49 protein-coding genes, 2 tRNA genes and 5 pseudogenes (2 of these 56 only partly in view) are annotated in these 57671 nt (G+C 61.0%); 37 read left to right on the plus strand and 19 right to left on the minus strand.

The annotated features are described in order from the left end of the window. The 11 genes from KUV26_RS07685 to KUV26_RS07735 form a co-directional block, all read left to right on the plus strand. Nucleotides 1-557: the 3' portion of an enoyl-CoA hydratase gene (locus KUV26_RS07685; protein WP_222507914.1), read on the plus strand. It extends 271 nt beyond the left edge of the window; only the last 557 of its 828 coding nucleotides appear in the window; its start codon lies off the left edge, out of view; the stop codon is at nucleotides 555-557. Nucleotides 558-587: 30 nt separating this feature from the next. Then, nucleotides 588-1748 carry a mandelate racemase/muconate lactonizing enzyme family protein gene (locus KUV26_RS07690; RefSeq protein ID WP_222507915.1) on the plus strand — a complete coding sequence of 387 codons (1161 nt, stop codon included), beginning with the start codon at nucleotides 588-590 and terminating at the stop codon, nucleotides 1746-1748. 25 nt (nucleotides 1749-1773) lie between these two features. After that, nucleotides 1774-2760 (plus strand): TAXI family TRAP transporter solute-binding subunit, encoded by a 987-nt coding sequence (locus KUV26_RS07695; protein ID WP_222507916.1) that lies wholly within the window; start codon nucleotides 1774-1776, stop codon nucleotides 2758-2760. A 77-nt stretch (nucleotides 2761-2837) separates the two neighbouring features. Continuing rightward, on the plus strand, nucleotides 2838-4760 hold the full coding sequence (locus tag KUV26_RS07700) for a TRAP transporter permease (protein ID WP_222507917.1): 1923 nt from the start codon (nucleotides 2838-2840) through the stop codon (nucleotides 4758-4760). Beyond that, nucleotides 4750-5721 (plus strand): dihydrodipicolinate synthase family protein, encoded by a 972-nt coding sequence (locus tag KUV26_RS07705; protein WP_222507918.1) that lies wholly within the window; start codon nucleotides 4750-4752, stop codon nucleotides 5719-5721. The genes KUV26_RS07700 and KUV26_RS07705 overlap by 11 nt, the downstream gene beginning before the upstream one ends. A gap of 417 nt (nucleotides 5722-6138) precedes the next feature. Then, the gene (locus KUV26_RS07710) at nucleotides 6139-6462 is read left to right on the plus strand and encodes a hypothetical protein (RefSeq protein ID WP_222507919.1); all 324 of its coding nucleotides are present in this window, start codon (nucleotides 6139-6141) and stop codon (nucleotides 6460-6462) included. A gap of 369 nt (nucleotides 6463-6831) precedes the next feature. Further along, a complete protein-coding gene (locus KUV26_RS07715; RefSeq protein ID WP_222507920.1) occupies nucleotides 6832-7704 on the plus strand; it encodes a toprim domain-containing protein in 873 nt (290 codons plus the stop codon). 62 nt (nucleotides 7705-7766) lie between these two features. Further along, nucleotides 7767-8114 (plus strand): helix-turn-helix domain-containing protein, encoded by a 348-nt coding sequence (locus KUV26_RS07720; protein ID WP_222507921.1) that lies wholly within the window; start codon nucleotides 7767-7769, stop codon nucleotides 8112-8114. A 733-nt stretch (nucleotides 8115-8847) separates the two neighbouring features. After that, nucleotides 8848-9291, plus strand: coding sequence for a DUF2924 domain-containing protein (locus tag KUV26_RS07725; RefSeq protein ID WP_222507922.1), 444 nt, complete (start codon nucleotides 8848-8850; stop codon nucleotides 9289-9291). Next, complete coding sequence (locus KUV26_RS07730; protein WP_222507923.1) at nucleotides 9288-10598, plus strand: recombinase family protein; 1311 nt, start codon at nucleotides 9288-9290, stop codon at nucleotides 10596-10598. The genes KUV26_RS07725 and KUV26_RS07730 overlap by 4 nt, the downstream gene beginning before the upstream one ends. Next, nucleotides 10595-10996: a hypothetical protein gene (locus tag KUV26_RS07735; RefSeq protein ID WP_222507924.1), complete on the plus strand. Its 402-nt coding sequence runs from the start codon at nucleotides 10595-10597 to the stop codon at nucleotides 10994-10996. Before KUV26_RS07730 ends, KUV26_RS07735 begins: the two co-directional genes overlap by 4 nt. 132 nt (nucleotides 10997-11128) lie before the next feature. On the opposite strand, the gene KUV26_RS07740 is transcribed toward KUV26_RS07735, so the two are convergent. Continuing rightward, the gene (locus tag KUV26_RS07740) at nucleotides 11129-12676 is read right to left on the minus strand and encodes a hypothetical protein (RefSeq protein ID WP_222507925.1); all 1548 of its coding nucleotides are present in this window, start codon (nucleotides 12674-12676) and stop codon (nucleotides 11129-11131) included. Nucleotides 12677-12827: 151 nt separating this feature from the next. On the opposite strand from KUV26_RS07740, the gene KUV26_RS07745 reads away from it, so the two are divergent. From KUV26_RS07745 to KUV26_RS07755, 3 genes are all read left to right on the plus strand, one after another. Continuing rightward, complete coding sequence (locus KUV26_RS07745; protein ID WP_222507926.1) at nucleotides 12828-15089, plus strand: AAA family ATPase; 2262 nt, start codon at nucleotides 12828-12830, stop codon at nucleotides 15087-15089. After that, nucleotides 15086-16060, plus strand: a complete 975-nt coding sequence (locus KUV26_RS07750) for a hypothetical protein (protein ID WP_222507927.1) — start codon at nucleotides 15086-15088, stop codon at nucleotides 16058-16060. Before KUV26_RS07745 ends, KUV26_RS07750 begins: the two co-directional genes overlap by 4 nt. A gap of 110 nt (nucleotides 16061-16170) precedes the next feature. Further along, on the plus strand, nucleotides 16171-16593 hold the full coding sequence (locus KUV26_RS07755) for an EamA family transporter (protein WP_222507928.1): 423 nt from the start codon (nucleotides 16171-16173) through the stop codon (nucleotides 16591-16593). A 35-nt stretch (nucleotides 16594-16628) separates the two neighbouring features. Here the strand turns inward: KUV26_RS07755 and KUV26_RS07760 are convergent, their stop codons facing one another. Beyond that, nucleotides 16629-16871: a hypothetical protein gene (locus tag KUV26_RS07760; RefSeq protein WP_222507929.1), complete on the minus strand. Its 243-nt coding sequence runs from the start codon at nucleotides 16869-16871 to the stop codon at nucleotides 16629-16631. Between the two features lie 487 nt (nucleotides 16872-17358). On the opposite strand from KUV26_RS07760, the gene KUV26_RS07765 reads away from it, so the two are divergent. The 7 genes from KUV26_RS07765 (at nucleotide 17359) to KUV26_RS07795 (ending at nucleotide 25493) form a co-directional block, all read left to right on the plus strand. After that, complete coding sequence (locus tag KUV26_RS07765; RefSeq protein WP_222507930.1) at nucleotides 17359-18573, plus strand: restriction endonuclease; 1215 nt, start codon at nucleotides 17359-17361, stop codon at nucleotides 18571-18573. 252 nt (nucleotides 18574-18825) lie between these two features. Then, nucleotides 18826-20166, plus strand: coding sequence for an SIR2 family protein (locus KUV26_RS07770; protein ID WP_222507931.1), 1341 nt, complete (start codon nucleotides 18826-18828; stop codon nucleotides 20164-20166). Continuing rightward, entirely contained in the window at nucleotides 20163-21995 is a 1833-nt protein-coding gene (locus KUV26_RS23580; RefSeq protein WP_261399770.1) for an ATP-binding protein, read from the plus strand. The genes KUV26_RS07770 and KUV26_RS23580 overlap by 4 nt, the downstream gene beginning before the upstream one ends. Next, entirely contained in the window at nucleotides 21995-23458 is a 1464-nt protein-coding gene (gene drt5 / locus KUV26_RS07780; protein WP_222507932.1) for an antiviral reverse transcriptase Drt5, read from the plus strand. The genes KUV26_RS23580 and drt5 overlap by 1 nt, the downstream gene beginning before the upstream one ends. Nucleotides 23459-23652: 194 nt before the next feature. Next, nucleotides 23653-24096 carry a hypothetical protein gene (locus tag KUV26_RS07785; RefSeq protein ID WP_222507933.1) on the plus strand — a complete coding sequence of 148 codons (444 nt, stop codon included), beginning with the start codon at nucleotides 23653-23655 and terminating at the stop codon, nucleotides 24094-24096. Between the two features lie 367 nt (nucleotides 24097-24463). Beyond that, entirely contained in the window at nucleotides 24464-25000 is a 537-nt protein-coding gene (locus tag KUV26_RS07790) for a DUF6650 family protein (protein WP_222507934.1), read from the plus strand. Between the two features lie 13 nt (nucleotides 25001-25013). Further along, a complete protein-coding gene (locus KUV26_RS07795) occupies nucleotides 25014-25493 on the plus strand; it encodes a hypothetical protein (RefSeq protein ID WP_222507935.1) in 480 nt (159 codons plus the stop codon). Here KUV26_RS07795 and KUV26_RS07800 read toward each other — a convergent pair. The 4 genes from KUV26_RS07800 to KUV26_RS07810 all read right to left on the minus strand — a co-directional run bounded on the left by KUV26_RS07800 (nucleotide 25481) and on the right by KUV26_RS07810 (nucleotide 27516). Further along, nucleotides 25481-25738, minus strand: a complete 258-nt coding sequence (locus KUV26_RS07800; RefSeq protein WP_222507936.1) for a hypothetical protein — start codon at nucleotides 25736-25738, stop codon at nucleotides 25481-25483. The genes KUV26_RS07795 and KUV26_RS07800 overlap by 13 nt on opposite strands. Further along, entirely contained in the window at nucleotides 25728-26414 is a 687-nt protein-coding gene (locus KUV26_RS23585) for a DUF6880 family protein (protein WP_409996943.1), read from the minus strand. The genes KUV26_RS07800 and KUV26_RS23585 overlap by 11 nt, the downstream gene beginning before the upstream one ends. Beyond that, nucleotides 26317-27009 (minus strand): DUF6880 family protein, encoded by a 693-nt coding sequence (locus KUV26_RS23590; protein ID WP_261399772.1) that lies wholly within the window; start codon nucleotides 27007-27009, stop codon nucleotides 26317-26319. The genes KUV26_RS23585 and KUV26_RS23590 overlap by 98 nt, the downstream gene beginning before the upstream one ends. A 417-nt stretch (nucleotides 27010-27426) precedes the next feature. After that, nucleotides 27427-27516, minus strand: a tRNA-Ser gene (locus KUV26_RS07810). A gap of 240 nt (nucleotides 27517-27756) precedes the next feature. Between KUV26_RS07810 and KUV26_RS07815 the strand changes: the two genes are divergently transcribed. From KUV26_RS07815 to KUV26_RS07845, 7 genes are read left to right on the plus strand one after another with little or no spacing between them, the layout of a single operon-like run. Continuing rightward, entirely contained in the window at nucleotides 27757-28668 is a 912-nt protein-coding gene (locus tag KUV26_RS07815; RefSeq protein ID WP_261399773.1) for an SPOR domain-containing protein, read from the plus strand. Beyond that, on the plus strand, nucleotides 28652-29866 hold the full coding sequence (locus tag KUV26_RS07820) for a D-alanyl-D-alanine carboxypeptidase family protein (RefSeq protein WP_222504021.1): 1215 nt from the start codon (nucleotides 28652-28654) through the stop codon (nucleotides 29864-29866). Before KUV26_RS07815 ends, KUV26_RS07820 begins: the two co-directional genes overlap by 17 nt. After that, complete coding sequence (gene tmk / locus KUV26_RS07825) at nucleotides 29863-30510, plus strand: dTMP kinase (protein ID WP_222507938.1); 648 nt, start codon at nucleotides 29863-29865, stop codon at nucleotides 30508-30510. Before KUV26_RS07820 ends, tmk begins: the two co-directional genes overlap by 4 nt. Next, complete coding sequence (locus KUV26_RS07830; RefSeq protein WP_222507939.1) at nucleotides 30507-31625, plus strand: DNA polymerase III subunit delta'; 1119 nt, start codon at nucleotides 30507-30509, stop codon at nucleotides 31623-31625. The genes tmk and KUV26_RS07830 overlap by 4 nt, the downstream gene beginning before the upstream one ends. Before the next feature lie 35 nt (nucleotides 31626-31660). Next, nucleotides 31661-32470: a TatD family hydrolase gene (locus tag KUV26_RS07835; protein ID WP_222507940.1), complete on the plus strand. Its 810-nt coding sequence runs from the start codon at nucleotides 31661-31663 to the stop codon at nucleotides 32468-32470. Further along, a complete protein-coding gene (locus KUV26_RS07840; protein ID WP_222507941.1) occupies nucleotides 32470-33267 on the plus strand; it encodes an MBL fold metallo-hydrolase in 798 nt (265 codons plus the stop codon). Before KUV26_RS07835 ends, KUV26_RS07840 begins: the two co-directional genes overlap by 1 nt. A 49-nt stretch (nucleotides 33268-33316) precedes the next feature. Beyond that, nucleotides 33317-34249: an AEC family transporter gene (locus KUV26_RS07845; RefSeq protein ID WP_222507942.1), complete on the plus strand. Its 933-nt coding sequence runs from the start codon at nucleotides 33317-33319 to the stop codon at nucleotides 34247-34249. Between the two features lie 114 nt (nucleotides 34250-34363). Here the strand turns inward: KUV26_RS07845 and KUV26_RS07850 are convergent. The 3 genes and pseudogenes from KUV26_RS07850 to KUV26_RS07860 all read right to left on the minus strand — a co-directional run bounded on the left by KUV26_RS07850 (nucleotide 34364) and on the right by KUV26_RS07860 (nucleotide 36845). After that, nucleotides 34364-35098, minus strand: a pseudogene (locus tag KUV26_RS07850) (aspartate/glutamate racemase family protein). A 9-nt stretch (nucleotides 35099-35107) separates the two neighbouring features. Further along, nucleotides 35108-35800: a GntR family transcriptional regulator gene (locus KUV26_RS07855; protein ID WP_222507943.1), complete on the minus strand. Its 693-nt coding sequence runs from the start codon at nucleotides 35798-35800 to the stop codon at nucleotides 35108-35110. A 247-nt stretch (nucleotides 35801-36047) separates the two neighbouring features. Beyond that, nucleotides 36048-36845 (minus strand): annotated as a pseudogene (locus KUV26_RS07860) (IS5 family transposase). 63 nt (nucleotides 36846-36908) lie between these two features. Between KUV26_RS07860 and KUV26_RS07865 the strand changes: the two are divergent. From KUV26_RS07865 to KUV26_RS07880, 4 genes and pseudogenes are all read left to right on the plus strand, one after another. Then, nucleotides 36909-37388: pseudogene (locus tag KUV26_RS07865) on the plus strand (C4-dicarboxylate ABC transporter substrate-binding protein); the annotation flags it as partial. A gap of 80 nt (nucleotides 37389-37468) precedes the next feature. Next, a pseudogene (locus tag KUV26_RS07870) lies at nucleotides 37469-37997 on the plus strand (TRAP transporter small permease subunit). A 134-nt stretch (nucleotides 37998-38131) separates the two neighbouring features. Then, nucleotides 38132-38422: pseudogene (locus tag KUV26_RS07875) on the plus strand (TRAP transporter large permease subunit); the annotation flags it as partial. Between the two features lie 3 nt (nucleotides 38423-38425). Then, nucleotides 38426-39364, plus strand: a complete 939-nt coding sequence (locus KUV26_RS07880; protein WP_222507944.1) for a hypothetical protein — start codon at nucleotides 38426-38428, stop codon at nucleotides 39362-39364. On the opposite strand, the gene KUV26_RS07885 is transcribed toward KUV26_RS07880, so the two are convergent. From KUV26_RS07885 to KUV26_RS07915, 7 genes are all read right to left on the minus strand, one after another. Then, complete coding sequence (locus KUV26_RS07885; protein WP_222507945.1) at nucleotides 39348-40250, minus strand: hypothetical protein; 903 nt, start codon at nucleotides 40248-40250, stop codon at nucleotides 39348-39350. The two genes, KUV26_RS07880 and KUV26_RS07885, sit on opposite strands and share 17 nt — an antisense overlap. Before the next feature lie 73 nt (nucleotides 40251-40323). Then, nucleotides 40324-41697: a hypothetical protein gene (locus tag KUV26_RS07890; RefSeq protein WP_222507946.1), complete on the minus strand. Its 1374-nt coding sequence runs from the start codon at nucleotides 41695-41697 to the stop codon at nucleotides 40324-40326. 140 nt (nucleotides 41698-41837) lie between these two features. Then, complete coding sequence (locus tag KUV26_RS07895) at nucleotides 41838-43406, minus strand: class I SAM-dependent methyltransferase (protein WP_222507947.1); 1569 nt, start codon at nucleotides 43404-43406, stop codon at nucleotides 41838-41840. Between the two features lie 112 nt (nucleotides 43407-43518). Next, complete coding sequence (locus KUV26_RS07900) at nucleotides 43519-45795, minus strand: glycosyltransferase family 2 protein (RefSeq protein WP_222507948.1); 2277 nt, start codon at nucleotides 45793-45795, stop codon at nucleotides 43519-43521. A 198-nt stretch (nucleotides 45796-45993) separates the two neighbouring features. Further along, nucleotides 45994-46080: transfer RNA gene (locus KUV26_RS07905), tRNA-Leu, on the minus strand. 172 nt (nucleotides 46081-46252) lie between these two features. Beyond that, nucleotides 46253-47818: a caspase family protein gene (locus KUV26_RS07910; RefSeq protein ID WP_222507949.1), complete on the minus strand. Its 1566-nt coding sequence runs from the start codon at nucleotides 47816-47818 to the stop codon at nucleotides 46253-46255. 223 nt (nucleotides 47819-48041) lie between these two features. Continuing rightward, nucleotides 48042-49655: a peptidoglycan-binding domain-containing protein gene (locus tag KUV26_RS07915; protein WP_222507950.1), complete on the minus strand. Its 1614-nt coding sequence runs from the start codon at nucleotides 49653-49655 to the stop codon at nucleotides 48042-48044. A 107-nt stretch (nucleotides 49656-49762) separates the two neighbouring features. Between KUV26_RS07915 and lipB the strand changes: the two genes are divergently transcribed. After that, the gene (lipB, locus tag KUV26_RS07920; RefSeq protein WP_222504051.1) at nucleotides 49763-50434 is read left to right on the plus strand and encodes a lipoyl(octanoyl) transferase LipB; all 672 of its coding nucleotides are present in this window, start codon (nucleotides 49763-49765) and stop codon (nucleotides 50432-50434) included. Here the strand turns inward: lipB and KUV26_RS23595 are convergent. Together KUV26_RS23595 and KUV26_RS07930 are read right to left on the minus strand one after the other, a co-directional pair. After that, nucleotides 50431-51474, minus strand: a complete 1044-nt coding sequence (locus KUV26_RS23595) for an alpha/beta hydrolase (RefSeq protein ID WP_261399774.1) — start codon at nucleotides 51472-51474, stop codon at nucleotides 50431-50433. The two genes, lipB and KUV26_RS23595, sit on opposite strands and share 4 nt — an antisense overlap. A 1020-nt stretch (nucleotides 51475-52494) precedes the next feature. After that, nucleotides 52495-52920: an HIT family protein gene (locus KUV26_RS07930; protein ID WP_222504052.1), complete on the minus strand. Its 426-nt coding sequence runs from the start codon at nucleotides 52918-52920 to the stop codon at nucleotides 52495-52497. A gap of 235 nt (nucleotides 52921-53155) precedes the next feature. On the opposite strand from KUV26_RS07930, the gene ctaD reads away from it, so the two are divergent. After that, nucleotides 53156-54829: a cytochrome c oxidase subunit I gene (ctaD, locus tag KUV26_RS07935; protein ID WP_222504053.1), complete on the plus strand. Its 1674-nt coding sequence runs from the start codon at nucleotides 53156-53158 to the stop codon at nucleotides 54827-54829. Nucleotides 54830-54978: 149 nt separating this feature from the next. After that, the gene (locus tag KUV26_RS07940; RefSeq protein ID WP_222504054.1) at nucleotides 54979-55461 is read left to right on the plus strand and encodes a DUF2244 domain-containing protein; all 483 of its coding nucleotides are present in this window, start codon (nucleotides 54979-54981) and stop codon (nucleotides 55459-55461) included. Nucleotides 55462-55533: 72 nt separating this feature from the next. On the opposite strand, the gene KUV26_RS07945 is transcribed toward KUV26_RS07940, so the two are convergent. Beyond that, the gene (locus tag KUV26_RS07945; protein WP_222504055.1) at nucleotides 55534-56007 is read right to left on the minus strand and encodes a GatB/YqeY domain-containing protein; all 474 of its coding nucleotides are present in this window, start codon (nucleotides 56005-56007) and stop codon (nucleotides 55534-55536) included. A gap of 182 nt (nucleotides 56008-56189) precedes the next feature. On the opposite strand from KUV26_RS07945, the gene carA reads away from it, so the two are divergent. Continuing rightward, nucleotides 56190-57350 (plus strand): glutamine-hydrolyzing carbamoyl-phosphate synthase small subunit, encoded by a 1161-nt coding sequence (gene carA, locus KUV26_RS07950; protein WP_222504056.1) that lies wholly within the window; start codon nucleotides 56190-56192, stop codon nucleotides 57348-57350. Between the two features lie 218 nt (nucleotides 57351-57568). Further along, nucleotides 57569-57671: the 5' end (the start) of a glycosyltransferase gene (locus KUV26_RS07955; protein ID WP_315900092.1), read on the plus strand. Its footprint extends 1709 nt past the window's final position; 103 of the gene's 1812 nt are visible here — the first part of the coding sequence; its start codon is at nucleotides 57569-57571; the stop codon falls past the right edge of the window.

The following is a 57671-nucleotide window of genomic DNA, read 5'->3' on the forward strand; positions in this document are numbered from 1 at the left end:
CCTACCGCATGTCGACCCGCCCGGACTACCAGTCGCGCTACGGCTATTTTCCCGGCTTCGACACGCCGATCATCGCCGCGATCAACGGCGCGGCAGCCGGGCTCGGGCTGATCTTCGCGCTTTACTCCGACATTCGCATCGCCTCGGAGAACGCCAAGTTCGTCACAGCCTTCGCCGGGCGCGGGCTGGTGGCCGAGCATGGAATCTCTTGGATACTGCCGCGTGTGGTGGGCCAAGCCCATGCCACCGAGATGCTGTTTTCCTCGCGCAAGGTGAGCGCGCAGGAGGCGCTGGCGATGTCGCTGGTGCACCGGGTGCTGCCCTCCGAGGGCTTTGCCGAAGCGGTCGCGGAGTATGCACGGGGGCTGGCCGAAGAGGTTTCGCCCCGCTCGCTGCGGGTGATGAAGCGCCAGGTTTGGGAGGCGCCCTTCGAAACCCTGGCCGAAGCCACGACCCGGGCCAACCGCGAAATGGTCGCCTCGATCCGGAGCGAGGACTTCAAGGAGGGCGTGGCGCATTTCCTCGAAAAGCGCCCCCCCGCCTTCACCGGCAGATAAGCCCCGGACCAGCCATTGAGGGAGGAGAACATGGCGACAATCGAACAGATCTACGCAACGGTGCATTCATGCCAATTTGACGGCGTGGCGGTGACCCAGGGCGTCGGCAACATGGTCAAGCGTGACCTCGTGCTGGTGCGCGTGGTGGCCAGCGACGGCACGGTGGGCTACGGCGAAGCGCATATGGGGCTGAACCCCACGGCCATCGCCGAGGTTATCAACCATTCCATCGCGCCACAGCTGGTCGGGCGCGACTCGCATGACGTGGAAGGCTGTTGGCAGGCGGTCTATCGCCATCAAATTGTGACCCACGGACTGGGCGCCGGCAGCGTCATCGCCATGAGCGGTGTTGACATCGCGCTCTGGGACCTACGCGGCAAGCTTCTGGGCTTGCCGGTCTACAAGCTGATGGGCGGCTCGAAAAAGCGACTGCGGGCCTATGCCGGGGGCATGGGACTGGGCTGGCAGCCCGATACCGACCTCGAGCGCGAAATCGGCAAACTCGTTGATCAAGGCTATACCGCCGTAAAGCTGCGGATCGGTCAAGGCATCGGACCCGATTCTTCAAAGGTGCGCCATATCCGCAAGGTCTTCGGCGACACGCTGGACATCGCGGTCGATGCCGCCACCCGCTATACCCAGAGCGATATCGCGGCGGTCACCCGGTTTTGCGAGGACGGCCAAGTGCTCTGGCTTGAGGAACCTTTCGCGCCGGATGATCTGCACGCCTATGCCGAGCTCCGCCAGGCGACGCAGGTGCCAATCGCGGCTGGCGAGAACCACTTCACCAAACATGCCTTCCGCGACCTGCTGGAGCGCCGTGCGATCACTATCTTGCAACCCGACAGCGCCAAGGCTGGCGGTCTGACCGAGACCAAGAAGATCGCGGACATGGGCGCCGCCTGGCACCTGCAAGTCGCACCACACACCAGTCAAAGCGTGATCGGCACGGCCGCCAACGTTCACCTGCTTTGCGCGATCTCTAACGGGTTGATCTACGAGGCCGATATTTCGGCCAGGAACCCGTGGCGCGACGATCTCGCAACGAACCCCCTGAAGGTAGAGAAAGGGTTCATCGAACCCAACGACCTTCCGGGATTGGGCTTGGAAATCGACGAAGCCATGCTCGAAGCCTACCCGGCAATCCCGGGCGCTTCCTATGTGCCGCCTGCCCGAACGGCCGCGGCTTAATCAATCAACCTTGGGAGGAGAAATCATGAAAGACATCATCAAATCCGGTCTCGCCGTCGCGTCGACGGTCGCGCTACTGTCCAGCGTCATGCCTGCGCAGGCAGTGGAACAAAAAGATGTAACTGTGTCGGTAGGTTCCATCGGCGGCGGCTGGTTCGTGCTGATGACCACCTTATTCGAAACCTATCAGAAAGAAATCGAAGGACTGCGTTACAACACCGTTCCAGGCGGCGGCGTCGCGAACCCGATCGCGGTCTCGGGCGGCAGCACGCAGTTTGGGCTGTCCTATTCGACCAACCTCTTCGCCGCCTCCGAAGGCAAGGACCCCTATGACAACAAGATGGAGAACCTGCGCGCCATCGCGAACCTCGAAATCACCGCTTATATCCACCCCTTCGTCAAGGATGACGTGGGCATTTCGAGCCTGAGTGAGATCGCCGAGAAGCAGATCCCCATCAAGATCGACACGGGCCCGCGCGGCACCGGCGGCGAACTGGCGGCCAGCCGAGTGCTCGAGGCACATGGTGCGTCTTACCACAAGATCGAGGAATTCGGCGGCGCGATCACCCACAGCCCCTACCGTGAAGCCATCGACCGGGTGCGCGACGGTCATATCGACGCATTCATGAACGACGAACTGCTGGGCCAGCCGCTGTTTGCCGAGTTTGCCTCGGACGAGAACATCACGCTGCTGCCCCAAGACGAGGCGGCCATCCAGTACCTTAAGGAGACCTACGGCTATACACCGGCCGTGATCCCGGCAGGCACCTACGAAGGCCAGGATGCGGATCTGCCGACCACGCTGCAAAGCGTCGTCTTCTTCACCAATGCCGACACGCCCGAAGAGACCGTCTATCAAATGACCAAGCTGCTCTTCGAGAAGAAGGAAGACCTCGTGGCCGGGCATGCCTCCTATGGCAACCTCGACCCGCAGGCAGGCTCCAAAGGTGTGCAGATCCCTCTGCATCCGGGCGCGGAACGGTTCTACCGCGAAATCGGCGCGATCGAATAATTGCGCTGGGCTCCGCCAAGCGGCGGGGCCCGACCATCCGTGAGTGAGGACACGGATACCATCTGGGAGGAACATAAATGACCGTCCAAGTGACCGGACAACGCGATGGCGTTGGAAATCAACGACTTGTCCTGAAGGTTTTCGCGCTCTGCGTCGTCGCCTACCATCTTTATGCAGTCCAGTTCGGCGCGCCGAGCGTCATGCTGTTCCGCTCGTCCCACGTGTCGATGTACGTGGCCCTGATATTCCTGGCCTACAACGCCTTTCTAGGGCGCGAGGATGGCCGCATTCCCTGGCTCGACTTCGGGTTGGCGTTTCTGGCAATCCTGCCTGCCGCCTACATCCACCTCGAGCATGACAGGCTGCAGGATCGTTATCCCTACATCACCGCGCTCGAGCCGCTGGACTGGGCCATGGGCATTCTCATGCTGGTTCTCGTCGTCGAAGCCTGCCGCCGGGCGCTCGGCTGGACGCTGCCGATCATGCTGGCGGTTTTTGTCCTGCATGCTTTCTTCGGCCCTTACTTCCCCGGCGTGCTGCAACAGCCCGCAATCACGCCCGAGCGGTTCCTCGACCACAGCTTCCTGACCACCGCCGGGCTCTACGGTTCAATCACCGGGCTGTCGGCAACATACGTGCTGATGTTCGTGATGTTCGGCGCGGTACTCGACAAGGCGCGCGGTGGCGAGTTGTTCATGCATCTTTCCGCCCTGCTGACCGGCAAGATGCGTGGCGGGCCCGGCAAGGCAGCAGTGATCTCCTCCGGCCTCTTCGGCTCACTCTCGGGCTCGGCGGTGGCCAATGTTTATGCCACCGGCAGTTTCACCATCCCGCTGATGATCCGCAACGGCTTCAACCCGCGCTTTGCCGCCGCAGTCGAGGCCGTGGCCTCCTCCAGCGGCCAGCTGGTTCCACCCATCATGGGATCGGCCGCATTTCTGATCGCCGATTTCACTTCGACGCCTTACGTTGGTGTTCTGTCAGCGGCGCTGATCCCGGCAATACTCTATCTCTTTGCGGTCTTCCTGATGGTCCATCTCGAAGCCCTGCGTATGGGACTGGCTACGATGGAGCCGTCTTTGGTGCAGCGTGCCCGCGAGGAGGTACTGGACTACATTCATATGCTTCTGCCGCTGGCCGTCATCATCTATCTGCTGCTGGAGCGGCATTCGCCCTTCAACGCCGCCTATTGGGCGATGCTGACCACCTTTGTTCTGGCGCAGCTACGGGCGCGTACCCGGATGTCCCTACGGGATATCTCAGATGCGCTGGAATTCGGCGGACGTACCATCGCCCCGATCGCCGCCGCCCTGTTCATCGCCGGTCTCATCATCAGCACCATCGAACTGACCGGGCTCGGTCTACGGTTTACCTCGCTGCTGCTGTCGATCAGCGGCGGAGAGCTAACTATCACCCTGATCCTGGTCATGATCAGCTGCATCATCATGGGCATGGGCCTGCCTACCGCGGCAGCCTATACCATCGTGGCAATTTTTGCGGCGCCAGCGCTGATCAAACTGGGGGTGCAACCGTTGGCCGCGCATTTCTTCGTGTTCTACTACGCGATCCTGTCAGCAATCACCCCGCCGATCGCGGTCGCCGCCTATGCCGCGGCCAGCATTGCCGGTGGCACGTCACTACAGGCGACAGGCTTCACGGCGATGCGTCTCGGCGCCGCGGCCTACCTCACTCCCTTCGTGATCGTGGCCAATCCGGCGCTGCTGATGATCGGTGATCCGCTTCAAATCGTGCTGGCCGCGGCGACCGCCATTATCGGCATCGTTTCGCTCGCCGCCTGCGTCCAGGGCTGGCTGATCGGCGCGCTGACCGTGATCCAGAGGGGACTGCTGGCGGTCTCAGCAGTGCTGCTTTTGCTAGGTAGCTGGGAAACCGACCTGGCAGGCATCGCGCTCCTGGCCGGCATCGCCGCTTGGCAGAAGGTGCGCAGCCCACGCCAAATCGAAAAATCCAACCGGGGAGCACACGCCTATGATGGCTAACGTCTCGACGCCGCAAGAGAAGCCGATAGCAGATCCGCTCTGGGTTCCCATACTCACCCACTATCAAGCCAACGCGCCCTCGCGCCTCGACCCAGAGTGTGCCGCGGATCACATCGCCCAGATCGCGCCGCACGTCCGTCAATTGCTGATCGCCGGCACCACTGGCGACGGCTGGTCCATGCCGCAGGCGTTGCTTGCCGACTGGCTCGATCTTCTACGCTCTGAAGACATGCCGCGCGGGCAAAAGCTGATGCTCGGCGTGCTTGAGCCGAACACCGAGGCGGTGGTGGCGCGGGCGCGCTGGATTGAGGGCCAGATCGGCAAGCGCCCATTGTCAGGCGAGGTCGTCGCGTTGACCATCTGCCCGCCGGTCGATCCGGCGGCGACCCAGGAGCGCATCCTCTCGCACTTTGAGCGTGTAATGGAGGCCACCGAGCTGCCACTGGCAGTCTACCAACTGCCGCAGGTCACCGGATGCACCCTGTCAGCCGAAAGCTTTGACAAGCTAGTGGAAAGCGGCCGCATCGCCTTCTTCAAGGACACCAGCGGAACCGACGCAATCATTTCCGAAAGTCTGCGGGCGTCAGAAGTGACCATGCTACGCGGCGCCGAAGGTGACTATGCCCGTTGGATCGCGCCGGAGGGGCCCTACGACGGGTGGCTGCTTAGCACCGCGAACGGCCTTGCCCCCGAACTGCGGCAGATCGAGCGGGCCGTTCGACAAGGGGACAGGCAGCGGGCGCAAGCTTTAAGTGGTACACTGACCGAGGTCGTTGAAAGCCTTTTCGAGATTGCAAGCCGCTGGCCGTCCGAAAACACATTTGCGCTTGCCAATCGCGGCGTGGACGTAATTAGGCGGGGGGGAGCCGCCAAACACTTGAGCGGCACCGGGTCTCCAATTGACCAGGACCTGCTGAAAGAAACTAGAGTTCTTTTGCGCTCTAAGCTTATGCCCCATTGATTTCAGCCGGGCTACATAATTCACCGCGTGTAACAGAGCGGTGAATTATTTCTTACTCTCACTGGCTGAGCGAAGTTCGTCTACTGCCCCCGCCCCGAAATTCGAACACTGCTGCACCGCTTCGACTTCCTCGACTGTACACAGTATTGTCCTGATCGGAAGGTCGGGAACGAGCAAAAGCCTTATCGCCACCGCCACCGGCGTGCAAACCATTGAGCACCATCGCAAATAAGTCCGCTTTTTCTAGACCGTCAAGCTGGTCAACGCCTTTGAACAGAAAAAGCCGCCGGCAAGGCGGGCGAGATTGTCGAAAGCCTACTGAGAACCGATTTGGCGGTCCGTGATGAGTTGGCCTAAGCGTTCATGTCCCCCTCATTCAACACGTGCGCCGATCAGTCGCTCTTTACGGAGACCGACATGATCACCTGTCAATGGAAATTGAGCTGGCCAAAGCTGCTCACCACCAGCGGCACCAAAAGCGCGCAGACCGCAGGAGAACGCCTGTTTGCTGTCTTGCTAATCGTCGCTTTCCCCTGCTCAGGAATCAAAGCCTCTGGCACACCCGGCACGGTTCACGAGGACTGCGCCGGTAGGTCGCCGGTGAAGAAGAAGCGGCAAGAAGATCTGAATAGCCCCCATAGAATCGCCCAGCGCAATGCACCAAACCAGTGTCAAGGCGTGCTTAGGCATTGGAATTTCATATACGACCCGAACAAAAAGAACACTCTGTGTTTCGTCTAACGGCAACCCTTCCCTTCTTGAAGCCACGAACAACAGGCAGAACAACTAAGATTATATTTCAAAACCTTAGGAACTTCAGGCGTTACAGCACTTTTTCCGCGCCTAAGCCCGCCTACGTCCCCTCGAAGGACACATGCCAAGTTTCTCCTGCGTCAAAACACAGGAGCAAACCATGCATGCAAGCCTTCAACTGCGAACCGACCACTTGGTTCCAATCGCCAATACGGTACGCCTAAGAAGCAACGCTCGTCGCAGGATAGAAGACACAGGCCGAAGACAGGAGTGTCGCAGCCCGGGTTACCGGACCTCAGCCAGAAAAGTATTTCGGACCATAGTCGCCCTCAACCGATCATCTTTCGAGGTGCGCTCATGAGAACCGCGCAAGACATCACAAAGGCGCTGGGCGGGAAATGGTACGGTCGTTACGGCACTGCCCCTTGCCCTGTTTGCCAGCAGGATGCCGACAAGTCTCACAACGCGCTTACGATAAGCGACGGCGACTATCGTCTCCTGATGCATTGCAAGAAGTCCAATTGCGCCTTCAAGGATTTGGCGGTTGCCTGCGGGCTCGATTGGCAACGTTCAAAACCCGCATCGGCACAGTCTAATGCGTCACGCCGCCTCCCGAAACCCACTTACGATCGTTATGCAAAGAAGGCTTGGCACGAAGGCTGCTCGATTACCGGCACGCCCGCAGAAACCTACCTCCGCGTGGCTCGCGGCCTGAAAGGACCTTATCCGGACAGCTTGCGATTTCATCCCTCTCTTTGGCTTGGCCCCCTGCGTCGCAATCTGCCCGCCATGATCGCACGTATCGACGGGGGCTCGGGCTTCTCTATCAACCGGACATTCCTCCGCCCTGACGGTCATGGGAAAGCAGATATTGGCAAAGGCTTGCAAAAAGCGCGCCTGGGAACCACCGAAGGGGGACACGTCAGACTCTCGGACGGTGGAGGCACCCTGGTCGTTGCCGAGGGCATTGAGTCAGCCATGTCGTATCTTCAGTTCTGCAGGCCGCCCGCAGCGATGACGTGGGCCTCACTAGGCACAGCGGCAATGAGCAGCCTGAACCTCCCGCCCGAACCTAAGACGCTTATCATAGCAGCCGACGGAGACCGGGAAGGACACGCCGCCGCCCTCACACTGGAAGCGCGTGCAGCAGACCTCGGATGGGAGGTGGAGATCGACGCCGCGCCCTCCGGTCTGGATTGGAACGACGTGCTCCTGCGAACGCAGACCTGAGAGTGCTTTCGCCTCATCCCCCCTCACCTGTCTCTCCCCTTCCACTGAAAAGGAGACCAAATATGTCTTACTCGGCAATGCAATGGGCATTCGAGCAAACCGATCTCAACACGACGACAAAGCTCATTCTGATCGGCCTAGCCTATCACAGAAACGACAAGGACTACCGATGCTACCCCAGCCAGTCCCTTCTGGCCAAGGAGGTGGGCGTTTCGGTTTCCACGATCAACAAAGGGTTGCACGCGCTAGAACAGCGAGAGCTCATATCCCGTATGCGGCACTGTCACCCCGGCCACGGAGGAAGCATTTCGTCGTCTTACACCTTCCCGGCTTTAGACGGACCCCATGCAGCTGAGCGGCACACCCCCTATCAACGGCGCCTAACCGCCCTGCGCCCCATCAACCAATAAACAGGGGAGGAAACAGGGAAATGAACAAGACCGTAAAAAGAAGCGCCGCGAAAGAAGAAGGTGCGCTCCGAAAAAAAGCTGATGCGCCTGGATCTGCGAACACTTCCGAAAAGGACTGCGCGGACTGCCAATCTGCGATTGCGCCTTCCTCTTTCACGGAAAAATGCGCCTCAAGCATGGGGGCCGGAGATGGCACCCAGAGCGCAGTGCCTCACAGCCCGCCTTTTGGGTCCTTCCGTGGCACTTCCCTATGCGGGGGGCGAAAGCGCGCGAACTCGCTAGTTCCAGCGATTTTTTTTGGGTGCGCACCCGGGTTCGCAGGTGCGCACACACTCTGGTGCGCACCTATGCAAAACGATCTCGGGTATCAAACCCGCCGAGCGGTTGGTCCACTCACTTCCATTTTGCGGCACCGCATATCCCGCCGGTCCGTCGCAGATTTCGCGACCTCAATCCAGCAGCTCTCGAAGCGGCTCCGATTGGAACGGACTGTCCGCCTCTTCTCCCCTGTGCGGAGCATCGACCGATGAAGCGTCCTAACCCTATCTCTCCTGGCCACCTCGCACCTCACGAGCGTTTGCATGAGCTCTGCCGCTTGCTGGCGCTGGGCGTCCTGCGGCTCCGCCTGCGCAATAGCGACCAATATGAGACACGCAACGGGAAGAGAGATCGTTCGACTACACAAAGCCTCGCCGACGAGCAGCACTGGCATGGCTAGACTGGAGAACCGAAAATGACCGACACAATCCCTGCGCGTCTCGCCGCGCTGAAGACAACCCCGACGCCGGAATTGAAGGCGCAGTGGCGCACCCTGTTTGACAGCGAACCGCCAGCATTTAATCGCCGCTATCTCGAGAGCCGGTTGGCCTACCGCATCCAGGAGCTGGCCTATGGAGGCCTCAAGTCCCAGACCATCCGTCGGCTGGAGCGGATCGGTAATGACCTCGACGGCGGTGACCGCAAGAAGAGCCGCGTCCGCGCGAACCTCAAACCCATCGTCGGCACGCGGCTTGTGCGCGAATGGCAGGGTGTCGAGCACGTTGTCACGGTCACCACCGACGGGTTTGAATGGCAGGGCAGACCCTACAAGTCCCTCTCCGCCATCGCCCGCGGCATCGCCGGCACTCGATGGAACGGCTGGGTGTTCTTTGGCCTCAAGAGCCGGAGGAGCGCATGATCGAGCCTTCTCCGCGAAAACTTCGTTGCGCGATCTACACCCGGAAGTCCTCCGAAGAAGGGCTAGAACAGGAGTTCAACTCCCTCCACGCACAGCGCGAAGCCTGCGAGGCTTACATCGCCAGTCAACGCTCCGAGGGCTGGGTCCTTCTTCGTGACCACTACGACGATGGAGGTATCTCCGGGGGCACCTTAGATCGCCCTGCCCTGCACCGCCTTCTGCAGGACATCGAGGACGGGCTGATCGATGTCGTGGTCGTCTACAAGATTGACCGCCTTAGCCGTGCACTCACGGACTTCACCAAGCTGGTAGAGGTCTTCGATCGGACCGGAGTGACCTTTGTCAGCGTGACGCAATCCTTCAACACCACGACATCCATGGGACGGCTGACATTAAATATCCTGCTCAGCTTCGCCCAGTTTGAACGTGAGGTCACCGCCGAACGCATTCGAGACAAATTCGCCGCCAGCCGAAAAAAAGGCATCTGGATGGGGGGCATGACGCCCTACGGCTATCGCGTTGAGAACCGCAAGCTTGTTCCAGACGGCGAGCATGTCGAACACGTCCGCTGGATCTTCGAACGGTTCATAGAGATCGGCTCGGGAACAGAGCTGGCCCGCGAAGTTTGTAAGCGTGGCATTCGCACGCCAAAGGGCAACCGGATCGACAAGAAATTCATCTATCGCTTGCTGAACAACCGCACCTATATCGGCGAAGTTGCCTACAAAGGGAACGTTTATCCCGGCGAGCATGACGCGATCATCGATCGTACGACCTGGGACAAGGTCCATGCGATCCTTCAGGAAAGCCCGAGAAAGCGTGCGGCCCGAACCCGTGCCGAGACCCCCGCACCGCTGAAGGGACTGTTGTATGGCCCTGACGGCGCCGCATTCTCGCCGTCCCATACGCGGAAAGGCGCAAGGCTCTACCGATACTACGTGAGCCAAACCGTTCTGAAGCATGGCGCCGGCACGTGTCCCATAGGTCGTGTCCCCGCGGGAGAGATCGAGGCCGCGGTCATCGAGCACCTTCGCAAGGTGTTCCGCCAACCCGAGATCATCGCGGGGACTTGGAAAGCTGCAAAGACGCGGGATGGGGCCGTATCCGAGGCCGAGGCTCGTACGGCACTCCAGCAGCTCGATCCACTTTGGGATGAGCTCTTCCCGACCGAGCAGGCCCGTATCCTGGCGCTGTTGGTCGAGCGGATAGACATTGGCCCGGAGGGCCTGAACATCCGTCTCCGGATCAACGGGCTAACCTGTCTCGCCCGCGAGATGTTGTCTGGCGACAACGGAGTAGCGGCATGAGCCAACTCCGCGCCTCCCCCGAAACCCTGACCGTCCATGTGCCATTCCGATTGAAAAAGCGCGGCGGGCGAAAGGAAATACAACTCCCAGCGGATGCACCGCCGCAACCGGCGACCGACAACGCACTCATAAAGGCGCTGGGCAGAGCGTTTCGGTGGAAACGGATGTTGGACACTGGCGACTTCACAACCATCAATGAACTCGCCCGTCACGAGAACATCGCCCCCTCCTACATGACGCGCGTACTCCGCCTCACTCTGCTGGCCCCTGACATCGTCGAGGCCATCCTGGACGGCCGACAGGGCCCAGAGGCCACTTTGGCGCGGCTAATGCAACCATTCCCCCTGGAGTGGTGCGAGCAGGCGGACCACTTCAGTCAGTTGGGTGCGACGCTTTGAGAACATTCCACCCTACTGTCGCTCCTGTTCGTGCCCTCACTCTTCGGCGTGATCGAGGCGCTGCGACATCGCTACGGATGCGGAACGCAGTCCACGTCCAAGCCAGGAGGCGCGGCTTGTTGGCGTGCTCCGTCACTTGCGGCCGAGGCCCAGCGCATACCGCAGTTCCCTGATGTGATGCGCCGGTTCCAGTTTGCCGGTCTTCTTGTCGGTTTCGCGTCTAATGTCCGTGCCGCCTTTCATTTTCCAATAGGAATTGTGGGTCATTACGCGGCGGCGGTGGTTCGGGTCGCGCGCTCCAGTCTCCGGCACCAGTTGCGGCATCACAGCGATGTCGCGGATGCCGCAAAAATGCCCCTCGCCCTTGCCGATCCCGAATACCGATCCCAGCGGGCCGGAGATTAGGTCACCGGTCACCACGGCCTTGTGCGGCGAATAGATATTGGTCCAGCGAGTGTAGCCGAAGACCGCGGCATGATGCGGCCAGCGCGGCATCTTGACCTCGCTGGAAAGGTCGTCCTTTTCCTCGTCGGTCAGCTTGCCGATGCCGGCGATGGCGCCACGGCGGAAGGTGAAATGACACAGTTTGGTTTCGCCGTCATATTCGAGCGTTGGCGGGCAGGTCGCCAGCAGGCGTTCCTTCTTCCGGGCGTCGAGGTCTTCGCGGCTTTCGGCAAGCAGGAATTCAGCGTGGGTCAGCGGCGAGCCGAGGGTCACGAAATCGGTGACCTGCCAGGTGGCGCCAAGCTGGTTCAGCTCCTCTCGGGCGGCGTCCTGTAGCTGCTGGTAGCGCTCTGGTGTCAGCTTTTCGGGGAGTTCGCCAAGTGACGAGAGACCCAGTCGGTGGCGGACGGCATCTTCGAGCGCGGCGCGGGCCGGCTGCCTTGTATCTGCGTCTAACTCCTTGCGCAGTCCACGGCAGTTATAGGCGAAGCAGACTGACAGGATGTCATAGGCCACGATCGTGCCCAGCGAATGGGCCACAACGATGATCCGGTCGAAATGCGGCTCTTCGGGATGGGTCGTGTCCCGCTGGGCGATCAGCGCATTCAGGAAATCCACGCCCGTGCGGCGGATTTCCTCGCGCCGGGCGATGTTGGGCGGGTCGGCCTTGGTGTAGCGGACCACGTCGCCGAAGCGCGCGACCATGACGTTGGCCACCACCCAAGCGGTGGCCGCGCTGACCCCGGCCATCAGCAGCGACCATGCCGGCGCGACGGTTGCGTCCGGCGCCTTAGGCCAGGCCGCCCAGATTGCCAACCCAGCGATGACCAGCGTGATGATCCATAGTACGATCCATGCCGTGCGCACGTTGCGGGGCACACGGGTGAACGGGTTGCGAAACAGCAGGCCGAATATCCAGTCGCGGACCTGTTCCCAGGTGGTGCCGTGGACCAGATGCGCCCAGTAGAATTCGAAGAAGTCGGTGTAGTAGCCGTTGTTGCCCTTCTCGGTGGTGATCCGGCGGGTTTCGTACAGACCGGTGTGGTCGTCCGGACGGGTCCATGTCGGGTTCGTCGAGCGTTTCTCATCGTCGCCCTGAACCGGACGGTCCCTGTCGATGACATTCGGGTTCTCGCGCCAGACGGAGTCCACGAAGCCGCGCACGGTCTCCATCGGGACCTGTTCGCCCATGCCGTGCATGATTACCACGGCCTGCCGCAACTGTTTCTTGGTCATCGTCACCGCCCCGCTGAAATACAATCCTGAAATCCATTAGCAGAGTGAACTGCTGCGGCGATCCCGTCAAAAGCGAAGCCGATTTTGTGCTTTTACTTGCGAAAACCCCCTTCAATAGGGTCAATTCAAGCAAATCCCGTTTGGATAGCCCATGATTCTCGTGAACCGAAGCCGCGCGCCGAATCCGCTTGATCCGTCGACCAAGCTTGGCGAAGCCGCCATAGCCGAGATTGACCGGATCAGGCAGGAGCTGGAGAGCGGCGAGGCGCGGCAGCGCAGGCTGGTGTTTAAGGTCTACAGGGACAAACGGGTCCGGGAAGCCCTGGAAGAGTTGTTTCATGGCAAATGCGCCTATTGCGAAACCTCGATTTCTGCTAATCAGCCGATCGAGATCGACCAGTTCAGGCCCAAAGGCGGCGTGACCGAGGCGCCCAATCATCCGGGCTACTGGTGGCTGGCTAATAGCTGGGACAACCTGCTGGCGGCCTGCATCGACTGCAACCGGCAGCGCAACCACTTGTCGAAGATGGAGCCCTCGGTCCAGACCAGCGGCAAGGGCAACCGGTTCCCGCTTGTCGACGAGGCGCAGCGTGCCTGCAGCCCGTCAGACGATATCGGACGGGAACAGCCGCTGCTGCTGAACCCGACCATGGACGAACCTTCCGATCACCTTGTCTTCGATGCCGATGGCATGGTGCACAGCGACACCGAGCGAGGCAATGCCACGATTGCCGTGCTGGGGCTGAACCGTGTCGGTCTGGTTCAGGCGCGTCAGCGAGTGATGACCACGTTCAAAGCTTTGGCAGAGCCGTTTATGGCGGGACGGGATACCTCGGACGAGAACCTGGACCGGCTGATGAAGATGGCCGAGGACGATGCGCCTTATGCCGGCATGATCCGCCAAGCGTTGTCGCGGGAAGAGGAAATGCGCGCTCTGCTGGATTCGCTTGAGGCCGTCGCGCCCGCCAGAAAACCGGGCAAGGTCACCAAGTCGCGGCTGAAACGGGCGAAAGCGGAGTCGAAGAGCTACACCAGCCGGATGTCGGACTATTCGCTGGACACCCAAGAGGGCCGGCAGAAGTTCAAGTCGCAGCAACGTTTCATCGAACGGATGACGATCCACAATATCCGGGCGATCCGCGATCTGGAGATCGATTTCGGCCAGCAGTCGCACGGACCGACTCCCTGGCTGATGCTTCTGGGCGAGAACGGCACCGGCAAGAGTACCGTTTTGCAGGCCATCGCGCTGGTGGTGTCGGGCCATGACCAGGTGCACAACCTGCTGAAAAGCGGGCGGCTTGATCCGGCAACGCTGGTGCGCTACCGCTGCCAGTCGGGCCGGGTCACGGTCAAGCTGAGCGGATTTCCCAAGCCCCATGAACTGATCGTCTATCGCGACCGGCTGGAATTCCACAGCCCGCACGGACAGGTCATGACCCTGACGGCTGACGGTTCGGCCTCAGGCGAAGGCTGGGAGGCGCAAACGCTGGTCCTGGGCTACGGCGCGACGCGTCTGCTGCCGCGAAAGGAGAGGTCCGAGACGGGGGAGAAGTTTTCGCGGGTCGAGAACCTGTTCGACGCCTTTGTCCCACTGATCGACGCGCAGACATGGCTGATGGGGCTGGACGGCAAGACCTTTGACGAAACCGCAATTGTGCTGAAGGATCTGCTGGCGCTCGATGAGGCGTCGGAGCTGATCCGCGACCAGGGGCAAGTCTGGGTGCGTGATGGCAACAGCAAGACCGCGCTGAAGGACCTGAGCGACGGTTACCAGACCATCGTGGCGGTCACCGTCGATCTGCTGGAGGTATTGTCGCGGATCTGGCCCAACCTGACAGAGGCGGAAGGCGTCGTTCTGATCGACGAGATCGACGCCCACCTGCACCCGACCTGGCAGATGGAGATCGTCGGCAGCCTGCGCAAGGCCCTGCCCGGCGTGCAATACATCACCACCACGCATCAGCCGCTCTGCCTGCGCGGTCTGACCAGGGGCGAAGTGGTGGTCATGCAGCGCGGTGAAGACGGGCTAGTCGAGCCGCTGACCGACCTGCCCTCGCCGGAGGATTTCCGCGTCGACCAGCTGCTGACCTCGGATTTTTTCGGGCTGCGCTCGACCGTGGACCCCGAGGTCGAGGCGCTGTTCGACACCTATTACGCGCTGCTCGCGCTCGACACGCGCACGCCAGAACAGGAGGCCGAACTGGCCCGGTTGCAGGACGAACTAAAAGACCGCCGCTACCTGGGCAATACCCAGCGCGAGACCCTGTTCTACGAGGCTATCGACGCGATGCTGGCCAAACGGAAAACTGGCGAAAGGCGATCCCCGGAAAACCTGCGCAGCGAGGCGGTCGAACAGGTCAGCAGCATGTGGAAGCAGGTCCTGGCCGAGGAGGAGGGCGGGAAACCGTTATGATCAAGGTGCCGCGCGATCCGACACTGCCCGATCTGCCGGTCTACACCCGGCAGAATTCAAAGGCGCTGGATGGCACCAAGATCACCAAATACGACCAGGAAAAGGAAAAGGCGATTGCCTTCTTCACCGACCCGGCCAACTACGAAAATGACGAGAAGAAGACCAAGAAGTCGTTCAAGTTCGTGGTCTACAAGAACGACGGGCTGGTGGCGCTTCTGGAAAAGACCTTTGGCAAGAAGTGCGCCTACTGCGAAAGCAATTTCGCCGCGGTTACGCCGAGCGACATCGAACATTTCCGCCCGAAATCGGCAATCAAGATCGACGCCGGAGAGCTGAAACCCGGCTATTTCTGGTTGGCCGGAGACTGGACGAACTTGTTGATTTCCTGCCCCGATTGCAACCGGTCGCGCACCCATGAGGTGCCGGGGCAAAGCGCCGGGGTTGTGCTGGGCAAGGCCACGCAATTTCCGCTGGCGGACGAGGCCACGCGGGTACGCGCCCCCGCGGATTCACTCGCCGCAGAGGAGGCTGTGCGGCTGTTGATTGACCCCTGCGTCGAAGATCCCGAGGATCACCTGGAATTCGACCTGGACGGCAATGTCCGGGCGCGGATCAGGAACGGCGTGCCGAGCGACAAGGGCGCGGTGTCAATCGATGTCTACGCGCTGCGCCGCAAGGCGCTGGTAGAGGCGCGGAAGGCGGCGCTGCTCGATCTGGAGTTCTCGATAGAAGAACTGACCGACCTGGTGATCCAGAACAACCGGATGCACGAAGATGGCGTTGCCCCCGATATGATCGAGCGCAACAAGACCCAGATTGCTCGATGCATGAAGCGGCTGGCGGGCCTGTTCGATGACAATGCGGAGTACCTGGCGGCGAAGCATGATTGGCTGCGCGCACGGAACGAGGCCGGGGCATTTGCCCTGCTCGGCGATTTCGGGATCGACCCGATGGACCTGATCGCCGCCTGAGGCCCGCGTTTCAAGGTGGCCAGTCAGGCAAATGCGCCTGTCAATACGCGGTGCAGGCAGCTCCACCGGGCCACCGGAACTCTGAAAGGGACCAAGACCAAAACGATTGCGTGAAGCTGGTAGTTTTGGCGCATCTCGCGGTGGCCTTTGCCCCCCTCATCACCTTCCTGCTGAAGCTAGGGGTCGAGGACATCAATTCCGATTTTGACGCCCTGATCCAGACCGCGGTGGTTCTGGTGGCCCTTTCCGTTCTCGTTGGCGCGACCGGCAAGTTCCAAAGCCTCAGATCCGTCGGGCCGGGGACGTGGGTGTTCCTCATCCTGTCCGAGCTAGCGACGAGCGTGTCGTGGCTGTGCCATTCCCGCGCAATGCATTTGGGCGAGGCGTCGCGGGTCGCGCCGGCGGACAACCTGAGCGTGGTCTTCGGGGCGCCGATCGCGGCGGTGTTGCTGGGCGAGCGGCTGTCGGCCATGGGTTGGTTGGGCGCGGGGCTGATCGCGGCCAGTGCGGTGCTGGTTGCGGCAGCGCCATGAACGGCCCGCATCTGATCGTAGCAGGCCGCTTCAGATCAGCCCCCGTGGCGACAAAGTTCATATGCCGTGACGATATCGGCAGCGGCGGTGACTTTTTTCATCACCGACCAACAAGAACCACTGGGGTGATTTGGTGAGCGCGGTGCGCAACAAATAGCATCAAACCCCAGTAGGCTCTTGCCGTTACCGTCTTCGAAGCGCTTGATGACGTGTCCCGTTTTGAAGTCCGCAGCGCTGCCTTCCTGCCAAATGGCCGTTTGCCGAACTGGAACGGCCATCTGACAATTTTGCTTAGATGTCTCCATTGAGCGCGGACTTGCCCTCGCGGGGGTCGCGCCTGGTCTGCGAGTACATTCGACCGGTGCCAGCCCGAAGCGGTCATTGATCCTAGTGCGAGTTGCAGCCGCGCGGGTTCCCCGAACCGGCCGTTCGTCCTCTGCGCAGCATATTGTTCCCGAAGGAGACACTCAGTACGTGCTAAGCCGCAGTTGATACGCCCAACCTGAATGACGAGTTTAGGATGAGCCAGCCAGTCTATCGTGCTCCGCAAAGCGCTCCGCGAACTTTTTTGGCTCGTCCGTGATCCTACCTCAAAACGGATAGATCGACTGGTTCGGATCGCAGATCACCTTGAAGCTCATGCATACTGCATAGACGAACGGCTAGTATTCGGCGAGAGTGATTTCGAACCGATGGCAGATGACAGTCTAGCCGAATGCTGCAGAGATAAAGCCATGCAACAACTAACCGGGCCGGAACCATACGATGTCTGACAAGGTGCCGGATCCGAGCACCTCAGCGGAAACTCCGTCCGATGCTGAGCTCGACATGGTGGTCACTGGCCTGCAGCGTTCGTTACAAGAGTGGGCAACCCGTCACGAGCTGTGGTTCGACTGCGGCTTCCAGTCATATGCCGAGCGGGTCGGCGGAGAGCCTGGGGATTTCCCCGTCGTCACGGTCCTGCACTTCGACGGGGACCTCGGACGCGCGCTCGATGGCGATTTCCATGGTCTCGACATGGAGTTCTTCGATCTGCTCGAGCGACAGGGCTTCTGGTATGAGCGTAACGACAGTGCCAGCGCCCATATATATCCAAAGGACAGCAGCCCGTTATTCCAGCCGTTTCTCGACCGTGAGAAGTGGCAGTGGGTATGCGGGCTGGTTAAGCCGGACGTCGCAGACGTGTACGAAGAGTTGTATTCGTACTTCGCGAAGCGCCCGGAGGATCTCCACCGCCTCACTTGGCGCGAATTTGAGACGCTACTATTCCGAATTTTCCAGGCTCAAGGGTTCACTTGCGAGCTAGGCCCAGGCTCGAATGACGGGGGCATTGACGTCCGCGTGCTCCAGCGGGACCCACTGGGCGACATACTGACGCTGGTCCAGGCTAAGCGCTACGCTCCTAGGAACAAGATCGACCTGTCGGCAGTAGCGGCGCTGCATGGCGTCGCAGACGTCGAAGCTGCCCAGAAGAGCATGTTCGTCACGACCTCCGACTACCTTCCTTCGGCACGAAAGTTCGCCGGACGGACCCGCATCCCAATGAAGCTAACGACCTCAGCCGATGTCAGAGAATGGTGCCAGGACGCCAGCGCCGGGATCGTCCGCGATAAGTCGAAACTGGTAACACCCCAAGCGGTCTCTTCGCTGCTTCAGAGCCTCACTTTTAAGGATCCCCGCATTGTCCACGCGCACACAGGCTACTCTGTCCTCACCAACCAGTTCGCGATCATCCTTAAGGAGACTAAGCATGCAGCGCTCCTGATGGCGATCCCTGCGCGAACCATCTCGGACGATGGTTATGGGCAGAGGGGCAGCGAGATTCCCGAGATCGGCCCCGCGTGCCTCGATCGTCTGACAACGGATACCGTCTTCCGCGCAAAACGGTCCAACCGCAACGGAGAGGTAAGCTACTGGGATGGCCGGAATTTGTATTCGGCATGGGATGGGGCTCCCGCGCTCTTCGATTTCTGCGATTAGCCAGGGAAAGATTGGTTCAGCCCAAAGCGGCCGCATGCCTGGTGACCCGCTTGGCGGGCCAGCACATGCAGGTCGGGCGGAGAGCGGAAGTTCGCCTCGGCCTGCCATTATTATCTCGGAAACGGCAGACCGGAAATTTTCCATCTTCGACCAAACCATCCCAAGAAAACCCTTCGGAGTGTCCCCGGGATCATTTACGACCCGAAGCGACTGATCTACTCTCACCTCAAAATTGCAAAGCAGGTGTATGAGTTGGCCAATTTCTGGGACGGAGAGCCTGAAGGCAAAAAGGAACTATTGCGTCTGTTGACACGCGAGGGCAAGTGGCTGCGATGGGAGGGTGAAAAGGAAGACCCGGAAGATTCGAGCAAGAAACCCAAGGCCGGATGCAAGGATCAGGTCGAAGAGGCCCTCTTGTCGGCGCTGCATTCAACCAATGTCGTGGTCCTGTTGGGGTCTGGGGCGTCTTTCTCGGCCAAGAACAAGGGAGGGCAGAACGCGCCGGGGATGTGGCATCTCTGGCAGGCGGTCAAGAATGGCTGCGGCGAGGCTGCCTTCAACGATATCGCGAACTCCGTGATCGGACATGTGCCGACAGAGGGTGAAGAAAACATCGAAGCCTTGCTCAGTTTGTGCAAGATGTCCATCGAATTGCTGGAGGTTCGGGTCGAAAAGAATGCCGCCTCTCTTGACCGCGCCAGGCTGAAACAACTGAAAGATTTTGTGGCTACCGCAGAACGTGAAATTCTGGCGCAGGTCGATTTCGTGAGCAACGTCACAGAGCTTCCTGCGCATACCAAGTTTCTCCGCAAGTTCGCCAGACGATCCTCGGAGAAGCCCAGAGTAAAGCTGTTCACCACCAATTACGATCTGTGCATTGAGACGGCAGGCCTACGCTTGGGTGTCGTGCTGGTAGACGGATTTTCCCACAGTGCCGAACAGTGGTTCAACCGCGATCATTTCGACTACGACATCGTGCGGCGGGTCGCTTCCAGCACAAAGGCTGACTACCTCGATGGCGTGTTTCACCTCTACAAGTTGCACGGGTCAGTGGATTGGCGACGACGGGCCGATGAGGTTGTTATCCGTAGCGTCGATGACACCGGCGAAGATCGTAGGCCAGTCCTGATCTATCCTCGCTCTTCCAAGTACCAGGAGGCGTTCGAAAGTCCGTATCTCGATATGTTCGCGGCGTTGCAGGCAGCCTTGCGGGAACCAGACACCACTTTGATCGTCTCCGGTTTCGGTTTTGCCGATGATCATATCAGCGCCCCGATCTGGTCAGCCATCGAAACAAACCTGTCGATTAGACTGATCCTTTGCGACTCCTGTTTTGTGCCGCACTCAAGAAGAGACCATGAGCCCGAACTGCCGCTTGAACAGGAAAAACAAGAAATCGAACTCGATCTTGAACGACAAATGCAACATCAAAAACGTTTGGCTCGGCTTGTACAGCAAGGCGATACCCGCATCACGATGCTAAACGGCCGTTTCGAAGACATGGCGGATGCCTTGCCAATGATATCCGGCAAGACGGATCGCCAGCTCTTGAAGGACCGGCTTGAGACGCTCCGTGAGGAAGGTCGTGCATGAGCGAACCTGCCTCGCTGATCGACCCGTCCAAGCGCCTCGGAACCGTCACTCGAGTGACTGCCAGTGCTGTGGATCTCACCTTACCAAATGCTCTTGCTGCCCTAGGGCGGCGCGGGTTAGCAAAAGGTTCTGTGGGTGATTTCGTGTTTGTCGATTGTGACCGCTCAGCGATCTTGGGGCGCGTGACGGAGGTTGGCATTCCAGACAGGCAGCGAAACATCCTTGAGCACCAGATCGAAACCGACCCCACGGTAGAGCCGCAGGGCCGCGTCCAACTGTTGGCGACTGTTAGTAAAACCACTCGGAAAGTGACGCGCGGTATCAATACTCAGCCAAGGGTCGGTGATGGCGTCTATCTCGCAGAAGGCGGGGCGCTGTCCAATTCCATCAAGGATGCCCTCGAAGGCGACGTGAAGCGGGATGGCGGGCGGTTGCTCGTTGAGTTGGGGCACCTATCAGGGTTGGACGATGCCGCCCTCAGCGTTCCTCCGGAGAAATTGTTCGGCCGTCATTGCGGAGTATTTGGTGCGACTGGCGGGGGTAAGAGCTGGACGGTTTCTCGCCTCGTCAATGAGATCGTGCGTATAGGTGGGAAGTGTATTCTGTTCGATCCAACGGGAGAGTTCGCAGGAAAGGTGGCCACCGCAAGGGAGTTTGAATTCTCTAATGACCAAGCCGCCGAAGGTCGCTTGGTCAGGTTTCCGAGCGAGAAACTGTCCGAACTAGACTTGAACGCCCTTCTCCGGCCAACCGGGCAAAGCCAAGGCCCCACTCTTCGGAGTGCGATTATCAGCTTGAGACTGGCTCGCCTGCTATTGGCAGACCCAGAGAGATTTCCACAGCATGCTGTCGAAGGCAGCGATGCTCTTCAAATTGAAGTTCAACACAACAACCAAACGGTCGGGTTCATCCACCTAGACGAGAACAAAACTGTTGCGAAAGCAAACCAGCAGAGGAAACCGCTCGGTCGCGTTCAGCTGATGCTTGCCGATCAGTTGGCGGCAGATGACTGTGATTTCGATCTCAAAGTGCTATCAAACCAAATTGGCAAAGAATGCCTGTTCCCGGCGAACGCGGACGGAACATTTGGCGGGGTGGACTCGAAGCAAGTAGGTTACAACAATACCTTGGTTATTCGGATCGAGACGCTTTTAAACTCCCCTGATATGTCATGTTTCTTTTCTCAAGACGGCTTGGACATATGTGCAGAAATAGAGGAATTTCTCGATGATCCACATGCAAGGGCTTTGGTGCTTTCGTTCGAAAACGTGAGTTTTAAACATAATGCGCGTGAGTTGCTCCTAAACGCTCTTGGGCGCTATCTGCTTGGGATCGCACGGCAGGGGCGTTTTCGGCAAAATCCGCTTGTTTGCCTCTTGGACGAAGCTCACCAGTTCATTGGCCGATCGGTCGGGGACGACCAGAGTAGCGTAAATCTCGATGCCTTTGGTCTTATCGCCAAGGAAGGCAGGAAATACGGTCTGACCACCGTTGTCGCGACCCAGCGCCCCAGAGATGTGCCGCAGGATGTTCTCAGTCAGCTTGGAACCTTATTTGTTCATAGGCTTACCAATGAGCGGGACCGGGAAACCATTGAAAGGGCATGCGGTGAACTTGATCGCAGCGCCGCTGCCTTTATCCCATCTCTATCACAGGGCGAGGCAATCATTGTCGGCCCCGATTTACCTGCACCGTTGCCGATCATGATGAGCAAACCCGAAAAAGGTCAGCAACCAGAAAGCCACGGCCCAAAGTATCAGGAATTTTGGGGCGAACCTGAAGCAGTCTCATTGATCGAAGATTTTGATCAAAATAGCAGGAAGCATTGATGTTCGATTTCTACTCAGCTGACTATCGTCGAATGCTTTTCCCGATGTCGACAAACCGCTACTTGATCGAGAATGGACAAGCCGAGATTGCGGAGTTTTTGAATCGTTGCCTTGATCCCAATCAGGAAGCTTTTTCATTTCGTTCGCAAACTAGGGTTTATGCCGGGAAGCCCGGTTTTCACCTGAGGCGAACTGTTAAATTGGACCCTGTGGCGGAGTATTTTATATACGATCTCGTCCTGCGAAATAGAACGCGCTTCAGAGCGCCCTACCACGAGCACAAGAAGCATTTCGGCTACCGCTTTCAAGACGGCGAGCCACTTAATCCTTCGGGATCATATCGAGGATATAAGGGGGCCATCGCTGCGTATCGAGATCAATTCAGATACAGCTTGAGCTTCGATGTCGCTGCATATTTCAACTCAATTTACCACCATGACTTGGTTTCTTGGCTGTCCAGAACCGGAGCATCTGAACAGGATTACCAAGCGTTTGGTCAGTTTCTTCGAGAAATAAACACGGGGCGGTCAGTCGATTGTCTGCCACAAGGCATTTACCCAACGAAGATGATCGGTAACGATTTCCTCCGTTTTGTCGAACAGTTTCACGGATTGCGCAGCAATGCGGTTGTTAGGTTTATGGACGATTTTGTACTTTTTTCTGACTCTCGGCGTGATCTTCGTCACGACTTCATTACGATCCAGGGCTTGTTGGGTGAGAAAGGCCTTTCACTGAATCCTAACAAGACCAGCGACGGAGTGCGGGAAAATGTTGAACTTGAAGATGCTATCGAAGACGTAAGGATACAGCTACTTCAAAGGCGGCGTGTTGTTATCAGCGACTATGATGGCATTCCCGATGAAGAGGTCGAAGTCGAACAAGATTTGTCGGATGAAGAAATGGGCTTTCTGCGAGGCTTACTACAACAAGATGATATCGAAGAAGAGGACGCAGAGCTCGTGCTGGCGTTGATGGCAGAGCATGCCGAAGAAGCGATTGACCGTCTTGCAGACATAGCGCGCCGTTTTCCACACCTATTCAAGAATATTCACTCATTTTGCCTTGAAGCGGAAGGCGAAGAAGCAATAGCCGCATTCGTCTTGGAACTACTTCGCGACAATGACGCGATGATCTACGAGTTTCAGCTCTTTTGGCTAACCCACATTCTTGAAGATCGGCTTCTGAACACCAATTCAGCGGCCGAGATCATAGACAGGTTGAACAATCATCCAAACGCCACATCGATCTCAAGAGCCAAACTCCTCGAAATCCCCGACTTGAGGTACGGTTTAGTAGAGCTTCGCGACGCCCATTTGGGTGCTGGGCAATCCGATTGGTTGTCCTGGTCTAGCGCCGTCGGCCACAGAGGATTGAATAGGATCGACCGCCGTCACAGGCTGGGTTACTTTGCCAAAGCGTCAAACTACAACAAGCTTGTGTTTGACATAGTGTCGAAGGATTGAGCGGGTCTTTAGGGTTCGCTTGAATTTTCGATATTGTCAGTACTACCAAATTTTGCACAGGGTCCGGTCTGGGGAAGCTGCGTCACAGCATCTGGCTAAATCAGCAAAGTCCGCTAGGGACCGATGTCTCGGATTTACATAGCCTTAGGTTCGCAGACCATGGACATAACTTTCCAAAATTTAGGAGCATTAAGGTGACGGATGATCTACCTGCCACAAGAACCGAAGTATTTCGTTATACTGATGAACTCGGAAACGAGAAGTTGCTTGCCGTCGCGCCTTTGAGGCGTTGGGCGGAATCGAATTGTGATCTGAAGGGGATCCCTATTGATGTTCGCAAGGTTGAGGACATGTTCGAAAACGAAAAAATCGATCAGGAACACCTACGGCGACACACAATGACGCGAGACCCACGTCCAATTATAGTTTGCGAGAACTTCCGAGGGATGGCGTCGGAGATTGTCGACGGAAACCACACCTATGCAGCTATGGCGACCGCTGTCGCCTTAGCCGAACGGTCGGGTATGCGCTTGCCGATGGAACCAACTGTTCCCGGCTACGTGATCACCCGAGCGCAAATGGAACGTTTCTTGCTACCGCCTGAAGTTTTGCTACCCTCTTCACTTGCCGACAATTAGATTGCGGCCCGGTTGAATGTCTACCTAATTGGGGCGCAACTCCATCAAAGTCTGGTTTGGTGAAGCTGCGTTGCAGCAATCGACATCGAGGCGAAAGTCGGTTCAGGGCCGGCCACGTCAATAGGGCCGACCTTGGTCCCCACTCTGCAAAGTCCGCTCTCCGCAAGGCGGTGGCCGAAGCCTGCCTTGCGTGGCTCGGTCGGCAAACGTCTTATCCCCAATCAATGGCTCGCCGTGCGGAAGCGGCTGGAATTGCATGGAGTCGGGTATGTGGTCAAATCGCGTGGCAAGGCGTCCGTATGACCTATCGCTATGGCAAGGTGAGTCGGTTGGATCTATATGTGGGGAGCATTTGAGAGATAGAGCGATGAATTGGTTTAAGCGAAGCACGAAGTTGACGGCGAGCACGGCGCGGAGGATTACCGGCATAAGCACGCCGTTGGGCGGTATGCAGTGGGCGGACCCGGGGCCGTCAGAGGCGGAGGTGGTGCGAGGGTTTCTCGTGTTCTTGGAGGACCGTCGCGTCCTATATAACGCGATGCAGTTGGAGGTGCCGCATCAGGTCAAACACTCGATCCACGAGATACGCGAAGAATGCACGCGCACTTTGCAGCAGCTCGGTGCCAACGCCTTCGCAACACCGCCCCTGCGAACCATCAGGGCCGCGAGCCGCCAGTATCACAACGACTGCAACGAGCAGTTCCACAACATGGTGCATGACTGGGAGGGTGACAGGTATGACCGACACCGCTTCGGTCCAGGGTTCTTCACTGCTCTAGGTGCATACCGCGCGTCGGTCGGGTATCAGGTGGCGTTGCTTGCCGCGCACTATGACATAGACGTGGAGGGAGACTTGGCGACAGTGATACCGGGCACGGTGACGGAACAACTACCAGACGAGTGAGGTAGGACGACCGATGGCGATAACCGACCCCGACACCGACCAGCGCGTCCGCTTGGACCGCGACCTGGCAGAGCTCTACGCGAAGGAGGTGAACGCGCTGAGCGCGACTGAATGCCTGCACGAGCGCACCGAGCTTCGCCGTGGCTTCAACAAGGGCGGCGGACCAATTGTGCGGCATCAGTGCCTCGACTGCGGGCTGCTCGTGGACAACCCTGTGAAGCGCACGCCCGATACCGACCTACTACCCGAGATAGACGAGGCGCTGAACCCGACCTACGAGGCGAAGCGGAAGGGCGAGTGGGACGCGCTGCGCCGCCGCTACGTCGCCCTCCAAGAGAGCCGGTGGCGAGGTAGCGCCGAGGGCAAGTCATACTTCCAAAGGTCACACGCCGACTACCTTGCCTCGCCCGAGTGGGCGGAGCGGCAGTCGCTGGTGATGGATCGTGCCAACGGCCTATGCGAGGCGGTCGCTCAACACAATCACTCAGGCTGAATTGGATGACCGCTGAATAGAAGCTGCACCGTAGCGTTCATCGTCTCGCTCAAGGTCTGCTTTGGGCCGGTCAGGTTTCGAAGGGCGAAGACGGTTCGCAACTTTGCAGCGGCAGCTTCCTGCGCTTTGCTGACGGCCACCTGCAGATTCTGATGCGTCGTGAGGGGTAATTCCAGCTGAGCCTGACGGATCGAGCCACAGGCGCCGTTCGTCTCAGGACAATCGAACAGCGAACTATACTCCATCGGAGGCCTCCCGCACGCGCGCCCAGAAGGCTGCCTTTCGCTGATGCGCCTTTCGCAGGCCCTGAATGAAAGCGTCGTGCTCGGGGCGGCCCTGATAGTTCCCGATCGCCGCATCCGCATCGGCGCAAGAGGCTAGATGACGGGCGGCGTGGCCGTAGCGGCTCGATCGTGCGCGCTCTAGTGCGAACTCGATCATCGAGCGCCAAATCAGAACTGCGGCCAGCGGTTGCGCGGACGACAGCGCCTCCGCAGCCGGTGTGAGGATCTCGTAAGCGTCCCCATCAATCTCTTCGGTTCGGCTCAGCACCAACTGCGCCGCCAACGTAAGGTCCGGCCGGGCAAAACAGAACGCCAGGCCTGCTTCGATGGGCGAGAACAACAAGACCACCTCGCGGGCGCGGTCTTCGGTCTCGACATCATCGAAGTCCGGTAGGCGCTTCAACAGGCGACGAAGCGCACCACGGCAGAGGCATCGCTCGAAGCGAGCCCATAGCGAACGCCGCAGGCCCTCTTCGCGTCCCAGAGCTTCAAGGCAAGCGAAGTGGGCATCGTCCAACTCCGGCGGGTCGCACCACGCGCTATCGCGCGTTTCGCGGCTCAGTGCGATTTCCACGACCTGGAGGGCCTCCTCCGCACGCCCTGCGGCGAGCAGGCGCCCCGCGGCGTCCTGCGCGATAGTGTGATAGGTTAGCTGCTCGGCCAAGAGGTTCGGACAGAGCCGGCACGACACGATCGAATTCGCCATAGCCATTGCCCCGTAGCGCGTCGCAAATCATCTCCGCGAGTTCGAACGGGTGTTTGCTGATCTTGGGGGAAAGCCGTGCGATGGCCTCCTTCGCGTCATCCATGACGTCACCGATCAACCCGTTGCTGCCATCGGTCCGCTCATGGATGCCGGGCGCGAGATGCAGCAGCTCCCACAGGAGCTCGAAAGCTAGATCCGGGCTGTCGAATCCGATCCGCGTTTCGATCAGAGTGACCAGATCGCTGAGCTCTTTCACGAACTTCCTCTGGGTCTTCAGAGAGATGAAGCTGCCGGTTCGCCGGATCGACGCAAACCGCTTCCGAACATCCGCCGTCGCTTCCTGAGGGCTCTGATCCGCGGACAGCACCATGCGAACGCGTCGCTGTCGCGCGGCGTCGCCCTTCACGGCCTCGAGCAGAAGCTCCGCCAACACGTCCGTTCCAAGCTTGAAGAGGTTTTTTTGTCTAGGGCTCTCCGGGCCATGGGCTCTCCATTCTTCCAGCGTCAGTGCTAGCGCCAATGACATCGGACAGAAACCACTGCATCGGCAGCTCCTGCCCTGCCCCGCATTATCGACGTCGGCAGACGGCACCCTTCGCCGGTCCGCAAGGATGCTGCGTGCCTGGCACTTCGATGCGCGACACCTCTCGCGACCGAGTTTCAATCCACAAGTAACGCTCGTTCGACCCGAGTACCATTTGCGCGATCGCGACCGGCACCGAACACAAGAGCTACACAGGCAACAAAATCCATTTTTTCAGCTAGTTAAAAATCCATTCACCAAACAAGAACAGTCATCAGCTTGAGAGAAGACAGCGGTAGAGAGAGCACAGGCGCAGTACTTGGCGCTGGACACAGTCAACAGCTGGCCGCCTACAACAATCGAAAATATCGCTGATTTTGACCGCCAGACACGACCGGAGAACCATTCCTATCGGGCAAGTGGCGGGGAGACAGGGATTCGAACCCTGGGAACGCTCTCACGTTCAACGGTTTTCAAGACCGCCGCATTCGACCACTCTGCCACCTCCCCGGTCCAACAGCGGTTTAGGATGCAACGCAGGGCGAGGCAAGGGGAAATCCCTACCGCAAGAGAAAAGCGCAGCTGCCCGTCTGGCGCGCGGAATTATGCCGCCGCCGCGGGTTTCCCTAGTGCTGCGCCCCCGCAGGGTTTTCATGGCCGGGTGTGCAGGCTATCATGCGGCCAAATCAAGAAGACCGGGCATTCCGGCAAGGGCGCAGAAGCGCCGCGGGCGCAGGCAAGGATGAGAGCATGACAGATACCGTGTCGAGAGCAATGACGGCCCCGCGGATCGCCGCGGCGGCCTTGGGCCTGCTGGTGCTGGCCGGCTGCGAAGACGGGCCGAAACTGGGGTTTCTGGAACCGAAGCCCAAGGCCGAAGGACAGGTCCGCGCCTCCAGCAGCACCAAGCTGGTCGAGCGCGACGTGGAAGCGCCGGACGTTTTCCAGGTCACCGAAGCAGGCCTGTGGGACGGCCGCCCCTCGATCGGCGGCGTCTGGGTGGCGCACCCTGACACCAAGGACCCGGAGCGGGTGATCATCCGCAACAATGCCAACGGCCAGTTCGTGATCGGCGCCCTGTTCCGGCGCGAGCGCGAGATCCCGGGGCCGAGACTGCAAGTATCCTCGGACGCCGCGGTCGCGCTTGGCCTGCTGGCCGGTGCACCGGTTGAGCTGAACGTCACCGCCCTGCGGCGTGAAGAGGTCGGCCAGGAACCGCTGCCGGAGGAGCAGAGCGCAGCCGAACCCGCCCTGGAAGACCCTGCAGAACTGAACGAGAACGCTCTCGCCAGCAGTGAAATTTCCGCGTCTGCGCTGGACCCTATCGCCGGTGCCGCAGCTGCAATCGACGCCTCTGCTCCGGCCGCAGCTGCACCGGCCAAGACTGAACCCGCCGCCGCCCCTGCGCCAAGGCCGCAGAAGTCCTCGCTGAGCAAACCGTACATCCAGATCGGCATCTTCAGCGTCGAGGCCAATGCCGAGCGCACCGCCAACATGATGCGCAGCGCCGGCATGGTGCCTGATGTGCGCGAGCAAACTGCCAGCGGCAAGTCCTTCTGGCGGGTGCTGGTCGGTCCGGCGCAAAGCAAAGCGGAACGCAGCCAACTGTTGAAAAGCGTAAAGGAAACCGGATTCGCGGATGCTTATGCTGTCACAAACTGACTCCCGAACTGCGCGTCTGGCGCGTGCCCTGAAATCTTCTCTGCGCACTGGCCTGGCAGCCGGGCTGGCAGTCAGCCTGTCGGCGCTGCCGGCCGCCGCCTTTGATACCAAGGCGCAGGCGGCCTATGTGCTTGATGCTGGCACTGACACGGTGCTGCTCTCGAAAAACGCGGATGTGCCGCTGCCGCCTGCGTCGATGTCCAAGCTGATGACGCTGTACGTGGCATTCGAGGCCCTGCGGGACGGGCGTCTGACGCTGGACGAGGAGCTTCCCGTCAGCGAGCACGCGATGAGCTACAAGGGCTCCACCATGTTCCTGGACACGCTGGACCGGGTGCGGGTCGAAGACCTGCTGCGCGGCATCATCGTGCTGTCGGGCAATGACGCCTGCGTAGTGATCGCAGAGGCTCTGAGCCCGGATGGAACCGAGGCCGGATTTGCCCGCTATATGACCAAGCGGGGCCAGGAACTGGGCATGACCGCCTCGACCTTTGCCAACTCCAACGGCTGGCCTGCCGCCGGGCACCGGATGTCGGTGCATGACCTGGCAATCCTTGCTGAGCGGCTGATCGAGGATTTCCCGGAATACTATCCGCTGTTTGCCGAAACCAAGTTCGAGTTCGACGGCCGCGCACCGTCCAATGTCCGCAACCGCAACCCGCTCTTGAAGCTGGGCATCGGCGCCGACGGGCTGAAGACCGGCCACACCGAGGAAGCGGGCTATGGCCTGGTCGGCTCTGCCAAACAGGGCGACCGGCGGGTGATTTTCGTGGTCTCGGGTCTGGACAGCGAACGCGTCAGGGCAGAGGAGGCAGAAGCCCTCGTTAACTGGTCGTTTCGCCAATTTACCAAGAAAACCGTTGCCAAGGAGGGCATCCCCATCGCCGAAGCCGAGATCTGGCGGGGGGCCGAGCGATCGGTAGGGCTGGTGCCGGCAGAGGATCTGGAAATCCTGCTGCCTTCGCTGGCGGGCGGCACTATCGAGGGTGAAGTCGTTTACAGCGGCCCCATTGAGGCGCCGGTGGCCAAGGGCCAGCGTCTGGCAGAGCTGGTTCTGCAGCCCGAGGAACTGCCCGAGGTGCGGCTGCCGCTGGTGGCGGAAAGCGACGTTCCTGCAGGCGGCTTTGTCGTGCGGGTGAAAACCGCGGCACAGGTGCTGATCAAGCGTTTTCTGACCGGTCCCGAGGGGGCGCTGTGACAGCTGGCACGGGGCGCGGCCTGTTCATCACCTTTGAAGGCATCGACGGGTCCGGCAAGTCCACCCAGTGCCGCCTGCTGGCCGAGGCGCTGCAGGCCGAGGGCCGCGATGTCGTGCTAACGCGCGAACCTGGCGGCTCCCCCGGGGCTGAGGAGATCCGCCGCCTGGTGCTGGAGGGCGATCCCGACCGCTGGTCGGCAGAAACCGAGCTGTTGCTGTTCATGGCGGCGCGGCGCGACCATCTGGAACGCACCATCGAACCTGCCCTCGCCGCGGGCAAGGTTGTGATCTGCGACCGCTTTGCCGACAGCACCCGGATGTATCAGGGCCTGTCGCGCGGCGACCTGCGCGCAGCAGTGGATCAGATGCACAAGCTGATGATCGGACGCGAACCGGATCTGACCCTGCTCATTGACATGGACCCGGGTGAAGGGCTGGCGCGAGCAAAGGGGCGGCAGGGTACAGAAGAGCGGTTCGAGGATTTCGGCGTCGAACTGCAGGAAAAGATGCGCGCGGGCTTCCTGGCGCTGGCGCATGAATTTGCCGGCCGCTTCCGGGTGGTCGATGGCGCCCGCCCGGTGGAAGACGTTGCCGCCGATGTCCGTAAACTGGCGGATGAGGCGCTGGAAGGGTCTGCTGCATGAGCGCTGACGAAGACCTTCCCCGCGCCGACCAGGCAGAGGGCGCGCCGCATCCGCGTGAAACCCTGCGCCTCATCGGCCAGGAGGCCGCTGAGCAGGATTTCCTGACTGCATACAACTCCGACCGCCTGCACCACGGCTGGCTGCTGACCGGCCCGCAGGGGGTGGGAAAGGCCACGCTGGCGTGGCGGATCGCCCGTTTTCTACTGGCTACCCCGCCGGCTGAGGAGGGCCTGTTCGGCGCCCCTCCCCCGCCGCTGACATTGGACATAGACCCTGAGCACCCGGTGTCGCATCGCATTCAGGCGCTGGCGGAACCGGGGCTGGCACCGATCACCCGCTCTTATGATGACAAGGGCAAGCTGCGCAGCCAGATCGTGGTGGACGACATCCGCAAGCTTAACCGCTTCTTCGGGCTGTCGGCCACCGACGGCGGGCGGCGGGTGGTGATCGTGGATGCTGCTGACAACATGAACGTGAGTGCCGCCAATGCGCTGCTGAAGATGCTGGAGGAGCCGCCCGCGCGCACCACGATCCTGCTGATCTCGCACCAGCCCTCGCGCCTGCTGCCCACCATCCGCTCGCGCTGCCGCACCCTGCGGCTGGGGCCGCTCAGCGCGCCGGACATGGAGGCAGCGCTGGCGCAATCGGGCGTCGAGCTTCCCCAGAACATGGACAATCTCGCGGCCCTGGCGGGCGGCTCCGTCGGCGCCGCTTTGCGGCTGATCAATCTGGGCGGGCTCAAGATATATGCCGAGCTCGTGCAGATCCTCGATTCGATGCCTCGGCTGGATCGGCAGCGGGCGATGGCGCTGGCCGAGGCCGCCGCGCAGCGCGGCGCTGCGGAACGTTTTGAACTCCTGTTGTCTCTGACCGAGATGGCGCTGGCCCGGCTGGCGCGCACCGGCGCCACCGGCGCTCCACCAGCGCCAGAGGCGGCGCCGCAGGAGGCGGCGATGCTCCAGCGCCTGTCGCCCGATTCCCGCAAGGCCCGCGCCTGGGCCGACCTTGCCGCGGAAGTGACAGCGCGCTCCCGCCACGGGCAGGCGGTGAACCTTGACCCCGCGGCGCTTGTCCTAGATACGGTTTTCAAGATGCAGGAAACCGCGTCGCGCTAGGCTTCCGGCGCGGCGCAAGCGGCACCAGAGGATTCATGACCGAGACGCCCCCCCAGATCACCGACAGCCATTGCCATCTGGACTTCCCCGATTTCGAAGGGCGGCTGGATGAGGTGATCGCAAGCGCGGCGGAGGCCGGCGTGACCCGGATGGTAACGATCTGCACCAAGATGAAGAACGAGCCCGCCGTGCGGGCGATTGCCGAGGCGCATGCGCCGGTGTTTTACGCCGCAGGCACCCACCCGATGAGCGCCGCGGACGAGCCTCTGGTTACCGTGGACGGGCTGGTTGCGCTGGCGAAACACCCGAAGTTTGTCGGCATTGGCGAGACCGGGCTCGATTACCACTACACCGCCGACAGCGCGGAGGTGCAGCAGGAGTCCCTGCGTATCCACATAGCTGCCGCCCGCGAAACCGGCCTGCCGCTGATCATCCACGCCCGCGCTGCCGACGACGATATGGCGCGCATCCTGGGCGAGGAAATGAAGAACGGCGCCTACTCCTGCGTGATGCACTGCTTCTCGTCTTCCGCAGAGCTGGCCAAGGCGGCCCTGGACCTGGGTTTCTACCTGTCCATGTCCGGCATAGCCGCCTTCCCCAAGAGCCAGGAGCTGCGCGACATTTTCGCTGCTGCCCCGGTGGAGCGCATCCTGGTCGAAACCGATGCACCCTATCTGGCCCCGCCGCCCTACCGCGGCAAGCGCAACGAGCCGGCATACACGGCCTTTACCGCCAAGGTCGGCGCAGAGGTGTTCGGCATGGATTACCCGGATTTCGCGGCCCAGACCCAGATCAACTTCGACCGCCTGTTCTGGAAGGCCGCAAAGTATGAGGCCGCCGCCTGATGGCTGAAATGCGATTTACCATTCTCGGCTCGGGCTCGTCGGGCGGAGTGCCGCGGATTGGCGGCCATTGGGGAGATTGTGACCCCAAGAACCCGAAGAACCGCCGCGGCCGCTGCTCGATGCTGGTGGAGCGCATAGAGGAGGGCGGCACCACCTCGGTGCTGATCGACACCCCGCCGGACATGCGCAATCAATTGCTGGATGCGGAAGTCACGCGGCTGGACGCGGTGGTCTACACGCATTCGCACGCCGATCACCTGCACGGAATCGACGATCTGCGCATGGTCTATTTCAACATGCGCCAGCGCATTGAAGTTTATGCTGACGGGCCTACCCAGAATGACCTGCTGAACCGGTTCGGCTATGCCTTTGCGCAGCCCGAAGGCTCCCCCTACCCGCCGATTCTGGATCTGAAGACCATTGCCGGGCCTTTCAGCATCAGCGGCCCGGGCGGCAATATCAGCTTCCGCCCGTTCGAGGTGAACCACGGCTCCATTGATGCACTCGGCTTCCGTATCGGCGGGCTGGCCTATCTGCCGGATGTAAAAGAAATCCCGGATGCCGCCCTGCCAGAGCTGGAAGGGCTGGACGTCTGGATCCTGGACGGGCTGCGCCGCACGCCGCACCCAACCCACTTCAGCTACCAGGACGCGCTGGAGTGGTTCGAGCGTATGGCGCCCAAGCGCGGCATCATCACCAACATGCATATTGACATGGATTACGCCACGGTCGACGACGAAACGCCGGACCACATCACCCCCGCTTACGATGGGATGGTGATCCGGATCGAGGTCTAAGGGCGCAAGAACAGCGCCCTTTTTCTTTTGCGCGATTTGAGGAAGCAGAGTGTTTCAAAGCCTGATTGACGTCATCCTGCCTGTGTTCCTGGTTGTCGGCGCAGGCTACGCCGCCACCGCAAGGGGGGTGCTGGGACAGGACCATATCGAAGGGGTGATGAAATTTGCTCAGGGCTTCGCCATTCCCTGCCTGCTGTTCAAGGCGATGGCCGAACTTGACCTGTCCGCCAGTTTCGATCCCCGCCTGCTGGCAAGTTTCTATACCGGCGCTTTCACCTGCTTCCTGATCGGTGTCTTCGGGGCCCGGATCCTGTTCAAGCGGGACTGGGAAGATTGCATTGCAATCGGCTTCTGCTGCCTGTTTTCAAACTCTGTCCTGCTGGGCCTTCCCATCACCGAGCGCGCCTTCGGACCTGAAAATCTGACAGGAAACTATGCGATCATCGCGTTCCATTCGCCCTTCTGCTATGGCGTCGGGATCACCGCGATGGAGATCGTGCGCAACCGAGGCGCGGGCGGGATCAAGACTGTGGTTTCGGTGCTGAACGCGATGTTCCGGAATGTTCTGATCCTGGGCATCGCACTCGGATTCGCGGTGAACCTCTCCGGCTTTTCCATTCCTCTGGTGGTGAATGAAGCACTGTCTCTGCTGATCCGCGCGGCCCTGCCTGGCGCCCTGTTTGCACTGGGTGGCGTGCTGGTGAAATACCGCCCCGAAGGCGACATGCGGGCAATCCTGTTTGTCTGCTTCACCTCGCTGATGATCCACCCCGCGATCGTCTGGACCCTGGGGTCGGCACTGGCGCTGCCGCAGGACCTGTTCCGCTCCGGAGTCTTGAACGCCGCAATGGCGACCGGGTTCAACGGCTATATCTTCGCCAATATGTACGGACGGGCCAAGCGGGTGGCGGCATCCTCGGTGCTGATTGCCACCGCCTCGAGCATTTTTACTGTTTGGTTCTGGCTGCTGGTGCTGAGCTGAAGAAAAAGGTCAGCGGTTCTGCCAAAATGTTTCGCGCGCGAAACATTTGGACAGGGCTTCTGACGTTATCCTTCAGATTTTGTTAATAAATCCCCATTCATCCAGCGGCCTGTCTCAGACGCGGGGGTCATCCAGCTCCAGCGGAAATCCTTTGGGCAGCAAACCGGCTTGAAACCAGCTGATGAAGGAGTGGATCAAAAACACGGGCAGGCCGGTGGCTTTTCTGACATCAAGGGCATAGGGCATCATATTGGTGCACTCCAGCACGATGGCGCCAAGGTCCGGGATATCCGCAACCATCGCGGGGGCAGCGTCAATCATGTCCAGCCGACAGGCCTCAAAGTCGATCTCTGCCGCGTCGCCGAGGATATCACGGGTGAAGACGGGGAGGCCGTCGGTGCCGGCGATCGGCGTGTCCGGCAGAACCCCTGCGGCCTCAAGATGCGCGGGCGTCAGGGTTGCCTAGGAGAGAGCCAGGATGCCGCAGCGCTTGTCCGCGGGCAGCAGGTTCTGCCCCATCGGAACCTGCATCAGCGAGGACATCGCCACCGGCAAGCCCAGCGCCTGTTTCACTTCGTCCTGGATCAGCGCCAGGAAACCGCAGTTGATGTTGATGCCGTCGGCCCCCATGGCGACCAGATCGCGTCCCGCCTCGACAAACAGATCAACCAGATCCTTGGGATTGCCGCGCACGGCGTTTTCCGGGTTTGCCCCGCGCCCCACCTTTAAGCGCACCGTGAACTCCCGGGTCATCACGTTTCCCATATCGCCATGAATACGGGGCAAGCGTGTTTCGAGCATCAGGATGCCAACCGCCGCACCAAGGATTGTCTTGCCGCCGTGTTCCATGCGGCTCCCCTACTCGTCCGGAACGTAGAGCTGGGAAAAGGCAATGCGGACAGCTTCCGTCGCCTCCTCCCGGCGCTTTTCGATATGGCTGCGCATGGCCGCCACCGCGGCCTCGGTGTTGCGGGCGGCGATGCCTTTGACGATCTGGCGGTGCGCCGAGATATCGCCAGGCGCCTTGCCCCCTGCCCGGTCGCGCATGCGCTTGAGGTCGATCAGCCGGATATAGCGGATGCGGCCATTGAGGTTGTTCAGAATGCGCTGCAACTCACTGTTCCCGCAGAGCTGGGCCAGACGGGCGTGGAAGCTTTCGTCCATTGCCAACAGTTCTTCAGGGGCGGTGGCGCTTTCGTACTCCGGCTCCATCCGGTTCAGGTAATCCGCCAGTGCCGCGATGTCCTCATCAGGGGCACGTGTACAGGCCAGCCGCGTTGCCTCGCATTCAACCGCCACCCGGGCCTCATAGAGGTCCATAATGTAGCCGGGCGTCAGCGGACGGCAGAAGAATCCGCGGTTGTTCTGGAAGGTCAGGAACCCCTCGGCCACCAGCCGGTTCAGCGCCTCGCGCAGCGGCGTGCGGCTGGCGCCCAGAACCTCGGACAGCGCGCTTTCGTTGATCCGCTGGTCAGGCTTGAAGGCAAAATCCGCCGCCATCCGGCGCAGCGCCTCGTAGACCCGGTCCACATTGCTTTCGCGTTTGGCCATGTTCCCGCCATTCGTTCAATCCGTGGTGCAGACTAGGGGAGCGCCCGCCTCTTCACAATATTGAATTCGAAACTGAATACAGCTCTCAGGCCAATTGTGGGTCTCCCGCGGAATAGGTTGCCAGTTCATGTTTCAGCAAAGCGAGAAATTCTTGCCCGACTGCCGACCGCGGCCGTGATTTGCGGCGTGCCGTGACTTTGCTGCACAAATCGGTTTGTGAGCGCACGTCCCCTTTCCCTGGACGGACTTATCCTACGGGCTCTGTGACAGGTATGCCAAGAGTCGTGTAGCGGTTGAGAACCGCGACGCGGACCTAGACTACTGCGACTTGCCGCTCAAAGTCTCTCGCCATCAGGGATTGGCCGAGGAGTTTGATGCAGTTCATCTTGCTCTCGACGCGGCTTCGGCGGTGGTATCCGCTCCATCGTCGCCAGATCGCACGACCGAGGTAACGCGAAGCATTGACCGCTTCGTTGCGGGCGATGGCCCCGGCACTCGTGGGCTTCCAGAGTTTGGCATTCTTGCGCGGCGGGATCACGGCATGAGCCCCTCGCGCCGCAATCGCGTCATGAGATATTCGCGTATCGTAAGCGCCGTCTGCGGTCACCGATCCGACGCTCTGATCGGGTGGAGTTTGAACGAGTAGTTCCGGCAGCATCGGTGCGTCACCCACATTGCTGGTCGTAACCTCCACAGCCCGCACTTCCAGCGTTTCTTCGTCAATTCCTATGTGTATCTTGCGCCAGAGGCGCTTGGGCCCACAATGCTTGCGCGTTCGTCGGGAAAACAGTCCCCCGGACTGTAGAAGGCTTTGCACGAGCCCGGTCGGTTGCCGAAGCGGCATCCCGAACAGCACTTTCAGCGTCAGGCAAGTCTGGACCGCAGAGCCGCTGAAACGCTGCTGGAGACCTCGCGTGCCGCTCGGTTGTGGCTCCCAGATCATCTCCGGGTCAAACCAAATCGACAGCGTTCCGCGCTGCTTCAATGCTGCGTTATACGAAGGCCAGTTCCTGGTCTCGTACTTCGTCGGGGCCCAACTGCTCATGCTCCCCTGCTATCACTCTGGATTCACAAGATGAATCCCTCGCGGGATTTGTGCAACAAAGCCTCTTACAATAGTGCCACCTCGCGGCTGGCGGAGCTGACCGGCATGCTGCCGGTGACCCTCAAGGCGGCCGAGATCAGCCAAGCTTTCGCCACCGGCGTGGCGGACTCGATGGTCTCCTCCGGTTCCACCGGCTATGACCGCAAGGTTTGGGAGAGCCTGAATTATTTCTACGAAGCGGGTGCCTGGCTGCCGCGCAATTATGTGTTCGTTACCTCCGACGTCTGGAGGGGCACCTCCGAGGCCAATCAGAACGTGATCAAGGGCTGCGCCAGGCTGGCGGAATACCCAGGCAACTGGCGCGCCAAATAATTTACCGGCTTTACCCTGCAGGGCCTGGGCGAAGGCGGCATGACCGTGTGTCCGGCCTCTAACCGGATGGTGAGTGAACTGAAGGAAATCGGCGTCACCATGAGCACTGAATGGCTGGAAGCAGCAGCCGAAGAGGGCAAGCCCATCGTCGACGCTGTCCGCGCCGAGTAACCGGACCGCTTTGATATGGGCGGCGCGGAAGGTGCCGCCCGCAGTTTGATAAGATAAATCCCTATGGGGATGTTAGGACGGTGCTCAGGGGGCTGCGCTCCGGTCTTGATTTTCTGTACCTGGCGGCGGGGGTGCTGGCCGCCCTCTGCCTGATCGCCATTCTGGGGCTGATCGTTGTCCAGATGCTGGCCCGCTGGACCGGTGAGGTCTTCCCCGGCGCGCCGGATTAAGCAGGCTACGCGATGGCGGCGGCGGCGTTCCTGGCCTTTGCCAATGCGCTGAACCGTGGCAGCCATATCCGGGTGTCGACCCTGCTCAACGCCGTGCCCGAGGGCTTCCATCGGGCGCCGGAGTTCTGGTGCTTCGGCATCGGCACCGCGTGTGGTGTGGGACTTCTGCTTCAACCCCGAACGCTTTCTCTACTGGAGCTGTAAGTTAAACGATGTGAGCCAAGGCCAAGACCGTACGCCGCTGTAAATGCCGCAAAGCGCCATGCTGATCGGTGCGGTCATCTTAGCCATCGCCCGCACTGGCCATCTGATCCACGTGATTTTCCGCGGCGGCCACCGCATCACCCTGGATCTGGCATACCAAAGCCACGCGGAGTAAAGGCCCATCGCAAATATCTCCGTTATCATCCTCGTCCTGTTCGTGCTGTTCACCCTTCTGGGCACCGGCGTCTGGGTCGGCCTGGCACTGATGTGCGTGGCCTGGTTGGGCGTGGAGCTGTTCACCACCCGCCCCTTCAGCGCGTGATGCTAACCATGGCGGTGGTGGAGCCGATGATCCGGCAGGCGGGCATTGATCTGATTTGGTTCGGCATCTTCATCGTGGTGGTAGAGATGGCGCAGATCACCCCGCCAATCGGCTTCAACCTGTTTGTGATGCAGGGTATGACCAACCACGAGCTGAACTATATCGCGCGTGCGGCGATCCCGACATTCCTGAGCATGGTGCTGATGGTCTTTGTGCTGATTACCTTCCCGGAGCTGGCGATCTACCTGCCCGGCAACCTCAGGCCGGGGCCGGGCTAACCCGTGCTGCGCGTGCTCGCATATGCCGCCCGGCACGGGCGGGCCGCAATGGTCCTGGGGCTGCTGGCCGGGCTGTTGCTGCCCGGCCTTGCTTCTGCCCTTCAGCCCTGGCTGCCTCATTTGGTGGCCGGGCTGTTGTTCTTGAATGCCTACCGGATCGGGCTCCGCAAAGCGGCAGGCGGGCTGGCCGACGGGATTGGAACGCTCAAGGCCGTTGCCCTGCTGCAAGTCGCCCTGCCGCTCGCGGCGCTTGCGCTCGCCGCGGTGCTGGGTGTTGCGCAGACCCCTGCCGCCGTTGCACTGATCCTGATGCTGAGTGCGCCGTCTGTGACCGGCAGCCCCAATATCACCGCTCTGATGGGCCACGCGCCGGAGCCTGCCTTCCGCCTGCTGATCACCGGGACCGCGCTGATGCCGCTTACTGTGATCCCGGTGTTCCTGCTGGCCCCCGGCCTAGGTGATCTGGGCGAGGTGCTTCGCGCCGCCGGACGGCTCATCGGAGCAATTGGCCTGACGGTAACCGCGGCCTTCCTGCTGCGCCGCCTGACGCTGCCGGAGATGCACCAGGACCAGGCCAGAGCAATCGACGGTTTGACTATGATTGCGCTGGCGGTGATCGTGGTCGGACTGATGGCTGCGCTGGGGCCTGCGCTGCGCACGGACCCGGTGCTGGTACTGCAATGGCTAGGGTTTGCGCTGGTGGCCAACCTCGGCCTGCAGGTGATGGTGTTTGCCGTATCGCGCCGCCGCGCGGGCAGTGGCGCCGTGCCTGTATCCGTTGTCGCCGGCAACCGGAACTTCGCCCTCTTCCTGATCGCCCTGCCCGCAGCCACGACCGAGCCGCTGCTGATCTTCCTTGGCTGCTACCAGATACCGATGTATCTGACCGCAATACTGATGGAACCGCTTTACCGGCGGGGGACTCTCAGGACAGGAAGGTGACGCCCGGCATCTGCCGTATCAGCTCGGCATCCGCCATATACGCCTCGCTCATGTCGTCGACCAGCGCCTGCGACCAGCCGGGGAGATCGATTTCCTCCTCGATCTCCTCCTCGTCGTGGAAATAGCTCAGAAACAACGCACGCACCCGTTCCCGCTGGTCTTCTGAAAGCCCCGGACGGCTAGCCAGATAGGTCTCCAGCCGCTCATAGCCCGCCTCTGAAATGATGCCGCGGGTGATGTCCAGCTCGCCGCTGAAACGGAAACCCTCCCCCAAACCTGTCACATGGCCGAGGATGCTGGGCCAGATCACTGGCGTCTCCTCATTGCACCAGACAGTGATGCGGCAGCCCGGGTTGCGGTCCTGGATATCTTCGACCACTTCCGACCAGCGCAGTTTCAGAAAATCAGTGTCCGACGAGAACTGCTTCCAGCTTCTGCCGGACTGCGACTTGAACACCGGCCCGATTAGTGTGGCCGGGTTGCGCAATCCGAGGAAGAATTCGCAAGGGTTGCCGGGAAACAGCCCGCGCAGGCCAGCTGTATTCCTTCCCGCATTCCGGAACAGCCGGCCGCCGCTCAGCATCCAGCCCGGCACCCCCAGAAAGCTGGAGTTGGTCAGAATGATCCGGGACACCGCCTGATCCTTGACCAGCCCCGCCAGAAGCGCCTCGCGCTCCTGTTCCGTGACAAACTCATGATCCTGCTTGCGCAGCAGCTGGTTCAGCGCCGACATATAGGTGCCCGGGCGGCGGATCATGACGCCGCGCTCCAGCAGCGGTTGCGCATCCTTGCGCAGTGACCAGGTCAGCTGGCCGTTGTCGGTGTTGGGTGCCCCGACATGGAAGGCGAGGGAGATGTCCCGCATTTCGGTTTTTGCCAGGCTCATCGGTCTGTCCAGCCTCTGCCCGTTTTGTGCTCAGCAGCGCAACGGCGGCCTGCCGCACGGCCATTTGCGCATATCATAGCCGCTCCTTCATCCGGCGGAAAAACCGGTCGTCCCGCTGGCGCAAAATATACGCGCAGACCTGTTTCGCAAGGCCCGGATGGCCGCGATCCAGCGCCAGGCTGGCCAGTTCGCGCTGAAACCGGGGAAAGCCATGCCGCTTGCGCAGCAGGCGGTGGAACCGGTGCGGGGTCAGCTCCCCGGAAATGGCACCGCGGGCTACCTCCTGCAAAACACCCATCTGCTGCAGCGACGAGCCCAGCCGGTGCCCCAGCAGCGGGCAGCGCCAGAAGGTGACATTGGCACCGGTGAACCGGGCCGCATGGGCGGCATCCGGCGCCACATAGGGATCGAACATGATATGCACATCGCCTGCCGCCTGGCTGGCCAGCGCCGCATCCCCGAACGGGCCGGAGAAATCGCGGTCCCACACTTTCTTGTAGCGCATTTCCCAAGGGACAACTGCCTTGTCGAGCGTGGATTGCGGGCTGATTGCAAACACCGTGGAGCCCGGCGCCGCCGCCGCAAACGCCGCCGCCGCATAGCCGCCCATCGAGGCGCCGTAGAACACCACGCGGGAAAACTGCGCAAAGAACCCACTGTCGCGCAGTTCCTCGAACTTGCGGGCTACCTCCTGGTGGCGGAACCAGGTCCAGCCGTTGGCCATCACCCCCAGCATCGACCAGCCCTGTGCTTCGATGAAGCTGAAGCCCCAAGGCCGCCGGTCATCCCGCTTGGTCATCGCAATATCGAGATTGTCGAAGGTCACGACCAGCGTTCCGCCGCGCGGCATGTACAGGAAGGAATGCTCCTCAAGCTCATCGAAGAACCCCTCTTTTCCAGCCAGCTGGCGGGCCACCGCTGACCATTCGCCGGAGGGCGGCAGCATGTCCTGCGGTTCGGCGGAAAGAACAGCCAGTCCGTTTCGGTCTGCCTCCGGCGCCAGCAGCGTGTTGCAGCCGCCGTAGGCCTTCAGGAACGGATAGCTGCCCGACCCTTTGCGAATTTCAATGACTACACGGCTCAGCGGGTGCAGCGTGCTGTCCAGCAGCGGTTTGAAATTCTGGATCTTGTGGCGCACCCCGAAACTGTTGAGCGCCAGGATCACATCATACTGCCGGTTTCCGCTGGTGCTGCCTGCGACCCTGATGGCATCCCGATCCACGCCGCCCAGTGTGAGCCGGTCCAGCCATTCCTTCAGCTCCGTCTCGTCCGGCGTCCTGGGCTGACCCTTACGGTCGAGACAGACCAGGTCGATACCGCAGCCGTAGCGCTGGTGCAGCAGGATGCACAGCTCTGGCGCCTGGCCGTTGATATCGGCAATCGTCAGGATCTCGTCCACATCCAGCGCAGGCAGCACGGTTCTGAAGTCGAATGTGTCATTCAGCATGTGTGTTCACCCACCTTCCAACCGCCCGCCCGGCACCGGCTGCCCTGCTGCGGCGGAGCGCCGGCCGTAACGCGGCCGGCAGCGTACTGCTGCCCTGCCGGCCGGTTCTACCCGGAAAACGTTGACGAGCGGGTTACCGGTCACGGTTCCTGCCCGGCCCGGGTCAGTACGGTGGAGTATTTTCCGTGCTTGGCCAGCACCTCGACGGCGCCGAAGGTCTTCATTGCCGCGATGCCGCCAGACCCCTTGCGGATATCCAGCACGATACCGCCGCCGCTGTTGACCTGATTGCGGAACAGGTTCTCGTAGGTGGTGACGGGATAGTGAAACCCGCAGGATGCCTGGCTGTAGACCAGATCGAAGGTTCCAAGTGAGGCCGTCTCCCCGATTTTGGGATTGCAGGACGTGATTTGCTCCGGCGGCACGCCATTCCTTTCCAGGAAGGCCCGGGCGGTTTCCAGACTGGCATACCCGGCGGCTTCGCCTTGAAAGCCAAAATGGCGGCTGTTGCTGTCTTCGATATCGATCAGCGTGATGCTGCAGCCGTAGCGGCGGTGCATCAGCAGGCTTGAAAAGGCATAACCGCAGCCAATGTCGGCAGCCCGTTTGGGGGCGATGGCATCAGCAGCCTGCAGGAAATGAGCGCATTCGCGTTCGGCAATGCGCAGCGCCCCGTGCAGAATATGCTCCCGGCTGGAGCGGGCCTCGTCCAGCAGGAGCTGTTCACCGCCTGCCAGCCAGTCCCGGATTGTTTGGCCGGATTTGGCAAGTTCCGTGCGCTGCAACAGAAGGTTAGCGACATCGCGGTCGCTGAACATCGAAAAATCCAGTGTGGCCGGGTCGACCGGCTCCGCTTTGGCCGGTTCCGCCTCAGGGGCAGGCAGCAACAGATGGCGGGATTTCTCCGCATCAATCCCGTGTTTGGCCAGCAGTTCATGCACAAAGCAGCCTTCGGCAGGAACGCCGCCGTATTTGGCCGCGATATTGCGGAACCGGCGTCCCCAGAAATGGATCGACAGCGTGTCGCTGCGAATGTGCTTGCGGGCCTGGTTGGGCCGGTTCGGGTTCAGCACCACTCCGGCCTGTTTAAACGGCACCGGATAGATCACATGGCCCGGCCGCGAGTTTGAAATCTCGCCGGTTTCCTGCAGGAACCAGGTCAGCGCATCCGGCCCCCATACCCCCCACGGCAGCAGCGACACATGCACCCCCTGCCCCGCATCCTTCAGCGCCTGCAGTTCCGCTTGTTTTTCCGCGCTGTACCAGGGCGGGATGGGGTATTCATCACTGGTGAACTTCAGCATCGCCTTGAGCGTCTTGGACGTCTTCGGCAGGCGCAGCACCCCGTTGTTGACCATCGGCTTCTTGTCCGAGATCCAGCCATGGAAATGCTTGCCCTTGATGTCCCAGGGCTGGCAGCAATAGGCATCGGTGTCGGCCCAGACATAATCCGTCTGACGCAGCATATGCAGGCGGAAGACATCCGCGTGATAGGCCGGGCTGCCGGTCTTGGCATGGCGGATGATGCTGTCCGCAGGCAGGATGTCATTCGCATCCGCCATCTGCACACCTTCCGGCACACCCTTGACGTCGTCATAGGTGAACAGGGTCACCTCATGGCCGTTGTCGAGGAATGATTGCAGGCAAAGCTGTTCCAGCCAGCTGAGTTCAGCGCCCACCCAGAGTGACGCAATGGCCGGAAGTGCCATGATACCTGCCCCTTTTCAAACCCAATACACCTGACGCCTGACCGCGTCTTTTTTGTTAACGAAAATTACCCCGCCGCCGGAAGGCATGTCAATCTGCGGCGCTTCGGAAGCCTTAATGTGTGGTTTCCCCGCGCTCCACCGTGAACCAGAAATCGCTGCCCGGTTCCTTTTCGGCAATCTCGTCAGGGATCACGCCGGGGCCGCTGAGAAAGACATTGGCTCCGAAATGCGCGTGCATCCGCGACAGCTTGCACAGCTTGTCCCCGGTCAGTTCGCGGAACAGTTCAATCATGTCATCGCGGGTCTTCAGCTCCTCGATCTTCTCGCGGTGCTTACGGCAGGAGTACTCATGCGCCGCGGCAATATCCGGATCCGCCAGCAAGCGGGCCATCTCCGCTTCCAGCGCCGGGATCATCCGCTGGATCGAGCGGTCCTCCTCGGCGTTATTGTTCATGCGGAACCAGTAAGACAGCCCCTGGTCCCGGTCGACGTGGTTGACCCGGCCCCGGTCGCGCTTGACCAGGAAGCTCTCGGCGCTGCGCACTGCATAGTGGTTCAGCTGCACCAGATCATAGCCGTAGGTGCTCATCGACGAGCGCCAGCCATTGCGGAACATCTCTTTCGGCATGTCCTGTCCGGATCCGTTGACCCAGCGGATGTCTTCCCACAGTTGCGGTTTCAGCCCTTTGGGCCGGTGCACCCCCAGTTTCTTGAAAATCCCGTTGTTGCGGAACAGCGTTTTAAAGCCCCAGGCCTGATGCGGCTTGCGGGTCACCTCATGGGCGCAGCGGGTGAATTCCCGTGTAATCAGATCGCCGGTAAAGTCACGCACATCATTGTTGCCGAACAGCCTCCAGGTCATTGAGATCATGTTGGCATCGTCCACTGCCCCGAACAGATCCGCCAGCCGCCCTTCGCCGCATTTAATATTGATGAACTCATCCACATCCATGCAGATCAACCAGTCGGCGTTCCGGATGACCGGCTCGTCCTCCGCCGCTTGCAAGGCAGCGTGCTGCGGTTTCAGATCGGTACCCCGGAACGGATTTTCGCGGTGCTGGACGATGCCCTTCTCCTGCAGCATCTGCAGCATGGCGTCTGTGCCGTCGGTGCAATCATTGGTGTATACGAGGAAGTCATCCACCCCGATTGCCCGGTGATAGGCCAGCCATTCCAGGATGAACGGCCCTTCGTTCTTCATCGTTGTGACAATCGCGGTCCTGGGCTTGCCGCCAGAGCGTTTGACCGCCTGCTCCTCGGGAATGCGCACAGGCTTGGCCCCAAAGTATCCGGTGGCCAGCTCCAACAGTTCCGGAGTCTCAACCAGACTGGTCTTGGGAACGATCTTCGAGACCGTATCCGCGGGATGCCGCAGCGCCATGCAGCGGTAGAACCGCACATCCTGCACCGGGTCAGGTTCCGCACCCACCACCCGGATCAGCCGCCAGATGCAATCCTCCCCCGATTTTGCCGGCGACAGGCACCAGCGCGGCCGCAAGCCGGTAGCATCAAATTGGGTGCAGATATGATCTGCAAAGGCGGGCTCATCCCCCTTGCGCACCCGCCAGGGATAAGCCTGCACGCCGCCCAGACGCAGGCACCCCGAGGACGCGGAGGCCGCGCGGTCGAACACATTCGGCCCGCCGCCGGGAGCGATCAAGTCAAACAGATCGATGTTTGCCACGGCCCGGGCCCGTGCCAGAAAACGGGCGCGCAGAATTTCATAGATCAGGAACTCCCCCAGGGGGGCCTGCCAAGGGTCTGCGGGCGGAATCTCCATCCGGTCCTTGCCGGGCGCGCCAGGCACGTTAAACGGATGCGCCTCCGGTGGCAGCCCCGCCTTGCCCAGCGGCAGCCTGGAATGAACGACGACCACCCGCTCGAGCCCTGGAATATCTCCGGCGATCTCTTGCAGGTCCTGCACAAAACGGCGGCTGTCCTTTGGCTGCGCCCGGTCGAGGATGACCGCGCCCTGCATCCGGTGCTGCGAGACGTGGAACCGCAGCCACTGCGCCGCCGTTTCAGCCGTTTCCCCGTTTCGGACTGCGGCCAGGACGTTCAGGCCGGCAAACAGGCTGGTCTCCTCCGGCTGAAGCTGGATTTGGCGCAGAGCACCGCCTGCCGAAACGCTTGCCGTGCCGCAAGAGCTGCCCATTGGAATATCCAGAACCGGGGCGCCGCCAAAGTTATGCAGATCCGATTCGTCCTGAGTGGATATGGCAGCGGCGATGTCCCGCGCAGTTCCCGACCGGAAGAACAGCCTGGCAATCCGGCCTGTCCGGCCAGTCATTTCCACTGCGTCCAGCAGATCCGCCCCGGCAAGCGTCAGCGCGCTGAATTCACGTTCAAGGATTTTGCCGCCGCAATTCCCGGCATCTGGACTGGACATACTGCTGCATCACGTTATGAATTTCCTGCCCCCTGCTCGGCGTTCGGAGCGGTCCTCTTATAACCGGCAGGCAGAAATGCCGGAACCGGCAAACGCTGCAGGCTGGCCGCAAGAACCCCAGCATTTGATATAAGAGCAACAGGCAGGCCCGGCACATACTTGACACCGGCGTCCGCAGCTATGCTTTCAGGAAGATGATGGTGCGGTCGAGAAGACTCGAACTTCCACTCCGGTTAAGGAACAGCGACCTCAACGCTGCGCGTCTACCAATTCCGCCACGACCGCACTGTCTTAGGCTTGGTGTAGCGGCGTATAGACCAGCCCGAATGCGATGTGAAGCCGAAAATCGTCTTTTTCGGCCAGAATGTTCCCACATCTGAGCCGTTGCCGCTAAGCGCTGAAAAACAGCCGGATAATCCGGCTGTTTTTCAGTTCGGCACCTGCAGGGTGCCTGCGTTCAATTGCCATGCGCGGCCCGATGGCGGCGCAGCACCATCTCACCGGACATCTGGTCGTAGTAGGCTGGGAACTGATCATGGTTCACCGTGGCGGCCAGATCCTGCACGTCACGGCGCACCTGCTTGGCGAGCTGGTGCAGGGTCATGCCAGGCTCGGTTAACCGGGACAGCAAAGCGCGGGTGAATACAGAGTTCGGATCGGCATCATTGTCCGACAGCCGGTCCAGCGCGGTCTGGCCTGCCCCGGCGGAATAGAGGATGAAGGCCCCCTCCGGCGGCTCCATCCGCACCAGGCCGCGGCTGCCGCCGACCGAGCGCTGGCCGTCCTGCGGGAACGGGTTGTTGCGGCAGGCGTCCAGGATCATGATGGTCGAACGCGCGCCCTTGCGCTGGAACGTGCCAAGCACACGATCGGCTGCGATACTTTCACTGGTCAGAAAGCTTTCATCGCCAAGATTGACCATCGGCACATCGGCAGGCAGCAGATAGTTGCGGCCCTCGACCTCGACGCCGTGACCCGCGAAATAGAACAGCACCTCGTCGCCAGGCTTGATCTGATTCGCAAAGGTGGAGACTGCGCTGTTGATATCGCGGCGGCTGGCATCATAAAGCGTGACGACGTCAAAACCGAGCCCGGCCAGGGTGGAGCTGACCGCCTGGGCATCATTGCGCGCTTTCTGCAGGTCAGCGAGATTCCGGTAGCCGTCGACGCCGATCACCAGCGCCCGGCGCCGGATGAGCGGCGCGGTGAGGTCCTCCTGAGGCAATGCAGCCAACGTGGCCGCCGCACCGCTGCCTTGCAGGACAGTGCCGTTTTGCACAATCGCCTGACCCTGTGCTGACGCCATCACCTGCCCCTGCTGAACGAACTGCCCTTGCCGTGGCATCTGCCCCTGAGGAACGAACTGCCCCTGGTATTGCGGCTGCTGCATGCTGCCATACGTTTGAGGCGCGGCGGCAAAACCCATCTGCTGCTGGCCAAATTGGGGCTGCTGCGCCCCCTGCCCGTACTGCTGCGGCACGCCATAAGTGCCCGCGTTGCTGCCTGCCATCGTTGCCTGAGGCTGCCCATAAGGCTGTTGAGGCTGCGGCGGCATCCGTTCTGTCAGGTAGATTTTCAGTAGCCCGCGGGGACCGTCGGGGTGGGCCATGGCCTGTTGAGTGGCGAGATAGCCGCTCGCCTGGGCCCGCTGAAACGAGCTGATCAGCAAATCCTTCTCGAAATCGTTAAGCTGGCCGGTGGCCGGATAGCCCATGTAGGCTTGGTAAGTGGAGATCGCTTCCCGCGATTTGCGCCCCAGCTGCCCGTCGACGGTGCCTGCCGGGAAACCGAAGAAATTCAGCGATTCCTGGATCTGGCGCCCCTCTTGCGTGGAGGGCAGCCTGGACCGGCGCGGAGCCTTGGTGCCGGAGCGCCGCTGCTGATTTTTTGTCAAAGCGTTGCCGATGATGCCGCCGATAATAGCGCCGGCAGCAAAGTCTCCCGCATCGGCAGACACACGAGCGGCGGGCGTCAAAGCCAGCGTCAGACTCACGGCGAACGTGGAAAGCAGTTTGAACCGCATGAATACCCCCTAAGATAATGCATCAAGAAATTGCATCCAGTCTTACCCGTACACACATCCTGCGCAATTACCGGATTTCATCACCGGAACGTTAATATTCAGGCAATTAGGCCGTGATGCTTCTCAATTTTAATCATTACCTGGCCAAGCACGGCAAAGGCCGGCAGCGGTGCCGGCCTTTGCAATTTGCAAGGCGGGATCACCCGCCTCCTTAGCCATTGCCTCATTCAGATGAGAAGGACGGCAGTGCAGCCCCGCCGCCAGAGGCCTGGACCGGCTGCACACGGCCGCCAGCCAGCTCCGTCGAGGCTGCCTTGATCAATTCGGCGCGGCCCGGCTGGCCTGGAGCGAACACGGGATCCGCACCGCTTTCAAGTGCAATCACTGCCATGCTGTACCATTCCTGCGACCGCTTCACCGCATTCGGCACGCCAAACCCCAGCGCCAGATGGTGTCCGATCAGTTCCGCATACGGGCGCTGGCCGGTACCGGTCAGGATCAGCGCCGCCCCCAGCGCCACATTCATATCGTCACGCCGGTAGCCAGAGAATAGGCAGATGCCCGCGGTATTGGAAAGCTGCTCCAGCGACATTCCGGACTGCAGTACAAACTTCTGCACGTCGCCCATGACCTCGCCGCTGCCGGAGGTGCCCAGTTTGGCAAGATAAGGTTTCAAGGCGGGACCGAAAGCGTCGCACTGACTGTCGATCTGCGTCTGCGAGGCCCCCGTAACTTTGCTTGCACCGGCTTCGCCCGCGTTGATGGCATAGGTGCGGGCCAGGCAGAACTGCTCGCCCAGCGCCAGCTCCGGGTCGTTCATGCTGTCCGCCGTCATGAAACCGCCGTTTGAACTGGTCAGCAGGCTCACCTTGCTGCAATAGCTGGTGAGCGAGGCGCTTTGCTCCGGCTGGTCGAACAGGGTGATGCCGCCGAGGGCAGCGCTTTCCTGTCCAGCGAAGGCCATCACCGTGCTGCGGTTCTGCGCTGCCTGAACCGGCGTATCCGTTCCCGGATCCGCCATGCGGCACGCGCCCTGGTGGCAGGCAAAGCTGGCCGGGGTCACTCCGCGCGCCAGAAAGTCGTTGCGCTGATATCCTTGCGGCGTGGAGGCAAAGACCATCACCGAACAGTTCGACGCCCCGCACCAGAACGAACTGCCTGAGACCGAAGTGTCCAGCACATAGTCGTTACGGCCGTCGCCGTTCAGGTCGGCAAGCTGCATGAAGCCGGTGCGCTGCAGCAGCTGCTCGCCAGTCGGTTCGGAGCTGGCAGCAATCTCGTCCACCGCCTGGCTGACCTCTGGCGGCAGCCCGCCATAGCCGCCGCCGGCATAGCCGCCACCCGCAGTTCGGACACCTGCAGCCTCATCCCGCCAGGTGTGCAGCACCCCGCGCACGCCCTGCGGGCCCTGCATCGCCTTGATGACCTGCGGGCCGCCGACCTGGGCACGGTTGTAGGAGCTGACCAGGAAATTACGCTCGTAAGGCGCCAGATGGCCGGTGGCCGGGTAGCCCATGTGCACCTGATACTGGGTGATGGCCGCACGGGACCGCCGGCCCAGCACGCCATCCGCCGCGCCTGCGTTGAAACCGAAATAATTAAGCGCCACCTGGGTTTCGCGATTTTCCGCCCGGGCCGCGGAATAGGTTGGTGCGCGCCTGTATGTACTGGCAGCACGGCGCTGGCGCTGCTTGTTCTTGTGGACTTCGTTAACAATGACACCGCCGATCACGGCGCCGGCAATTGCAGCCCCCAGTTCATCCGCGATGGCGGGACCTGTGGCAGATGTTGCCAGAAATGCTGCTGTCAGGACTGGCTTGAGCGGCTTGGTAAACATGATACTCGCCCCCTATGGATACTCGCTATGGAATCAGGATACTCCACAGCCAGCGCTGGCACCTAAGGGTTTTCCGGGCAATTTAACCATCCCGCCTCTCGGAAGCGATGGAAAGGACGGCAACAGCCATGGTCGAATGGATTACATCAGACGGTTTAGTCGAATACGATCAAGCAGTTGCCTTTATGGAGCGGCGCGCGGCAGCGATCGCTGATGGGGCGGAGGATGAATGCATCTGGCTGGTTGAGCATCCGCCGCTTTATACGGCCGGCACCTCCGCCAGGCGTGAAGACCTGACTGATCCGGAACGTTTCCCGGTCTACGAGAGCAAACGCGGCGGCCAGTACACCTACCACGGTCCGGGCCAGCGGGTGGTTTATGTGATGCTGAATGTCGGCCAGCGCGGCCATGACGTGCGCCGCTTTGTGCAGCAGCTGGAAAGCTGGGTGATCGCGGCCTTGGACGAGTTCAATGTTAAGGGCCACATCCGCGAAGGCAGGGTCGGTGTCTGGGTCGAGCGCCCGGAAAAGCCGAGCACGGTTGCGGGCGGCATAGCCGAGGACAAGATTGCAGCGATCGGCATCCGCCTGCGCAAATGGGTAAGCTTTCACGGCATCTCGATCAACGTGGAGCCGGAGCTGGAGCATTTCTCAGGTATCGTGCCGTGCGGAATTACAGAGTACGGGGTGACCAGCCTGGTGGACCTGGGACTGCCTGTGACCATGGCAGACGTGGATGTTGCCCTGCAACGCAGCTTCGCCAAGGTTTTCGGCAGCTAGCTCCTCCCGCCTGAAGCTGCCGAAATATCCTGCAATGCAGTCAGCACCAGCTCCGGGAAGACATAAAACAGCAGCGCACCGGCATCCCGGCTGACGCACAGTCTGGCCTCCGGCAAGCCGCGCAGCATGCCGCGAACAGCAGAGAGCGGTGCAAGCTGATCCTCTCCGCCATGCACAAACACCGACCGGGCGCTTCGCTCCGGAAGTGCCGTTTGCGCGCCCTGCCGGAACAATTGAACATCCCCCTGAAAACCCGCCCCGCCCTGTTCCTGGAACAGCATCTGGCTTTGCCTCAAAAGCGGCTGCAGTTCCAGCTGTTCCAGCATCGCCCGCTCCTTGCTCTCGCGCAGGGTCTGCATCCGCAGCAGCGTCTTGGGGCCATGCCAGCGCAAGGCCGCAGACCAGCACTGCATCAGCACGGGCAGCATCCAGTTGACCCGGGCCGCACCAAGCGCCATCAGCCAGGCATGCCCGCCGAGCCCGGAAAACTGCCGCGGCGGGCTTATAGAGAAGTTCGACGCCACCGCGACCAGACCAGCAACCGGGCTGTTCAATCGGCTGGTTGCCAGGCAGCCAAAGAGCGCCCCGCCACGATGACAGAGCAGCACCGGCCTCTGCAGATTCTCATGCGTGATCAATGCCTCCAGCTGCTTCACGAAAGCATCTGCCGGATCCTGGCCGCGCCTTAGCGGTGCCGAACCGCCATAGCCGCGCCGCATCGGCACATAAACCCTGAATCCCAGCCTTCTAAGCTCCGGCTGCAGGCGCTGGAGCGGCGCAATACCATCCAGCATTCCATGCAAGAAGATCACCGGCTGGCCGGTTTCCGCACCAAGACGGAAGTACTGAGAGCGCTGACCGGAGCTGTCTGCAAAGGTTCCGGAAGGCGGCAACCGCTCTCCTTTGGCGATGGCCAGGTCAAGGCTGTGCTCATTCACCAGAAATGAAATCAGCCTGATCAGCTCTGCCACGCCCGGTGCCCCGGCCCGCTCCGCGGCGCGCTCCAGCCTGCAGTCCACCTTGCCCCGGGAGCTCTCCATGGCGTCTTTCAAGGCCTCAAAATCCGGCTGCTGCAATCCCAGGGCCTTGGCAACCCGTTCCGCGGCCTCCCTATGCCAAATTCCCTCCAGCCGCTCCGCCATGACCGCCACGTATGCACCGCCGCTTCCGCTCAAACAGACCGGCCTGCACAGAAACCGCTCCCCTGCACCACGGGCTGCAAGCAGCAGGACATCCTCCCAGGAGAAGTTTCCGCGGCGCACTTGCGCCAGGTAATCAGCCCAGCGGTCCGCCGCCGCTTGCGTTAGCCCCAACGCCTCGGGCAATGCCATCCCGCCGGTCACCTGGCGCGCCGCCGGCTGCGACGCATTCAGGATGCCGCCATTTACGCTTGAATCCGCCAGCAGCCAGAACCGGCTGCAGTTTCCTGAGTATGCGCCTGGGTGCGGCTGCCCCGCGCGTTGCCATTGCTGCGCCTGAATTTCAGCAGCCCGGGCAAAATGCGCCTGCAGCACTGGCGCCGTCCTGCGGCGCCCCTGCGGCTGTCGGCCCGACGCCAACAAAGCCGCGCTTGATGCGTTTTGCGGGTCGGCCGTGAACCGGTCGAACTGCTCCGGCCGGATCATCGTCTCATAAATGGCGGCCACGACCTGGCCTTGCGACAAGGTCTCCGCACTACACAAGAGAGCCACCCCTGCCCCTCCGTTACTGCTATTCGCGTCAAAGAGCACCCGCGCCCGGCGAGCTTGCAACAAGCACACAGGCGGATGCGCGCCTTCTGGCACGCAAGTTTCAGGCAGCCTGCCTGTAATCTGAAAATGCCCGGCCTATGCCGCTCCCGAAACGGACTGGCATACAGTGCCGGCCTACCCCAATTCTTGGGTTCCCATTCTTTTGGGCGCGCACGCCCTCTTTGACCTACAACCAATTTGCGAAACAGCTATGATCAAATTCAACTAAAATTCAACATTTATTTCAGATGCACAAATTTGCATTGAAAAACACCGCGGGAAGGCCGCGGTGTTTTTCACATTTCCACAAGTACGTTCAGCCCGCGAGTTTCAGCCGGCTTTAAGCGCGGCGCGGATTTTTTCAGCCTGTGCCTGAATCCGCTCCTTATCGCCCATCTGCCCCGGCGGCCGCAGCCGGTCGCCCTCGCGGCGCGGCAGGACATGCACGTGCAGGTGAAACACCTCCTGTCCGCCCGCGGCCTCATTAAATTGCTGTACAGTGACGCCATCGGCGCCGAATGCCTTGATCACGGCTTGCGACATCTTCCGCACCGTCTGCATCACCGCCGCCAGCTGCTCCGGGCTGGCATCCAGAATGTTGCGGCAAGGCGTCTTGGGGATTACCAGCAGATGCCCGTCCGCGCGCGGCATGATGTCCATGAACGCCAGCGTTTCGTCGTCCTCGTACACTCGGGTCGACGGAATCTCGCCGCGCAGAAGCTTGGCAAAAATGTTGTCGGGGTCATAAGCGGGCATGTTTCCGGCCTCCTTGTTCTGGCTGTCACCCGGTTGTGCGCCCGCCCTGCACCCAGGTCAAGCAGCCCGGTCCTGGCAATTCCCAAAGCATTCAAGTCCCTGCGGCAATAAATCTTGATCCATATCAAACTCCGCCATTGAAGGCCCCGGCGGGCCGCTCTAATACTCCCAAGGAATCCAGGCCGCCCGGAGTCCGTCTCCGGGGGCCTTTCGTTATGCAGCAGGAGGCACCTAAATGGCAGACGCAGCCATTCATGGTCACGGCCACGAGGACGAGCGGAGCTTTTTCACCCGCTGGTTCATGAGCACGAACCATAAGGATATCGGCATTCTTTACCTGATCGTCTCGGCGATTGCAGGTCTCATCTCCGTCATCTTCACCGTCTATATGCGGCTGGAGCTGATGGATCCCGGCGTTCAGTACATGTGCCTGGAGGGTGCGCGCATGTTCGCAGACGCCTCTGCGGAATGCACCCCGAACGGCCACCTCTGGAACGTGATGATCACCGCCCACGGCATCCTGATGATGTTCTTCGTGGTGATTCCGGCCCTGTTCGGCGGTTTCGGCAACTACTTCATGCCGCTGCAGATCGGCGCGCCGGACATGGCGTTCCCGCGGATGAACAACCTGTCGTTCTGGATGTATGTCGCAGGCACCTCACTGGCTGTTCTCTCGGTTGTCTCCCCGGGCGGCAATGACCAGCTGGGCTCCGGCGTGGGCTGGGTTCTGTACCCGCCGCTGTCCGTGAACGAAGGCGGCTACTCGATGGACCTGGCGATCTTCGCCGTGCACGTCTCCGGCGCCTCCTCGATCCTGGGTGCGATCAACATGATCACCACTTTCCTGAACATGCGCGCGCCCGGCATGACCCTGTTCAAGGTGCCGCTGTTCTCCTGGTCGATCTTCGTCACCTCCTGGCTGATCCTGCTGTCGCTGCCGGTTCTGGCCGGCGCCATCACCATGCTGCTGATGGACCGCAACTTCGGCTTCACCTTCTTTGACGCGGCAGGCGGCGGCGACCCGATCCTGTACCAGCACATCCTATGGTTCTTCGGCCACCCGGAAGTGTATATCGTGATTCTGCCCGGCTTCGGCATCATCTCCCACGTCATCGCCACCTTCGCGCGTAAACCCGTCTTCGGCTACCTGCCGATGGTTTGGGCGATCATCGCGATCGGCGTTCTGGGCTTTGTCGTGTGGGCGCACCACATGTACACCGTCGGCATGTCGCTGAACCAGCAGGCCTACTTCATGCTGGCCACCATGGTGATCGCGGTTCCGACCGGGGTGAAGGTGTTCTCCTGGATCGCTACCATGTGGGGCGGCTCCATCGAGTTCAAAGCACCGATGATGTTCGCCTTCGGCTTCCTGTTCCTGTTCACGGTCGGCGGTGTGACCGGCGTGGTGCTGTCGCAGGCCTCCGTGGACCGTGCCTATCACGACACTTACTACGTGGTGGCGCACTTCCACTACGTGATGTCGCTGGGTGCGGTGTTTGCGATCTTCGCAGGCGTCTACTTCTACTTCGGCAAGATGACCGGCCGCCAGTACAACGAGCTGGGCGCCCAGATCCACTTCTGGATGTTCTTCATCGGCGCCAACCTGACCTTCTTCCCGCAGCACTTCCTGGGCCGCCAGGGCATGCCGCGCCGCTACATCGACTACCCGGAAGGTTTCGCCTACTGGAACAAGATCTCCTCCTACGGCGCGTTCCTGTCCTTTGCCTCGTTCCTGCTGTTCTTCGGCGTGGTGATCTATTCGCTGCTGCGCGGCGCCCGCGTCACCCAGAACAACTATTGGAACGAATACGCAGACACCCTGGAGTGGACCCTGCCCTCCCCGCCGCCGGAGCACACCTTCGAAATCCTGCCCAAGCAGGAAGAGTGGGACCGCTCGCATTCGCACTAAGCGGCTGACAAGCTGATACAGAAAGGCCCCGGAGCTGACGCCCCGGGGCCTTTTCATGTTCTGCTGCCGGGCTAAAAAGCCGCAGTGGACACCGCCGGGTTCCGCCACATCATTTAACTGATATCCCGTTTCCTAACAGGCGCTGCACGATGCCCTACAACTGGACCCGCCCTGAAGCCGGAGCCGAACGCGAACTGCACCTGTGGCCGCATCAATCGCTGCCTCCGCGGGGCTATGCACGGTTCCTCGGACTCACTGCGGTTCTGATCTGCGTGCCGCTGATTCCGGTGCTGGGCTCCGCCCTGCTGTGGGGGCTGCTGCCTTTCCTGCTGCTGGCGTTGTTCGGGATGAAGTTTGCTCTGGACCGCAGCCGCCGCGACCACCAGATCCTCGAAGTGCTGACCATTGGACCCGATGAGGCAAGGCTGGAGCGCATCAACCCTGACGGCGGACGGCAGAGCTGGCACTGCAACCGCTATTGGGCAAGCGTCGAGATGCACGACAATGACGGGCCGGTGCCGCATTATGTCACCCTGCGCGGCTGCGGCCGCGAGGTGGAAATCGGTGCCTTCCTGTCGGAGGACGAACGGGTCGCGCTTTACGGCGATTTGAAGTCCGCCTTCACCCGCTGAGCACAAAGAAAAGGCCCGTCGAACGGGCCTGATCCATTTATCTTTCCGCTTTTACCCTTTTCAGGCCGGAACTCAGCAGTCGCCCTTGCTGCAAAGCTGATCCTTGACCATGGGGCCGGCTTTGCCGAAATCCATCTGGCCGGTGTATTTTGCCTTCAGCGCGGCCATCACCTTGCCCATATCGCGAATCGATTCGGCGCCGGTCTCCGCCACAACCGCCTTCACCGCCTCGGCTGCTTCCTCGTCGCTCAACTGCTGCGGCAGGAATTCCTCGATGACAGCGATTTCGCCCAGCTCCCGCTCCGCCAGATCAAGCCGCCCGCCTTCCTCGTAGGCGCGGGCGCTTTCCTTGCGCTGCTTGGTCATCTTGCCGAGAATGGCCAGGATTTCCTCATCCCCGATCCCGGTTTCCTCGCCATCGGCGCGGGCTGCAATTTCGCGGTCCTTTATCGCGGCATTGATCAGCCGCAACGTGCACAGCCGTTGCGCGGCCTTGTCTTTCATCGCCTGCTTCAGGGCCTGATTGACCCGAGTGCGCGTATCCATATTCAAAAGCATCCCCATGGTTGCCGGACACCGATGGTTATCCATTCTTATGCAGCTGTGCAAGTTTACAGTAAACTTTCCATTCCGCACCCGGCGTAAACTGCACGGCCCTGAGCAGGCTTGACCCGAATGTGCGCTCCCCTTACAAGCCCATGAATTTCACCCGCATGGAGACTCGCGCAATGGCCGCTTCCGCCCCGACCAAGCCCACCGCATGCCTGGCGCTCGCTGATGGCACCGTCTTTTACGGCACCGGTTTCGGCGCCACCGGCGAAACCGTGGCCGAGCTCTGCTTCAACACTGCGATGACCGGCTACCAGGAGATCATGACCGATCCGTCCTACGCCGGCCAGATTGTCACCTTCACCTTCCCCCACATCGGCAACACCGGCGTGACGCCCGAGGATGACGAGACCGCAGACCCGGTTGCCGCCGGCATGGTGGTGAAATGGGATCCGACCCTGGCCTCCAACTGGCGCGCCACCGAGGAGCTGAAAAACTGGCTGACCCGCACCGGCCGCATCGCCATTGGCGGCGTCGACACCCGCCGCCTGACCCGCGCGATCCGCCAGCAGGGCGCCCCGCACGTCGCGCTGGCGCATGACCCCGAGGGCAATTTCGACGTTGAGGCGCTGGTCGCCAAGGCCCGCGCCTGGTCCGGCCTGGTCGGCCTCGACCTGGCCAAGGACGTCACCTGTGCGCAAAGCTACCGCTGGGATGAAATGCGCTGGGCCTGGCCGGAAGGCTATGCCCGCCAGGAAGCCCCCAAGCACAAGGTTGTGGCAGTCGACTATGGCGCCAAGCGCAACATCCTGCGCTGCCTGGCCTCCGCCGGCTGTGACGTAACCGTACTGCCGGCCACCGCCACCGCAGAGGAGGTGCTGGCGCACAACCCGGACGGCGTGTTCCTGTCCAACGGCCCGGGCGACCCGGCGGCCACAGGTGAATATGCTGTACCGATGATCCAGGACGTGCTGAAGGCAGACCTGCCGGTTTTCGGCATCTGCCTCGGCCACCAAATGCTGGCGCTGGCGCTGGGGGCGAAGACCGTCAAGATGAACCACGGCCACCACGGCGCCAACCACCCGGTCAAAGAGCATTCCACAGGCAAGGTGGAGATCACCTCGATGAACCACGGCTTTGCGGTGGATGCGCAGACCTTGCCGGAAGGCGTAGAAGAGACCCATGTGTCGCTGTTCGACGGGTCCAACTGCGGCATCCGGATTTCCGGCCGCCCAGTCTATTCGGTGCAGCACCATCCGGAAGCCAGCCCCGGCCCGCAGGACAGCTACTACCTGTTTGAACGTTTTGCCGAGGCAATGGCCGAGCGCAAATCTGCGTAAAAAACCTGTTAACCATGACGTTCAGCCGTCATGGTTAACACCGTATTTACCAATTCTTAAACCCCCGCCGCCAGCCTGAGGGCCTCTGTAATCAGTGTTGCGGACAGGCGATGGTTTATGCGTCACAGCCGCTGCGGAAGCTCCTGCCGACGCAGCACGAAGTTCCCCCCAATCGCGGCGGGTCAGGGGATGGGCTGCCGCCAGTCGACGGCAGCAGCATGATGAAGGCCCTGGTGCTGCGCCAGCACCAGAAAGCGGCACTGGGGCGGGTGTTGATTGCCGAAGGTTTGGCGAGCGAAGACCGGGTGCACGACACCTTGT

Origin of the sequence: Leisingera daeponensis, assembly GCF_019801465.1 — a bacterium.
In the GTDB taxonomy this organism is placed as follows: Bacteria; Pseudomonadota; Alphaproteobacteria; order Rhodobacterales; family Rhodobacteraceae; genus Leisingera; species Leisingera daeponensis_A.

Coding starts and splice junctions, on each gene's coding strand:
- KUV26_RS07840 (WP_222507941.1), top strand. CDS start 32,470: ATGGCTGAAATGCGATTTACCATTCTCGGCTCGGGCTCGTCGGGCGGA.
- KUV26_RS07885 (WP_222507945.1), bottom strand. CDS start 40,250: ATGAGCCTGGCAAAAACCGAAATGCGGGACATCTCCCTCGCCTTCCAT.
- KUV26_RS07740 (WP_222507925.1), bottom strand. CDS start 12,676: ATGACCAAGAAACAGTTGCGGCAGGCCGTGGTAATCATGCACGGCATG.
- KUV26_RS07930 (WP_222504052.1), bottom strand. CDS start 52,920: ATGCCCGCTTATGACCCCGACAACATTTTTGCCAAGCTTCTGCGCGGC.
- KUV26_RS07915 (WP_222507950.1), bottom strand. CDS start 49,655: ATGTTTACCAAGCCGCTCAAGCCAGTCCTGACAGCAGCATTTCTGGCA.
- drt5 (WP_222507932.1), top strand. CDS start 21,995: ATGTTCGATTTCTACTCAGCTGACTATCGTCGAATGCTTTTCCCGATG.
- KUV26_RS07715 (WP_222507920.1), top strand. CDS start 6,832: ATGAGAACCGCGCAAGACATCACAAAGGCGCTGGGCGGGAAATGGTAC.
- carA (WP_222504056.1), top strand. CDS start 56,190: ATGGCCGCTTCCGCCCCGACCAAGCCCACCGCATGCCTGGCGCTCGCT.
- KUV26_RS23590 (WP_261399772.1), bottom strand. CDS start 27,009: ATGTCATTGGCGCTAGCACTGACGCTGGAAGAATGGAGAGCCCATGGC.
- KUV26_RS23580 (WP_261399770.1), top strand. CDS start 20,163: ATGAGCGAACCTGCCTCGCTGATCGACCCGTCCAAGCGCCTCGGAACC.
- KUV26_RS07745 (WP_222507926.1), top strand. CDS start 12,828: ATGATTCTCGTGAACCGAAGCCGCGCGCCGAATCCGCTTGATCCGTCG.
- KUV26_RS07800 (WP_222507936.1), bottom strand. CDS start 25,738: ATGGAGTATAGTTCGCTGTTCGATTGTCCTGAGACGAACGGCGCCTGT.
- KUV26_RS07855 (WP_222507943.1), bottom strand. CDS start 35,800: ATGGCCAAACGCGAAAGCAATGTGGACCGGGTCTACGAGGCGCTGCGC.
- KUV26_RS07720 (WP_222507921.1), top strand. CDS start 7,767: ATGTCTTACTCGGCAATGCAATGGGCATTCGAGCAAACCGATCTCAAC.
- KUV26_RS07945 (WP_222504055.1), bottom strand. CDS start 56,007: ATGGATACGCGCACTCGGGTCAATCAGGCCCTGAAGCAGGCGATGAAA.
- KUV26_RS07690 (WP_222507915.1), top strand. CDS start 588: ATGGCGACAATCGAACAGATCTACGCAACGGTGCATTCATGCCAATTT.
- KUV26_RS07730 (WP_222507923.1), top strand. CDS start 9,288: ATGATCGAGCCTTCTCCGCGAAAACTTCGTTGCGCGATCTACACCCGG.
- KUV26_RS07735 (WP_222507924.1), top strand. CDS start 10,595: ATGAGCCAACTCCGCGCCTCCCCCGAAACCCTGACCGTCCATGTGCCA.
- KUV26_RS07900 (WP_222507948.1), bottom strand. CDS start 45,795: ATGTCCAGTCCAGATGCCGGGAATTGCGGCGGCAAAATCCTTGAACGT.
- KUV26_RS07910 (WP_222507949.1), bottom strand. CDS start 47,818: ATGCGGTTCAAACTGCTTTCCACGTTCGCCGTGAGTCTGACGCTGGCT.
- KUV26_RS07725 (WP_222507922.1), top strand. CDS start 8,848: ATGACCGACACAATCCCTGCGCGTCTCGCCGCGCTGAAGACAACCCCG.
- KUV26_RS07820 (WP_222504021.1), top strand. CDS start 28,652: ATGCTGTCACAAACTGACTCCCGAACTGCGCGTCTGGCGCGTGCCCTG.
- KUV26_RS07705 (WP_222507918.1), top strand. CDS start 4,750: ATGATGGCTAACGTCTCGACGCCGCAAGAGAAGCCGATAGCAGATCCG.
- KUV26_RS07750 (WP_222507927.1), top strand. CDS start 15,086: ATGATCAAGGTGCCGCGCGATCCGACACTGCCCGATCTGCCGGTCTAC.
- KUV26_RS07940 (WP_222504054.1), top strand. CDS start 54,979: ATGCCCTACAACTGGACCCGCCCTGAAGCCGGAGCCGAACGCGAACTG.
- KUV26_RS07890 (WP_222507946.1), bottom strand. CDS start 41,697: ATGCTGAATGACACATTCGACTTCAGAACCGTGCTGCCTGCGCTGGAT.
- KUV26_RS07695 (WP_222507916.1), top strand. CDS start 1,774: ATGAAAGACATCATCAAATCCGGTCTCGCCGTCGCGTCGACGGTCGCG.
- KUV26_RS07760 (WP_222507929.1), bottom strand. CDS start 16,871: ATGGCCGTTCCAGTTCGGCAAACGGCCATTTGGCAGGAAGGCAGCGCT.
- KUV26_RS07700 (WP_222507917.1), top strand. CDS start 2,838: ATGACCGTCCAAGTGACCGGACAACGCGATGGCGTTGGAAATCAACGA.
- KUV26_RS07895 (WP_222507947.1), bottom strand. CDS start 43,406: ATGGCACTTCCGGCCATTGCGTCACTCTGGGTGGGCGCTGAACTCAGC.
- KUV26_RS07765 (WP_222507930.1), top strand. CDS start 17,359: ATGTCTGACAAGGTGCCGGATCCGAGCACCTCAGCGGAAACTCCGTCC.
- lipB (WP_222504051.1), top strand. CDS start 49,763: ATGGAAAGGACGGCAACAGCCATGGTCGAATGGATTACATCAGACGGT.
- KUV26_RS07815 (WP_261399773.1), top strand. CDS start 27,757: ATGACAGATACCGTGTCGAGAGCAATGACGGCCCCGCGGATCGCCGCG.
- KUV26_RS07795 (WP_222507935.1), top strand. CDS start 25,014: ATGGCGATAACCGACCCCGACACCGACCAGCGCGTCCGCTTGGACCGC.
- KUV26_RS07710 (WP_222507919.1), top strand. CDS start 6,139: ATGATCACCTGTCAATGGAAATTGAGCTGGCCAAAGCTGCTCACCACC.
- KUV26_RS23595 (WP_261399774.1), bottom strand. CDS start 51,474: ATGGAGAGCTCCCGGGGCAAGGTGGACTGCAGGCTGGAGCGCGCCGCG.
- ctaD (WP_222504053.1), top strand. CDS start 53,156: ATGGCAGACGCAGCCATTCATGGTCACGGCCACGAGGACGAGCGGAGC.
- KUV26_RS07830 (WP_222507939.1), top strand. CDS start 30,507: ATGAGCGCTGACGAAGACCTTCCCCGCGCCGACCAGGCAGAGGGCGCG.
- KUV26_RS07790 (WP_222507934.1), top strand. CDS start 24,464: ATGAATTGGTTTAAGCGAAGCACGAAGTTGACGGCGAGCACGGCGCGG.
- KUV26_RS07835 (WP_222507940.1), top strand. CDS start 31,661: ATGACCGAGACGCCCCCCCAGATCACCGACAGCCATTGCCATCTGGAC.